A 43,713-nucleotide genomic window follows, 5' to 3' on the forward strand; every position below is an offset into this window, starting at 1 on the left:
TAAAAATGGGAAGATTTCTATAATCTCCTATCCTTTTGCAAATCGAATGGAGCATGCTTTGGCACAAATCCCATGGGATTTGGTAGTGATAGACGAAGCACATAAATTACGGAATGCTCATCGCTCAAGTAACAAAATTGGGAATAGTCTTAAACGCTCATTGATAGGCAAGAAAAAGTTGTTATTAACAGCGACACCGTTACAGAACACTTTAATGGAGCTTTATGGTCTAAGCACGATTATAGATGAGCACTTATTTGGTGATGAGAAAGCATTTCGTTCTAGATATGTGGTTGATGGTGATATTCAATCATTAAAAAAAAGAATTCAACAATTTATGCAAAGGACTTTGCGTAAAGATGTTTTGGAATATGTTCCTTACACCAATCGTCATGCTTTAACAGTTCCCTTTAAGCCTACTGATGATGAGCAAAGCTTATATGATTCAATCAGTGAGTATTTGCAGCGAGATGTCAGCTATGCATTTCCACAACAACAAAAACATTTAATTTCAATTGTTTTAAGAAAACTTTTGGCATCCTCGACTCCTGCTGTAATTGCAACTTTAGAAGCTATTCAACAGCGACTGAAAAAATTGCTTGAACAGCAGAGTCTAGATGAAGATTGGCTCAGTAATTTTATTGTTGATGAGGATATGGATGAAGAGCTGCTGGATGATTTTGATGAGGAAGCAGGTCATGGACAAATAGATGTTAGTTTAATTAAATCTGAAATAGCTGAAATTGAACGGTATATACAGCAGGCTTATAAAATTAAAGATGATAGTAAAACTTTTGCTTTGCTTTCAGCCATTGAGCAAGGCTTTGCTCGTATGTTTGAAATGGGGGCGAAACGAAAAGCTGTTATTTTTACTGAGTCTAAACGTACTCAGGAATACTTAATCACATTCTTGGAGGCACGAGGATACAACGGAAAAGTAATAGGATTTAATGGAAGTAATACATCTGCAACGAATACAGGTATTTATCAAAAGTGGTTGGGTAAATATTTAGGGACTCAACATGTTACAGGCTCACCAGCAATTGATCGGCGCACGGCTTTAATCGATTTTTTAAGAATGAGGCAGAAATACTAATTGCGACAGAAGCAGCAGCAGAAGGTGTGAATTTACAATTTTGCTCTTTGGTCATTAACTATGATTTACCATGGAATCCGCAACGTGTGGAACAACGGATAGGTCGTTGCCATCGTTATGGTCAGGAATTTGATGTTGTTGTGGTTAATTTTTTAAATGAAAGGAATGAAGCCGATCAGCGAGTTTTAGAGTTACTTAAAGATAAATTCCAGTTGTTTGATGGTGTCTTTGGTGCCTCGAATGACATTTTAGGAACAGTTGAAAGTGGTATAAATTTTGAAAAACGGATTTCTGAAATCTATGATCAGTGTCGTAGTTCAGAAGAAATAGAACAAAGCTTTAAGCAATTAAGAGATGAGCTTGAAGATCAAATCAATGAAAAAATGAAACGTACTCAAGAATTATTGCTTGAGCATTTTGATGCTGATATTCATGATTTATTAAAAATCCAAAAAGAAAGAGCTGAGTACCAACTCGATAAGATTAGCCGCTTATTTTGGATTTCTACAAAATACATTCTTGAGAAATACGCTAAATTTAATAATGAAAGGCTAAGTTTTGATTTAACTAAATCACCTATTCTGAATACGCCATCAGGAAAATATCAACTTATTCGTAAAGGCGAGCGAATTCCTGAAAATACTTTTATTTATCGTTTGACTCATCCCCTTGGTGAATTTGTTTTAGATAATGCCAAAGGTTTACAAACACCAAAACAATTCATTCAGTTTGATTATAGCCAATATGGTCAAAAAGTAACTCTGCTGGAGGGGTTAAAAGGACAACAGGGTTGGCTATCTATTACTGTCTTGAGTTTGGATTCTTTTCAAGAAGAAGAGCATATTGTGATCACGGCAATGACCGATGATGGTAAGGTTTTAGATGTGGACTTATGTGAGCGGTTGCTTCAAGTCAATGCAACAGTATTGTCTGATGTGGTAGACCCGATTCCTGAAATATTTAAGGCAAATATTGATAAGCAGTATCAAGTTGCATTAAACCATGCTCTGGAGCTGAATGATGAGTTTTTCAAAAAGGAACGGGATAAGCTAGAACAGTGGGCTGAGGATAGTTTGCTTGCCGTGGAGAAAATGCTTGAAGATATAAAGTTAAAAATATCTAGTCTGAAACGAGAGTCTCGCAAAGCACCTAATATTGAAACTGAAAAACGACTACAGGAAGAAATACAAAAAGCTGAAAAAGAAAAACGACGCATGAGACAGCAGGTTTTCGATGTCGAGGATGAAATAGCAGATAAACGTGATGCAATGATTGATGCGCTAGAGCAAAGGTTGCATCGCTCAAGCAAAGCCGAGAATTTATTTGTAGTGAGATGGCAGTTGGTTTAATACCAATTGCTATTTTTTTCTACGATTTTTTTTTATATTTAAAGTGATTTCTAGTATCCTTATCAGTTAATTTTGCCTCTGCAAACTTAATTCGCTTTACCAGAACCTATTTATCATAAGGTTTTGAAAAATAGGAAATATTTATGAGTACTCAGTTTTCTGCACTTGTTTCTAAACTCAAAGAAATCTTTCAAATCAATCGTCCTGATTTGGATTTTGGGGTTTATCGCATTTTAAATTCGCGTAGTGATGAAATTGCAGAATTTTTGGATAAGCGTTTAAAAACCAAAGTAGAGCAATATCTTGGTGAAGCAAAATCGAGCCTGGATGAAAATGCAATAAAAGAATTAGAAGCTGAGCTGAAAGCAGAATTTGGTAAACGTGCTTTTAATGAGCAAGGTGAGCTTATAGATGCTGAAGCAATAGAAAGTGCATTAGGTCAAAAATACATTGCTTTAACACAAGCAGATGCACATGAAATGACAGATCAGTCACAAGTGTATAGTCATTTGCTCACGTTCTTTAGTCGTTATTATGACGAAGGTGACTTTATTAGCCAACGTCGTTATAAGGGTGATACCTACGCTATTCCTTACTCTGGTGAGGAAGTCATGTTACATTGGGCAAATAAAGACCAGTACTATACCAAGTCTGGTGAGATGTTTAGCAACTATCGTTTTAAACTGAATGATGAGCGTTCAGTTTTATTCCGCTTGGTAAGTGCAGACACAGCTCGTGAAAACCGTAAAGATAATGATAAAGACCGTCGCTTTATTATTGTGACAGAACCAAAGACCTTTACTCGTATAGATGAAGACGGTGAAGAGTTTGAAGAAACGATTGTTCCATTCTCTATTCAAAATAATGAACTGACCATTCTTTTTGAATATGCAACTTTGCCTAAAGGCTCAAAGCAAGAAACATTAAATATTGAATCGTATAACAAAATTGTGAGTGCAAAAGTTTTAACTACTGACTGGCTAAATGATTTAGCTCAACCTGCACCGACTGAAAAAGAACCAAAGCGTACAGTACTGCAAAAGCACTTGAGTACTTATACGCAGAAGAACACAGCAGATTATTTTATTCATAAAGACTTGGGTAAATTCTTGCGTCATGAACTTGATTTTTATATTAAAAATGAAGTGATGCATTTAGATGATGTGGTGAGTACCGATCAGTTTATTCAGATTGAACGTCAGCTCAGTATTATCAAGTGTTTACGCCAAATTGGTTTAGAAATTATTAGTTTCTTGGCTTCGCTTGAAGATTTTCAGAAAAAGTTGTGGCTAAAGAAAAAGTTTGTCGTTAGTGCTGAGTACTGTATTACTTTAGACCGAGTGGATGAGTCTTTATATGCTGAAATTGCAGAAAATACAGCGCAATGGCAACAATGGGAAGATTTAGGCTTTAAAGGTACAGATGCAGGTTGGGGAACAGCTGATTATTTAAAACAGCATCAAGCTTTAATGGTGGATACTTCATTATTTAGCTTAGAGTTTAAAGTAGAGCTTTTAAAAAGAATTGATGATTTAGATGCCCAGACTGATGGTTTGATCATTCATAGTGATAATTTTCAAGCTTTAAATTTAATAAAAGATAAATATGATAGTAATATTCAATCTATTTATATTGATCCACCATACAATACAAATGCTTCTGAAATTATTTACAAAAATGGATTTAAACACTCATCTTGGCTTTCACTTTTGGATTCTAGATTCGACTTAACCAAAAAATTAATGAATAAAGACTCACTAATATGTGTGACTATTGATGATGTAGAGAAAGATAAGCTAAAAATGCTTATGGATTATTCATTTGGGTATGAAAACTCTATGGGTACCATTGTTATTCGAAATAATCCATCTGGTAGATCGACAACAAAAGGAGTTTCGATAGCTCATGAATATGGTTTACTCTACAGTAAAAGTGAATCAGCTGTTGTTGGGCGTCTTCCAAGAAATGAAAAGCAAGATTCAAGATATAAGGAAGTGGATGAGGTCGGAAAATTTGAATGGGTTAATTTTAGAAAACATGGTGGCATGAAGTCTGATGCACCATCAATGTATTACCCAATTTTTATTTCGGGAGATACCTTGCGTATTCCTGATATGGAATTTAATGAAATATCTAAAGAATGGTTATTGAAAGAAGAGCCTAGAGGAAATGAAGTTGTTATTTATCCAATAGATGAGCACGGTTTAGATCGTCGTTGGAAATGGGGCATAGATCGATTTAAAAACGAACTTAAAAATTGTAAAGTGAGTAATGATAAATCTGGTAAAAAAGCCGTTTATATTAAAGCTCGTATGAATGAAGAAGGGGTTCTTCCAATGACTTGGTGGGATCAAAAGGAGTATTCAGCGACCGCATATGGCACAAACTTATTAAAAACTTTTTTCAAAAGTCTAGATAGCTTTTCTTATCCAAAAGCTTTAAATGCTGTTAAAGACATGTTGAAAGTATTATCGAATAAAAACTCGAACGATATTGTATTAGATTATTTTGGGGGATCTGGTACAACAGCGCATGCAACGATTGCTTTAAATCGTGAAGATCATGGAAATCGAAAATACATCCTTGTTGAGCAAGGCGAGTATTTTGATACCGTCATTAAACCTCGTATTCAAAAAGTAATTTATTCAGCAGACTGGAAAGAAGGAAAACCAACTAATCCTGAGTCTGGTATTAGTCACTGCTTAAAAGTTGTGAAACTTGAGAGTTATGAGGACACTTTAAATAACTTAGAGTTGGTGCGTAAAGGTACTCAACAGACACTTTTGGCCGAGCAACAAACATCAGCCAAGCCGGAAGATCAAAACGCTTATAGCGATTATCTCATGCACTATATGCTTGAGTTAGAAAGCAAAGATTCATTACTGAATGTTAAAGACTTCCTTAAGCCATTTAGCTATCAGATGAATATTACAACCGATAGTGCAGGTGCATTTGAGCGTAAAAATATTGACTTGGTTGAAACCTTTAACTATCTCATTGGAATGAATGTTCAAGAAGTAGATTATCAGTTAGATAAAGGCTATGCCCAAATCACAGGTAAATTGCGTACAGGTGAGTACACGACGGTTCTATGGCGTGACTGTGAAAAGATTGGCTATGCAGAACTCGATCAACTACTTTCCAAGCTTAAAATTAATCCAAACGATGGTGAATACCAATTGATTTATATCAATGGTGATCACAATGTGGCGAGTAAGTACACCACCAAAGAGGGTGAGGAAAAACAGCTCAAAGTTCGTTCGATTGAACAAACGTTCTTAAAGAATATGTTTGAGGAGTAATGCACTGTGGCAAAAGCTCCTAAAGCAAAAACTAAAGCGGTTAAAGTCAATTTTCATGAGCAATTGATTTTAAACAAATGGCTGTGGTCAAAGTTTAATCCGAATCGTTTGGAAGGCATGAAACAACAGCTTGATCATCCTCAGTTTGAGGGAATCGAGCATGAGGGTGATAATACAGGACAAACGAAATTCTTTAGTGTGATCAGCAATACCTTGTTTAATAAACAAGTTATTGATATTGATGTGCTACGTCGCTATGACTTAAACATTGTGAAGCACTGGCAAAAGATCACTGAAAAACGTAATGAAATAGAAGGGCATGTTTTAAATCTAAAATATTTCCAATACCTTTCATTGCTGTTTACAGAACTGTATTTAGATCAATATTTTAATCATCAAGCGGACATGCTCAATGAGCTGAATGTTGAACTTGAACAATATAATGATGATCAGAAAATTGACGCAGATCAATTTCAGCAGTATTTACCTGAAGACCTAAATAAAATTGGCTATTGGAATGCGACGGGCAGTGGTAAAACATTGCTTATGCATGTCAATATTTTGCAGTATTTAGACTATTTCCAACATCAAAATGGCGATAGCACTTATCCAGACCAAATCATTTTACTTACACCGAATGAAGGTTTGAGTGAACAGCATTTACAAGAACTCACGGACTCAGGTTTTCAAGCGACCCTGTTCGATAAGCAGAAGAGTCGAAATAGCTTGTATCGAGATGAAATTCAAATCATTGATATGAATAAGCTCAGTGATACGGATGGTGATAAAACCGTTGCGACCATGAGCTTGGAAGGTAAGAATCTTGTTCTGATTGATGAGGGACACCGTGGTACAAGTAGTACTGCTGGTGCTTGGATGGAGCGTCGAGATATTCTCACTAAAGATGGCTTTAGTTTTGAGTACTCGGCTACCTTTGGTCAAGCCGTGAGTAAGGCAGACAACGTCTATAAACGCTTTGAAGATGCCAAAAAACAGAAAGCCAAAATGCTGTATGGTGTGGCGATTAATAAGCTAACCGAAGAACAGAAAAAAAATATTCAGCTTGATGATTTGGAACAGCAAAAATATCGTCGGGAAGCGCTTCGAGAAGTATATGCTAAAAGTATTTTGTTCGATTACTCGTACAAATATTTCTATGCAGATGGCTACGGTAAAGAAGTCAATATTCTGAACATGAAAGAATATCATGAAGATGATGAGCGTAATCTTTATCTTACAGCTTGCTTACTCTCGTTCTATCAACAGCAATATCTATTTAAAAAGAATCAGGTAAAGCTGGCAAAATTTAATATTGAAAAACCACTGTGGGTATTTGTCGGCAATAAAGTCAATGATGATGATTCCGATATTTTAGCCATTGTAAAATTCTTGGCTGATTTCTTAGATGCATCTCGTAAGAGTAAGGTGATCAGTTGGCTGCATGACTTAATTACTAATACATCTCGTTTGGTTGATCCTAAAGGAAACAATATTTTTGCCAATCGTTTTGCACCTTTATACGGTCAAAATGCAACTGAGCTTTACCAAGATATTTTAAAAAGTTTTTTCAATGCGACAACCAATCAACGTTTGAACGTAGTACGCATTACAGCGAATAAAGGTGAGTTACGTTTACAGGTCGGAGAAAATACTCCTTTTGCAGTGATTAACGTAGGTGATGAAAAAGGCCTATACGATAATTGTGAGAACTCAAGTCAAACGCATTACATCAATGCTCGTACCGATGATTTTGCAGAGTCATTATTTCCTACATTAAATAATGATGATAGTGAAACACATCTTCTAATCGGTTCACGTAAATTTACCGAAGGTTGGAGTAGCTGGCGTGTCTCGACCATGGGCTTGTTGAACATGGGTTCAGGTGAAGGTGCTCAGATTATTCAGCTCTTTGGTCGTGGCGTACGTTTAAAAGGTGAGAACTTCTCTTTAAAACGAACACCAAGAGAAATTTATAGTAAGGCTGAATATAAAGGTCTGCATTTAGATTTGATGCAAACTATTAATATTTTTGGTTTACGTGCTGACTACATGGAAAAATTCCGCGATTATCTAAATGATGAAGGCATTATCCTGAATCAGGATTTAGTCACATTGGATTTTCCAACCAATAAAATTCAAGCGCCTCGCTTAAAAACACTCACATTAAAAGATGGCTACAAAGATAATCAAGCGAATGGTTTTAAGGCTCAGTTAAAGCTCTCGATGTTTAAAATTCCAAAACAATACGAAGGTAAAATCAAAAAACCTTTTGTCGTTTTGGATTTGTATCCTCGCTTGCAAGCCTTTCATACCGATAAGTCCAAGCGTCAAATGGATGTTAAAGACAAGCGTCAAGAGCATGAGATTTCACCAAAAATCATGTGTATGTTTGATTTTGATGAAATTTACTTGCAACTTCAGCAATATAAGTTCCAACGAGGATATAGCAACTTACAGTTGAACGTTGATGATTTACAAGAGTTTTGTCTAAGAAATATCAAATCGTCTACGGAAGACTGGTATAAGCTTTTGGTCGATGGATCAGAATTATCTAATGATGTAGGTGGAATTAAAAAACAGCAAGCTATTTTAACGGAGCTTTTACAATCCTATATGGATAAGTTCTACCATGCGATTAAGAATGCCTATGAAGGGCAGTTTTATGAAGTAACAGAATTTAGTTTGGATGATAAGGATTTGCCTGTACAGATTTGTGAGCAATATACCCTTACTGCTAAAGACGGTCAAAATAACGAGGCACAAGAAGTATTTGATCGTTTGGAAACACTGAAAGATTTGGTTGCCAAAGGTGATGTAGAAAAATTAGCACCTTGGAAAGAAGATGGTAGCTTTAGAGCGATTACGTTTGATCGTCATTTGTTCTATCCGTTGTTGGATAAGAAGGATGAAAGCTTACCATTTACATGGTCACCAATGCTATTTGACTACACGAGTCATACCCAAAGTAGTGAAGTGAAGTTTGTTCTGGATTTGCAAAGTTATATTAATACTCCAGCTGCTGATGATTTATTGAAAGATTATGAGCTTTATTTATTGAGAAATGCTGATAATAAATATCGTGGTTTAGGTTTTGCTTTAGCCGGAAATTTTTATCCTGACTTTTTGTTATGGCTAGTAAACAAACAAACAGGGCAGCAATATTTAACTTTAGTTGATCCTAAAGGCATCCGAAACATGAATCACGACGATGCTAAAATTGAGCTCTACAAAGAGATTAAAAATATTGAGGCTAAGCTTGAGCATCCTGACTTAATATTAAGCAGCTTTATTTTGTCTATTACACCAATGAAAGATATTTTGAATAACTCTCTTTCTGAAGAAGAGTTTGCTGAAAAGAATGTCTTATTTATGGTGGGTAATGGAACAGCGTACCTTGGGAAAATGTTAGAAAAAATACTCCAGCTATAGGCTGGAGTATTTTTAAAAGTGTTTATATCTTTTATTTGGTTTGAGTTGCTTAAGCTATTCACTTCAGCTGAAAAGATCTGCTTTAGATTTTGGTGTGATTGCTATGTGATGTAACGATGAAATTTTCTAAACTGTATCTTACTTCTAAAAAATCTTTGATAAAGGTTCAGTCTCTTTTCTTCGACGTGGGTAAATCGGGGTAAATAGAATTTAAGATAATACTGAAAATTAAAGGGGTTAATAGCTGAATTAAACTGCCACCATCTCAATTTCGCTCTTATCAACTTATTGACTTTTATTAAGAGAAATACAATTAAAAAAGTCCTTAAGATATTCAGTTTGTTAGATGAGGGATGTTCCTAATGTGAGTTGAGAATCCGAAAAGAAGCTTTAGCTTCTTAATTTAATTGACACCGTTTCAGAAATACCTAAATGGGAGGTTTTTGATTGATTCAGGAGCTTTTCTTATTTATTGGTACTTGTAGTTAATCATATATTCCATATTGCGTATATTTGAATATTCATATATAAAAAGCTGTCTGTTTAAGAGATTATACTCATGGATCAAATGCCAAAAGTTCAAATTTACCATAATCCTGCCTGTGGCACGTCTCGTAACACTTTGGCGCTTATTCGCAACACGGGGATCGAACCAGAAGTAATTGAATATCTGATTACGCCACCATCAAAAGATCAGCTGATTAAAATGATTCAGGACTCTGGTTTAAGTGTTCGTGATGTGTTACGCAAAAATGTAGATGCTTATACTGAACTTAATTTAGACGATGCGAACTGGACAAATGAGCAATTGCTTGATGCTATGCTTGAACATCCCATCCTGATTAACCGTCCTTTGGTCGTGACAGATTTGGGCACTCGTTTATGTCGCCCATCTGAAGTAGTGCTAGATATTCTACCTTTGCCGCAATTAAAAGCTTTCGCTAAAGAAGATGGTGAAGTCATCATTGATGAGCAAGGCAGACGCTTAAAATAAAAGGTGAAACCCCTAACGCTGTTGGACTTTGTATCAGTGTAGAGCAGGAGATCTAAATGGAGAACATTGTCGCAATTTTTGCTTGGTTAAATGATGTTCTACTTAAAATGACCTGGCTCTCGGATGGGGTGCGCTGGTTCGTTGAAAATGTATTTGGTTTATCCGTTGCAACCCAGTTGGGTGGTAGTGTCCATTTCTTTATTTATGATGTATTCAAGATCTTTATTCTGCTTTCAGTGTTGATCTATACATTATCTTATATTCAAAGCTATTTCCCTCCAGAACGTACTCGGCTGATTTTAGGTCGGATGACAGGAATCAAAGCCAATATCATGGGGGCATTACTCGGTACTATTACGCCATTTTGTTCATGTTCTTCGATTCCGTTGTTTATTGGTTTTACCCGTGCAGGACTTCCGGTAGGCGTCACTTTTTCCTTTCTGATTTCATCACCACTTGTTGACTTGGCTTCAATTATTTTATTGGCGAGTATCTTTAACTGGAAAATTGCATTGGTCTATGTGTTACTTGGATTAGTGCTGGCAGTCATCGGCGGGTCATTAATCAGCTACTTGAAAATGGAAAAGTATGTGGCTGAATTTGTGACTCATCATCAAACAATCTCAGGTGACGATGAAGATTTCAGCATGACTGCAAAAGAGCGGCGTACATTTGCTTGGGAACAGGTGACAGACATTTTTAGTAAGGTCTGGCTTTATGTCTTGATAGGTGTCGGGATTGGTGCGGCAATTCATAACTGGATTCCTGAGCAGTGGATTACCGCCTTACTTGGTCAGGAACACTGGTATTCCGTACTGATTGCCACGATTGTCGGAATGCCAATGTATGCGGATATCTTTGGCACCTTGCCGATTGCAGAAGCACTTGTGACTAAAGGCGTTGGCTTGGGGACGGTTTTAGCGTTTATGATGGCGGTCACCGCACTTTCTCTGCCATCGCTAATCTTGTTAAAACAAGTGGTGAAAACCCGTTTATTGAGCCTGTTTGTAGGGATTGTTTTTGTGGGAATCTTGGTTGTTGGTTATAGCCTGAATACTTTGGGTTATTGGTTTTTATAAAAAGTGTGGAGAATAAAGATGCAAATTAAAGTTTTAGGAACAGGTTGTCGTAAATGCAAAGCCTTATTGGCTGCAACTGAAGAAGCTGTAAAAAGTACGGGTGTTCAGGCAGAAATTGAATATGTAACTGATATGATGCAAATTGCTGAAACAGGGTTGTTAAGTACGCCAGGTCTGATCATAGATAATCAAATCGTTTCAAGTGGCAAAGTTTTGGAACCACAAGCCATTGTGGAGTTGATTGAAAAAAATAAATAAGTGTATGTGGAAAACTGTAAAAAAGACCTGTGGCATAAGCCACGGGTCTTTTTTATTTGTGTCTTGAGATGTTAAGAAGTTTTAAATTTTTCCCTTTCTGGCAAGCATATACGGATATGGGTATACTTTTATAATGAGTACTCTTTACTGAATATATGGATATGTGTATATTTGCATAATAGAATGGGAGCAGTTATGGACCACCTTCAGTTTTTTAAATGTTTATCTGATGAAACACGTCTCAGTATTGTTATGCTTATCGCAGAAAACGAAGAGCAATGTGTTTGTGATTTGACAGATAAACTCCAGTTAAGCCAACCAAAAATTTCACGGCATTTAGCCCTGTTAAGATCAAGTGGTTTGCTGAATGACCGTCGGCAAAAGCAGTGGGTGTATTACAGTCTTAACCCACAACTACCTGAATGGTGCTTTGAAATTCTGAATACACTTAAACGTAGCAATGTTCCCGTGTTATTTGATCCCTCAGCTCTATCGATTCAGAGCCATTGCGAGTAAGTTTTTATGAAATTTTTGTTTCTGTGCACGGGTAACAGTTGTCGCAGTATTCTTTCTGAAGTTCTGTTTAATAGTCGAGCGCCTGAAGGTTGGGTAGCTTATAGCGCTGGAAGTAAACCTTCTGGCCAAGTTCATCCGTTAACCATTCAGACTTTACAGAACCTGGGGTTGTCTACCGAAGGTTTGTCGAGTAAAACGATTGATGCCTGTGAACAGTATCAGCCCGATGTCGTCATCACCGTGTGTGATGCGGCAGCACAAGAAGCTTGTCCGTTGTATTTAGGAGGAGCAATCAAAGCACATTGGGGTCTATCTGATCCATCACATTTAGATTTGCCTGAACAAGAAAAATTACAGGCATTTTTAAGTACTGTAGAACATATCAACAAACGCTTAGATGCACTTTTTGCATTAGATACCCATCACATGAGCCGTCCTCAGCTTATTGCTGAAATTAATCAAATTTCCCATCTTTAAGCGAGCAGATCATGTCTAAACCAGGATTATCCTTTTTGGATCGCAACCTGACGCTATGGATTTTTGTGGCCATGGCACTGGGTGTTGCGATTGGGGTGGTATTTCCACAAGCATCCGTCGCATTGGACGCAATGAGTGTAAATTCAGTCAACTTGCCAATTGCGATTGGTTTGATTTTGATGATGTATCCACCATTAGCCAAAGTAGATTATGCAGCTTTACCCAAAGTATTTCAGGATAAAAAACATTAGCGCTCTCTCTGATTCAGAACTGGCTGATTGCGCCAGTGCTGATGTTTGTATTGGCGATAGTCTTCTTGAGTGATTACCCAGAATACATGACAGGTCTGATTCTGATTGGCTTGGCGCGTTGTATTGCCATGGTACTGATCTGGAATGGACTGGCATGCGGGGACAATCAATACGGTGCTGCATTGGTCGCATTTAACAGCATTTTTCAGATTCTGTTCTTTAGCAGTTATGCCTGGTTCTTCCTGACCTATCTGCCGCCATTTTTTGGGATAGAAGGGAATGTCATCAATGTTGATTTCTGGACCATTGCCAATGCTGTCCTTATCTACTTGGGGATTCCATTCCTGATGGGCTTCCTGACGCGTCTATCTTTAGTGAAAGCCAAAGGTCTGGACTGGTATCAGAATCAGTTTCTACCCAAAATTGGTCCACTCAGCTTATTGGCCTTGTTATTCACCATTGTAGCCATGTTTAGCTTGAAAGGCGGTGATGTAGTGAGTTTGCCAATGGATGTGTTGCGGATTGCAATTCCATTGACGCTTTACTTTGTCGTGATGTTCTTTGTCAGCTTTTTCATGAGTAAGTGGATGGGGAATGACTATCCCAAAACCACCGCAATTTCATTTACCGCAGCAGGTAACAATTTTGAGTTAGCGTTGGCCGTTGCGATTGCTACCTTTGGTTTGGCTTCACCAATTGCCTTTACTACGATTATTGGCCCATTGGTTGAAGTGCCCGTGCTGATTGCACTGGTTAGCGTATCCTTGTGGCTGAAGAAAAAATATTATCCAAATTCTTAAGAGGCAAAGATGACACTCCCTAATCTTGAATCTGATCTTTTACCGACACCAACTTTTGCGGAAGTGCAGGCTAAAGAACTGAGTCACCCACCACGTATCTTATTGCTATATGGCTCAAACAGAGAACGTTCATATAGCCGCCTGGCTGTGATGGAAGCTGGGCGAATTCTTGAGCGTTTTGGTTGTGAGGTTAAAATCTTTCATCCCAAAGGTTTACCTTTACCTGAAGATGGTGATCTGGAACATCCAAAGGTTAAAGAGCTGCATGAATTGTTGGCTTGGTCTGAAGGCATGGTTTGGTGTTCGCCTGAGCGGCATGGTTCGATGAGCTCAATCTTTAAAGCACAGATTGATTGGATTCCACTTGCTGCAGGAGCTATTCGTGCTACGCAGGGTAAAACATTGGCTTTGATGCAAGTGAGCGGTGGATCACAGTCATTTAACAGTGTAAACCAGATGCGAATTCTTGGGCGCTGGATGCGGATGATCACGATTCCAAATCAGTCTTCTGTTCCTAAAGCCTTTTTGGAGTTTGATGAGGAAGGACGGATGAAGCCTTCATCGCTATATGATCGTATTGTTGATGTAATGGAAGAGCTATACAAGTTTACTTTGCTGACTCGCGGTCAGAGTACCTATTTGACCAACCGTTATTCGGAGCGAAAAGAATCGGCTGAAGAACTGTCTAAACGAGTCAATCAGCGTAATCTTTAAAGCTGATTCGTCATGGTGTGAGCAGGGTAACGGATGGCTCGATCGTTTGTTTAATCGTAAGCATCCGCTGAGCCCCACTTTTCTAACTCATTAACACCACGATAGTGTCCAATAAATTTTAAGAGGACACTATCGGAGTGCTATTTGGTCAGAAAACAGGAGTTCACAGGATACGTGAACCGTTATTTTGATTGTATCAGATGATGTTGAATTGGCGGGTAACGATCTTAAGTACAACAGGTCATCTAATGTCTAGATTGTCTTTTTTGATGCTTTAATCATAATGGCTGTCAATAAATAAAGAGTTTAAACCTGAGAATTAGAGCAATCCTGCTTATTTTTCCTGAAATTTTAAATCAATTTGATATTCGTCCTGAGTCACTTTGATTTTATAGTCTTTATATTTACGTTTACTTGGTGAAAGGGCAGAGTTAGTGACTTCTTTATGGAATTCGCTGTCAGACATAAAAAAATAATACGCCTTATAGCCTAATAAGATCTTGTCAATTTTTTTATCTTTTTTCTCAGCATTACGAATGAGTTCATTTAAATAGTTTAAGCTGATTTTGTCTGACATTTATAAACTCGCAAAGAAAAGTTGCATTATCACACGAGTTATAATCGATTTTTATTACAAATTGATGACAGTTGTATTTCGGGTACTTTGGGGTAGATGCTGCATTGAGTATTATTGAACTAAATGTTGTAGATCAAATCTAATTGGATAGATTTGGAGGAAAAACTATTAAAAAAGCTTTTAATGCTGAGTCTAAAGGTTTTTGATTTACAGCCTATAGTCCGAAAAACTGTCATTAATTATTCATGAATTATTCATGGTGATGTCATATACAAAAATTAGTCTAGTTGCAATTTTAACAAACACTAAAAAAACATGAAGACTTTAAAACCACATACCTTATGTCTCAGCTTGGCTTTGTTAGGCTGTTCATTTCCAAGCTATGCACAGCTGATGTTCAGTCAATATATTGACGGTTCTGCTAATCGTAAAGGTTTAGAAATTTATAATCCTGATAGTAGTACAGTCAATTTAGCTGATTATGAAATTCATCAATTTAGTAATGGATCGATCACCAAGTCTGCGACTTTTTCATTACAAGGCTCACTTGCGAGTAAAGCAAAGTATATTATTGGCCGCTCAGAATTACAGACCGAAATTGGTACTAAAGTCAATCAAGTGGCGGGGCTTGCATTTAATGGGAATGATGCTTTAGTTCTGCTCTATAAAGGTACGCCAATTGATCGTTTTGGTCGAGTGGGGGAGGACCCAGGTTCTGGTTGGGGGACGGCATTTACGAGTTACCAAAATAGTTTGTCACGTACTAAAACTTCAAATCCTGTAACTTCGATTAATCCTACAGCAACATTTGATTTAGACAGTGAGTGGTCTAAATGGTCTGATCGAAATGCATTCAATAGTAATTTGGGTGCAGTAAATACTGAGTCGCCATTGACTGAAGTAGTGTGTAGTACTGCAGATACTCCAATTGCAGACTTACAAACTGCTGCACTGAATCAACAATACGTTGTTCGCGGTATTATCACAGCTGACTATCGTTATCAAAATGGTTTTTCAGGGTTCTATATTCAAACCCCAGATAGCAAAGCCAAAACTGGATTAAGCAATGCGATCTTTGTTTACTTACCCGCAAGTAGTACTGTGACTGGCGGGAAAGTAGGTGAAGAAGTTATCTTTAAGGGGCGTCTAAGTGCTTATCAAAATCAGCTACAGCTCGATCAGCTAAGTAGTAATATCCAAACCTGTAATCAGCAGGCAGAAAGTCTGGTGAGTGCAACTCCTTTACAATTACCATTCTCAAGTTTGACGGATGTACAAGGGAATACGCCTAAACGCTATCAAGGCATGTTGGTCAAGATACCGCAGACTTTAACCATCAGTGAAAATTATAATTATGGGCGATTTGGTGAACTTTCATTAAGTTTAGGGCGCTTGTATATTCCAACCAATTTATATCCTGCGAAATCTGCTGAAGCAGTCAATTTGGCCAAACAAAATTTATTATCAAAAATTATCTTGGATGATGGCTATAACAATCAAAATAGAACGCCATGGCTGCCGCAAAACTTCAGTGCAGTAAATACTTTAAGAAGTGGCGATCAATTGAAAAATGTCGAAGGGATTTTGGAATATCGCTTCAATGCATGGCGTATTCAGCCAATTTTAAATAAAACACAGCCTGAAATTATTAAAGAAACTAATTCAAGAGCACCAGTGTTAGCAAAAGATTCTGGGCAAATTCGTGCCGCTGCTTTTAACGTATTAAATTATGATAATGGAGCAGCACAAGGTTTCCCTACAGAACGTGGTGCAACGTCACAAGCTGAGTTCAATAAGCAGCATCAGAAAATTGTAAGCGCTTTAAAAGCAATTGATGCAGACGTTTATGGATTAATGGAAATCGCAAATAATGGATATGATGAGAAAAGTGCAGTCGCTTATCTCACCAAAGCTTTAGGTGCTGATTGGAAATATGTTATTCCACCCAAGATGACAACGTTAGGAACAGATGCGATTGCGGTTGCCATTATTTATAACAGCAAGCGTGTTAAGACCGTGGGCGATGCCGCAGTCTATGACGATCTGTCTCAAAAGAACAGAGTCACCATGGCGCAGACTTTCCAAGCTTTATCTGGCGGTAAGGTTTTTACTATGGTGCCAAATCATTTAAAATCTAAAGGAAGTTGCCCTAGTGATAAAACCTCTCTAGATGCTGACCAAGGGGATGGTCAAGGTTGTTGGAATTCTACGCGTTTAACTGCAGTTCAAAAATTGATGCAGTGGATTGCAACCAATCCAACTAAGGTCAATAACCCGAACTATTTACTGGTCGGTGATATGAATAGCTATGCAAAAGAGGATCCAATACTGGAATTGGAAAAAGCTAATTATAAAGTTTTGCTGAATGATGAAAAAATTGGTCAGGGTAAATCTGCGTACAGTTATATTTTTGGTGTCGCAAGTGATGCCAACGGCAATGGCGGTTCTGGGAACTTAGACCATGCAATTGCTGATGAAAACTTATATCCAATGGTGAAACGAGCATTTGCATGGCACATCAATGCGGATGAGCCGACAGCTTTGGACTATAACGAAGAATATAAAACAGCTGAGCAAATTTCAGCATTTTATAGCGATGACGCATTCCGTTCTTCCGATCATGATCCTGTAATTGTCGATATGGATTTAAATGATAAGAAAGAAAGCAATATGGATAAAGGCGAAACCAGTGGCGGCAGTATGGGCTTATGGTCAATGCTCACTTTAACGGGGTTAGTTTTAGCAACCACAATGCGCAGACGTAAATTTTGAGATAAATCAAGCACGGATAAATCTAAAAATTGATTAGATAATTGTGATCATAGGGGGAAATTTGTATTTCTCCCTATTTTATTGCGTCAAAAAATGAATATATCTTAATCAAATGCATGATTATTAGATAATTATAATCTAAACCATTTGTTAAAAAATAATGAGAAAAAAGTGAGGATGTCATGAGATTGAAACCGAAGGACTACATGATGTCTGTTTAAATTCTAATCACATGGGGATGGCCATGATCTTTAAAAATAAAGCCAATCATTATTCGAGTTTGACCTGCGGTTTAGTCGTTTCTGGTCTATTTTTGGTTGGGTGTAATAATGATAGTCAAGACAATACCGACCCAAGTCCTGTCGCTCAACCCAAACCACTGGAAATTAATGTGCTGCACATAAATGACAGCCACTCACATTTAGATGAAGAAAGCATCAAATTAAAGCTTGAAACCTCGTCAGGTCAGCGCGAAGAGATCCAGGTTGCAAATGGTGGTTTTGCACGAGTGACTGCATTGATCAATCGCTTGGCGAGCACTGAGAAAAACCCGATAAAAATTCATTCAGGTGATGCCATTACTGGAGACCTCTACTTTACTTTAAAAGAAGGTGAGGCAGAGGCAGATCTCATGAACACGGTTTGTTTCGATACATTAACGCTAGGCAACCATGAGTTTGATAATACCGATGAAGGTTTAAATAAATTTATTGGGTTCTTAAATAACAAAGGTAATTGTACAAATAAAACCCAAGTCTTAAGTGCGAATGTCGAGTTTGGAAAAACCTCAGCGCTCTACCAAACAGAACTTGTGAAGCCATATACCATTATTGAAAAAGAAGGGCAAAAACTTGCATTAATCGGTTTATCTATTGCGGATAAAACCAAAAATGCTTCTCGACCAAATGCAGATACGATTTTTAAAGATGAATTAACAACTGCTCAAAAATATATCGATCAGCTCAAACAAGAAGGCATAAATAAAATTATTGTGCAGTCTCATTTAGGCTATGGAAAGGATAAGGAGTTGGCTGCACAACTATCTGGTGTTGACGTTATTGTTGGAGGTGACTCACATACCTTGTTGGCAGATGCAAAGCTAAAAGATTATGGAATGAGCCCAGAAGGTGATTATCCAACCGCGGTGAAAAACAAAGATGGTGATCAAGTTTGTGTGGTGCAAGCTTGGCAATACGCGTATGCAGTGGGGCAACTTAAAGTCAATTTTGATGCGAATGGTAAAGTTGAAGCCTGTACGGGCAAAGCCAATATTTTAATAGGCAATGAGTTTAAACGTACTGCTCAAAATGCGCCAGTATTGAGCAGTGCCGAGCTCAATGCTATTCATCAAGATATTGAGCGTAGTAATAGTTTGATCATGGTGCAACCTGACGCCACCGCTTTAAGCATTTTAGAACCTTATAAAGTTGCTAAAAACTTATTGGGTAAAGAAATTGTGGCTAAAGCTGAAGAAAATTTATGTTTGCGTCGTGTGCCAGGAACAACAAGAGACGCATCACGTTCTAGCTTAGGGGATATTTGTAATAAATCTGATTTTACCAATCTGCATGGTGGTGATGTGCAACAGCTCGTTGCGGAAGCTTTTTTGCAGCAGGGTAAAAAGTTTTTTGCCGCAGATATCTCTATCCAAAATGGGGGTGGGGTGAGAGTAGATTTGCCTCAAGGTGATATTAGTGTAGAGAAAATTTATACGGTATTGCCATTTAAAAATACGCTGGTGCAGTTAAAGGCGACGGGTCAAGAGATCAAAAATGTACTCGAGGATGCTATGGATGGTGTCGTGAATAAAAAAAATACGGGCAGCTATCCTTATGCGGGTGGTTTACAGTGGGATGTAGATTTATCCAAAAATAAAGGTGAGCGTGTATCAAACTTAAAAGTTCGCAATGCTCAAGGGCTATATGAAACTTTAAATCCAAACCAAACCTATCAAGTCATTACCATTAATTTCCTTGCAGATGGTCAAGACTTTTATGACAGTTTTAAACAGATTACGGGTGAACGTCGTGTGGAAGTCGGACTAGATTATGCTGAGGCATTTTTACAGTACGCAAAAAGCACTCAAGGACTCAAACGCTTGCCGACTGAGTTTTACAGTACTCAAAATTATAAAGAATAAATTGATTTCGCTCTTCCAAGTCAGCTAAAAATGGCTGACTTGGATCAAGTCTGAACTAATACATTTCAATTTAGTGATCTCTAAATCCATCTTGTAATTGGCGTGGGCTTTGTTGCACAAACCTATCTGTAAAGGCTTTTTTAGCGATATAATTTTCAAATGAAGAAGCCTACACACAAAATCTACCGCACAACCAATTGGCCCGCATATAACCGAGCACTCATGAGTCGCGGAAATATTGCCATTTGGTTTGATCCTGCTACGCAATGGTATGCTCCATCAAAAGGCAAACAAGGGCGAAATCAAACCTACTCCGACGCAGCCATCCAATGCTGCTTAATGATTAAATCCTTATTTCGTCTGTCTTTACGTATGGTTACTGGCTTTGTACAAAGTCTGATTAAACTTTGCGGATTAAATTGGATAGCTCCAGATTACACCACGCTTTGTAGAAGACAAAAGCATATTGATATTGTAATCAGCTACCAAAAAAGTAGCGATGGGCTGCATCTACTCATGGACTCTACAGGCATGAAGTTTCTAGGTGAGGGCGAATGGAAACGCAAGAAACATGGATCTGAATATCGTCGCCAATGGCGTAAACTTCATATTGGTATAGATGCCAAAACCCTACAAATACGAGCAGTTCAGCTTACAACCAATAATGTCAGTGATTCACAGGTGCTTGGTGATTTACTTGATCAGATTCCACAAGATGAGCGGATTGACTCTGTTTATACCGATGGAGCTTATGACACCAAGCAATGCCGTCAGGTCATTGCAGATCGGCAAGCGCATGCGGTGATTCCACCTAGAAAAAATGCGAAACAATGGAAAGATACAAAGAGTAGCTCGCTAGAGCGAAATGAATTACTTCGAACAATTAAACGTTTAGGCAGGACACTATGGAAAAAATGGTCAGGCTATCATCGGCGAAGTTTGGTTGAAACTAAGATGCACTGCATTAAATTATTAGGAGATAAACTCAGCGCAAGGAGTTTTGGTAGCCAAGTGAATGAGATCCATGCACGTGTAGCAGTCCTTAACAGATTTACGGAATTAGGTCGCCCACTTACCCAAGTTACGCCTTAAATTTGGCTCAATTAGGGGCGCTTTGCATTTCAAATCTTTGTGCAACAAAGCCATTGGCGTGTTGAATCCGTTCATTTGATGGGTTGTATTGCTTATGGATCTCATCAGAGAAAGGGGTTTCTTCACATAATACAAAGTACCTTTCCATCGGTGTTTTACCTTTCAAAGCTGAATCTGGTCTCATCCAGTTATAGTAATGCTGCCATTCGGCTAGCTTGTCTTGGATATCTTCAGAATTAATATCGACAGTAGCGTAGAACTCAGATTTATCAGTCTTTTGAGAACGCTCTGCCTTGCCATTCAAATGAGGTGAACCTGGTTTATTTGGCCTAAATTTGATTCCATGCTGCATCAATTTTTTCTGTACTTTTTCAGCAAAAAATTCCCGCCCACGATCGGTCTGTATTCGCTGTATGGGAAAAGGCATTTCTTCAATTACGCAATCTAAAAAGTCGAGCGTATTCGCTGCTGTTCGGCGTTTATATATCCTTAAAACGCGATATCGTGTGCAGTCATCGATAGATGTGTACTGATATAGCCCAGGACCCAATTTACAGGTATCCATTTGAATTCTATCGCCTGGTAATGGGCGCTCATAACGAATGAAATCTACTTTACGATGGAATTTTTTAAATCGGTTTGACTTGATGGGTGGATAGTACTTTATGGATAGTCGCTAAGGACAATGAGACTCCGTGCAGCCTCATCAATTCTGTTTGCAAACGTCGAGCACCCAGATTTCTAGCCGAGCGCATTTCCAATATTAAGGCCTCTAGCATAGCATTGATTTTAGTATTTGGAGATTTTAATGGGCGTTTACTCTGACTACTTAATCCATCAATACTTTGCTCAGGGTATCGTTTACTGCTCATAAGTACCTCGTTAATTAGCCATTTTATCTAACTAAAAAGTGTCTACAAAATCGGTGGCTATTCATCTAGTACTAGGGATCAATACACCGATCAAGCCGATTAAATGCCCAATACAACTTGATAAGGTTTAAATCCTTCAAGTACAGCTTCAGAAACCAACTGGATAAATGCTTCAGTTTTTCCATAAGCCATCCATTGATCTAGGGCCTCATAGTAGGCCAATCGGTTTTCAACTGTTATTACACAAGGGGGATAACCAGCTTTAAGCAATTCAAGATTCATTAATAGACGTGATGTACGGCCATTGCCATCAATGAATGGATGAATACCTACAAAATCAGCATGTACTTTGACTGCACGTTCGATAGGATGCAGCTTATGTGCTTCACTTTTATACCAGTCTACTAACTGAGCCATCTTGTCATTTAATAATGTGTAATCAGGCGGGGTAGATGTAGCACCAGAGATTATGACATTTTGTTGACGATAGCGGCCTGCATTATCATCATCAATATTCTTTAATATAAGCTGATGGATATTACGAATTTGCCATTCAGAAAAAGACTCCTCTTTCCGCATGATATCTTCAACATAGTAAATTGCATCTCTATGGTTGATCGCTTCGAAGTGTTCTCTTAATGCCTTTCCACCAACAGTAATACCTTCGAGTACTACTTTAGTTTCTAGCAGGGTGAGTGTATTGCCTTCAATTGCATTCGAATGATAGGTCCAACGGACAATAAGATCTTCCTGTAAATTTTTGACAATTGATGGAGAAAGAGGGCGATGCTGATCTAATTTTTTCTTTAAATCGTCAATAGTTTCAAACATAACCTTATCTCTGTATGTGTCTAAAAGAATAATACATCAAAAAAGAATATCAAAGAAATGATATGTTATATCGTATCGTTTTATAGTGTAATCAATGTTGGTATAATCAGTACTCCACTTCAAATCCTGAATTTGGATTTGAACAAGATTTTAAAGTGATTCAATGCACTAAATCTAATTTGGGTCAAAATTGGGTCAATGAATTTTTTATTCAATAAAAGATCTTTAGAATTAGTTGGTTAGGATCTGAGTTCAATTGACGCCACCTCCACCAAAATTCTTCTTATAAAAAAGCCACTTATATAAGTGGCTTTTTTTATTAAGTATTTTTTTTACTAATTAAAATTTTATTATCATCATTATCTTTAGTGATCACTTTAAATATAAATTAGTGTGAGAGTAGTTCTGAATCTTAAATTTTATAAGTTTTATTGAGCTTAATAAAAAAACAATAAACCGAAAAAAAATAGTTTTTCTGCAAACTTATTTGAATAGAAATAAAGATAATTTTATTTGATCCAATAAGGTGAATTACATTCATAAGATTTTATTATGATTTTTAAAATTATACAGCAAGAGTTTGAATATTATAGAAAAATATTATTTATCTTCAGTGTAATTACGATGATAAAGCAATATTTTCAGAAGATAATCAAAGCAGCTTTTGCTGCTTTGATTATTCAGTAGAAGCAGATCAGGCAGCCTCAAGTCTATCCGTAATCAGCTCAACTCCAGTCGCAGCTTTAATCTGCTCCAGCGTGACATCTTGAGCCAGTTCTACCAGAACCACTCCGCGTGAAGTAATATCCATGACACCGAGATCCGTAATGATCCGGTTGACCACACCTTTACCTGTTAGTGGCAAAGTACATTGAGGAACGATTTTCGAGGTACCATCTTTAGCCGTGTGTTCCATTAGGACTACGACTTTCTGCACACCGGCTACCAGATCCATGGCACCGCCCATACCTTTGACTTTCTTGCCTGGAATCATCCAGTTTGCCAGATCACCCGTTTCGGAAACTTCCATTGCTCCCAGAATCGCAATATTGACATGCCCACCGCGAATCATGGCAAAGGAATCCGCACTGGAAAAGAAGGCAGCACCTTTACGGGCAGTCACCGTCTGTTTACCTGCATTAATTAGATCTGCATCAACGGTTTCTACAGTTGGAAATTCATCAATGCCTAACAGGCCATTTTCAGACTGGAGCCAGACGTTGATATTGTCCGGAATATAGTTGGCCACCAGTGTTGGCAAACCGATACCAAGATTGACATAGAACCCATCTTCAAGTTCCTGTGCTGCACGTTGAGCCATTTGATTTCGAGTCCAAGCCATGATTATGCTCCCGCCTTTAAGGTCATCTGTTCAATGCGTTTTTCTGGTGAAGCATTAACGACAATTCGATTCACATAGATTCCAGGCAGATGAATATCATCGGGATCAAGTTCACCAATCTCTACGATTTGTTCAACTTCAGCCACAGTGATTTTCCCGGCCATGGCGCATTCAGGATTGAAATTACGTGCAGTTTTACGGAAGACCAGGTTGCCGGCCTTGTCTGCTTTATAGGCTTTGACCAGTGCCACATCTGCGGTTAATGACTTTTCAAGGATAAATTCTTTACCTTCAAATTCACGGACTTCTTTGCCTTCAGCAACCAATGTGCCGACACCGGTTTGGGTGTAGAAAGCGGGAATTCCAGCACCACCCGCACGCAGTTTTTCTGCCAGTGTTCCTTGGGGCGTCAGCTCTACTTCCAGCTCACCATTTAAATATTGACGTTCAAATTCCTTATTTTCACCGACATAAGAAGAAATCATTTTTTTGATCTGCTTGGTCCGCAACAATTTACCCAAACCAAAGTCATCCACCCCCGCATTATTGGAAATACAGGTGAGGCCGGTGACACCGGTATTTTTTAAGGCTTCTATGAGTGCTTCAGGAATGCCGCATAAACCAAATCCACCGACCGCCAGTGTTTGATGATCTGCCACGATATCCGCTAAAGCTTCCTGAGCATTCACAACGACTTTATTCATCAGAAATCCCTTCCTTTAAAAATTTAAGCATCCATCTTGGCTTTGCGAGCGCTCTGGTCTAATTCATCCGCATGCAAGAAGTGTGTATGTGACGGTGCGCGTTTGGTTTTGCTCCATTGCTCCAGCATGTCATACTTCATTGCTTCGGTAATCATGGCAATTTTCTGGTGTGCTTTTTCATCATCATAAGCCAGTTCCAGACGATGACCATTTGGATCGAAGAAGTAAATCGAATGGAAAATGCCATGATTGGTAATGCCCAGTACATCCACGCCATTGGCTTCCAGATGTTCTTTGGCCTGAACTAATGCCTGACGATCCTTCACTTTTAAGGCAATGTGCTGTACCCATTTCGGGGTATTTTCATCACGGCCCATTTCCGGTTGGGTGGGTAGTTCAAAGAAGGCCAGGACATTGCCATTACCTGCATCTAAAAATAGATGCATATACGGGTCGAAAGCCTTGGTAGATGGCACATGATCCTCGGCAAAAGCCAGAATAAAGTCCATATTCAGATTTTTTTTGTACCACTCTACGGTTTCTTTGGCATCTTTACAGCGGTAGGCGACATGGTGGATTTTTTCAATTTGAATGGTCATACTTATATCCTTATATATTCTTATGCTGCATCAGGCTGCGCTTCAGGTGCAGCTTTTTGAAATGCATCTAGTGAATTGCAATGTTCATAAATCGATTCAATTTTCGGAAAATCAGAAAGATCGATGTTGAAACGTTTGGCGTTATACACTTGTGGAATCAGACAGCAATCTGCAAGACTCGGCTGATCTCCAAAACAGAATTGACCATTTGAAAGCGTTAATTGAGCTTCGAGCGCTTTTAAACCGGTGATGACCCAGTGTCTGTACCATTCGGTTTTCTGTTCATCGCTGGCATTCAGGGTTTTACTAAGGTATTGAAGTACACGCAGGTTATTTAAGGGATGAATGTCGCAGGCAATATTCAGACTAAAGGCCCGAATCAGCGCACGCTGTTGCAAATCCTTGGGCAACAGGGGAGTTTCCGGAAATTTTTCTTCCAGATATTCAATCATGCTGAGCGACTGGGTCAGCGTGAAATCATCTTCAATTAAGGCAGGCACCAGCTCACCCGGATTGACCTGTCGAAACGTTTCACTATGCTGTTCGCCGCCGTTGTTTACCAGATGAACCGGAATATGTTCTGCTTCGATTCCTTTCAGGTGGAGCGCAATACGAACCCGGTAAGCGGCTGAACTGCGAAAATAGGTATATAGTTTCATGATCATGATTTCACTCCAGCTTATTCACTAAAACCGAAATCAAGCGCTGGCAGAATTTTGCCGCTCACAGCACCGAAACCGATACGAAGGCCATCTTTTTCACAATGGCCTTTCATGATTACGGTGTCGCCGTCCTGAATGAAAGTGCGCTGTTCACCATTCGACAAGGTAAGTGGCTTGGTGGCATTCCAGGTAATTTCCAGTAATGAACCATAAGAGTCTGGCGTAGAGCCGGAAATCGTGCCTGAACCCATCAGATCACCAACCTGTACATTACAGCCTGCAATGGTGTGATGAGCCAGCTGCTGTGCCATTGACCAGTACATATATTTAAAGTTGGTCTTACAGATCACATCTGCTTGATCTGAATTTTCAGTCTGGATCTCGACAGACAGATTGATGTCATAGCTATTGCTGCTGTTGTCTTCACGCAGATAAGTCAGAGGTTTGGGATCTTGAACTGGTGAACTGGTTTTAAACGGTTCAAGTGCTTCCAAAGTCACGACCCATGGCGAGATCGAAGAGGCAAAAGTCTTGGCGTTAAATGGACCTAGCGGTACATATTCCCATTGCTGCAAGTCACGTGCAGACCAGTCATTGAATAGCACCATACCAAAAATATGGTCCCAGGCATTTTCAATCGCAATGGGCTTACCTAGATGATTTGGCTTGCCAATAATAAAACCGGTTTCCAGTTCGAAGTCGAGTTTGCGACATGCTGAAAAGACTGGACGATCAGAATCCGGTAATTTGATCTGTCCAGATGGACGCACGATCTCTGTACCGCTCACAATTACGGAGCTGGCACGGCCGTTATAACCGACTGGAAGTTCTGACCAGTTTGCTAACAATGCATTTTTCGGATCACGGAACATACAGCCGACATTGGTGGCATGCTCTTTCGATGAATAGAAATCGGTATAGCTCGGGATATGCACCGGCAGATGCATTTTGACATCTGACTGGTTAAAGAAAACCTGATCACGGAGTTCCTGATTATCACGCAATTCGGCATGATCTGCTGACAACAGCGTCTGTAACTCTGCTCGTACTTTAGACCAGTTGGCTTTACCCGACTCAATAAAAGCATTCAAGGTTGGCTGGTTAAAAAATTGCTGGCCTTGTTCCAGCTTTAAATAACCCTTTGCTTCCAATGCTGCCAGGTCAACCACCCATTCTCCAAGTGCAACTCCGGCACGTGGTTGAGCATTCTGCTTATCACTGAAAATACCATAAGGCAGGTTTTCTAAAGGGAAATCTGAATCAGGAGCGATGTCGACAAATGACTTTAAACGCGTCGTCATAAATATGGATCCTTTCCGTGGAAAATTTAAGTTCTATACAGAATCATACTTATATTTTTAAATTACGCAATAAATAATTTGATTATGAATAATGTAAATTTGTTAAAATGCCGCTATGATCTGAATCTGGAATCAGATTTGGCTGAGCAAGATTTTTGATTTCAGTAGTACAATGGCTTGATAGAACCATGAAAATTAATGCGTATATGCAGGATGAAACGATGAACGTTGAGGAAGAAAAATTACAGGGAGGGGTGCAGTCTCTAGAAGTAGGATTAACTGTGCTCGATGCATTGACTGAACATAATGCACCGATGATGTTAAAAGAGCTGTCAGAAGTCCTGTCCATGCATCCTGCAAAAGTGCATCGCTATGTGGTGAGTCTGATACGTAAAGGTTATGCCCAGCAGCTCAGTGATGGACGTTATAGTCTGGGTGAGCGTGCTCACGCATTTGGCGTCAATGCTTTAAAACGTACCGATATGCTGGAATTAACCCAAAAATATATTATGCAGATTCAGCAGCATTTAAATTGCAGTATTCATGTCAGTAAATGGTTTGCCGATGGTGCCGTCGTGGTTCAGTCACTTGAATCTAACCACGTATTTAATATCATTACCCGGGTCGGCTCACGTATGCCTTTACTAAAGTCGGCAACTGGTCGTTTACATGCCTGCCTTCAGCCAGAACACATCATCAAGCCTTTGCTGGAAAAAGAGTGGGCGAGTAGCGCTAAAGCAGATCAATATCCTGCGAACTGGAAAGAATTCTCGCAACTTAAAGAGAAAATTCTACAGCAGGGCTATGCCTCAGTCACTGGCGATATGATGGCAGGCATCCATGCCGTGGCAATTCCAGTGTTTAGCTTTAGTCGCCAGCTCGATCATGTAATTACTTGTATTGGTACCGAAGACCAGTTGCCAGCAGACCAGATGCAAGAAGCTATTGATTATCTGCTTGGAATCCAAAAACAGATTGATGGCTTGTTTAATCCAGAGGTTACTGTCTAAAACTTTCATTTATTGCAGATAAGTTTTCTAAACCTGAACTTATTTCACAGATCCAGATCTGATTCAGGGATTGGATCTTTTTTATCAAGATTTTGATCGCTAAATAGGATTAAAAATGATTTTATTTTTGCAACACAAAACCAAGATGATCACTCGCTTTTAATTTAAAAAAAGAATAAAGCAAGATCCATAAAAAAGCCTTCCAATATTAGAATTAGAAGGCTTCTAACAACTTAATTATTTCTAAGCAATCAACGGTTCAGCTTCACTTTGCATTTTAATCACAGCTGCCATCGACTCGGCAACATAATCAATATTGCTGAGGTTTAGACCTGCTGTACACATGCGGCCACTACGAACCAGATAAATCCCGTGATGCTGTTTTAACAGATCCACCTGATCAGCAGTGAGGCCGGTATAACTAAACATGCCTTGCTGCTGGATCAGGTAAGTAAAATCCAGTTCCGGTAGCGCCTCGGATAATTTTGCTTTGAGTAAGCCACGCATGCGTAAAATACGCTGGCGCATTTCTTCAACTTCAGTTTGCCATTGCTTAAACAGTTCAGGATCATTTAACACCTGACTGACCAATAGAGCGCCATTGGCCGCTGGACTTGAATAAATCCGGCGAACTGTAGCTTTTAACTGCCCTAAAACATTTTGCGCACTGGTGGAATCATCACAGACGAAACTTAAGCTACCAATACGTTCTCCGTATAAAGAGAAGATTTTGGAAAATGAATGGCTGACGATAAAATTCATACCGGCCTGATCGAGTGCACGGATGGCATAAGCATCCTGTTCCAACCCTTGACCAAAACCTTGATACGCCATATCCAGGAAAGGAATTAAAGATTGGGCTTTTAAAACTTCAATGACTTGATCCCACTCATGCGGCTGTAAGTCGGCCCCGGTCGGGTTATGACAACATGGATGTAATAACACAATACTTTGAGCGGGCAGCTGTTTTAAGCAATCCAGCATCGCCGGTACATTAACGGCATTGGTTTCTGCATCATAATAAGGATAGAAATGGGTCTGAATACCAGCGCCATTAAAGATGGCAATATGGTTTTCCCAAGTCGGCTGGCTCACCCAGATTTCAGATTCTGGAAAATATTTTTTCAAAAAGTCAGCGCCGACTTTTAGCGCACCTGAGCCGCCCAAGGTCTGAATCGTGACTACACGGCCTTGCTCGCGGGCAGGGCTGGAAGTTCCAAAAATTAATTCCTGTGCAGCCTGGTTAAAGCTGTTCAGACCATCCATCGGCAAGTAAACACGAACTTTATTATAGTCAGGGGTCAGGTAAGTATAGGCTTTTTGCACTGAGTCTAGCTGCGGCACGATATTATCTTCGTTGTAATACAGGCCGATGCTTAAGTTGACTTTGTTACTCCGTTGATCTTTGTTGAATTCTTCCATTAAAGAGAGAATCGGATCACCGGCATAAGTATCAATATGTTGAAACATGAATCTATCCTAATCTAATCAATATGCGATTACGCTTCTGGTAAAGAGCTAATTTTGCTGTTGTCTAACATAGCCGTCTGAGATTCCTGTTTGCGCTTAAAGAAGTAGGCAACCGAGAGAATACCAATCCAGACCGGAATCATGATGACAGCAACGCGCATGTCCGGGGTGCTGCTCATAATCAGCAGAATACCGCCCATAAATGCGATACATAAATAGTTGGTAAATGGATAAGCCACACTTGGAAAATCGGTTCTAGTCTGCGTACGATTCATGGAGGTCTTGAATTTCAAATGAGTATAGGAAATAACAAGCCAGTTAATCACGATGGCAGCAACCACCAGCATCATCAACATGCTAAAGGCTTTTTCCGGCACCAGATAATTTAATAAAACGCACATCAAGGTGAAAAACGCTGAAACCATCACCGCATTCACAGGGATGCCACACTGATTAATCTTGCTTAAGAACTTCGGCGCATTACCTTGCTGGGCTAAACCTAACAGCATACGGCTGGTACAGTAGTTAGTACTGTTATATACCGAAACCGCCGCGGTTAACACCACAAAATTCAAAACTCCGGCAACTGTCTGACTGCCGAGAGAATCAAAAATCATCACAAATGGACTACCACCTTGCGCCATCATGTTCCAAGGGTAAAGTGATAAAATCACTACCAGACTCAGGATATAAAATAACAGGACACGGTAGACAATTTGATTGACTGCTTTAGGTAAGGTCTTTTTCGGGTTATCGGTTTCAGCGGCTGCGATCCCCACCAGTTCAATGCCGCCAAAAGCAAACATGATCATGGCCATCGCCATAATCAGACCCATGATTCCATTCGGGAAGAAGCCGCCGAGTTGCCATAAATTTTCCAGACTGGACTGGCTATGGCCGCTACCACTGGCAAGCAGGTAGCTGCCGAACGCAATCATGGCAATAATTGCACCAACTTTAATGATCGCCAGCCAGAACTCCATTTCACCGAATAATTTCACGTGAAGCAAATTAATGATATTGATGAAAATGAAGAAGCCGAGGGCAGAGACCCAGGTCGGAATTTCTGGCCACCAGTAATGGATATAAAGACCGACGGCACTTAATTCGGCCATACAGACCAGAATATTCAGTACCCAGTAATTCCAGCCCGACATAAATCCGGCAAATTTGCCCCAGTATTTATAAGCGAAATGACTAAAAGAACCGCTCACAGGTTCATGTACAATCATTTCACCCAGCTGGCGCATCATTAAGAAGGCAATCAAGCCTGCAATGGCATAACCTAAAATAACAGAAGGCCCAGCAAGCTTGATCGTTTGTGAAATTCCAAGAAACAGTCCGGTACCAATTGAACCACCGAGTGCGATGAGCTGAATATGCCGGTTACTTAAACCTTTTTTCAGGTTTCCTTGTTCAATATGCTGCATTTTTATTCATCATCCATGTGAGATTAAGTGCTGAACTATGATGTGCTTTATTATTTTTATGCCGTCATCGATGCAGAATCTTAAGTGTTATACGAGCGTATACGTTGAAACAGAGGCAACCATACCGATGCATATGAGACTACATAGACACCGGTATGGTTTTAAAAAGGTCAGGCTTTAGAAATGTCTAAAACACCACGTTTGATCTGATCACGTTCGATTGATTCAAATAAGGCCTTAAAGTTACCTTCACCGAAACCATCATCGTCTTTGCGCTGGATAAATTCAAAGAACACCGGGCCAATCATATTTTCAGAGAAAATCTGTAACAGCAGGCGTTTGTTACCATCTTTGGTATTGCCATCGAGCAGAATGCCGCGTTTTTGCAGCTCATCCGCAGGCTCACCATGGTTCGGCAAGCGCTCATCCAGCATTTCATAATAAGTGCTTGGCGGTGGCGTCATGAACTTGGTGCCTAAAGCTTTCAGCTTGTCCCAGGTCTCAAGCAGGTCATCACAGATAAAGGCAATGTGCTGAATACCTTCACCATTGAATTCATTCAGGAATTCAGCGATCTGGCCATTACCTTTGTCAGAATCTTCATTTAGTGGAATACGGATCTTACCATCTGGTGCTGTTAGTGCCTTAGAAGTCAGGCCAGTGTATTCACCTTTGATGTCGAAGTAGCGGATTTCCTGGAAGTTGAAAATCTTTTCATAGAAATCTGCCCAGTACTGCATACGACCTTTATAAACGTTATGCGTTAAATGATCGATTTCATTCAGGCCTGTGCCGACTGGACGCGATGGAACATTATCGAAGAAGATAAAATCATTTTGGTAAATGTCACAATCGACCAGGAAGATTGGAGAGCCACCGATTCCTTTAATTGCAGGGATGTTAAGTTCCATTGGACCAATTTTGCTGTAAATTGGTTCTGCACCGATTTCAATCGCCTTTTGAAAAGCTTTCGCAGCATTCTTGGTACGGAAGCCCATTGCACAAGCAGAAGGACCGTGCTCTTTATAGAAAAATGCTGCATATGATTCAGGCTGATAATTCAGAATGATATTAATATTGCCTTGGCGCCATAAATAGACATTTTTCGATTTATGCTTCGCCACTTTAGTGAATCCGATGGCTTGGAAAACTGGATCCAGCTGACCATCTTCAGATACAAATTCAATAAATTCGAATCCACACAGTTCTAATGGATTGGCTAATTCATTCATACAACATCCTCATTTTTTAGAAGCAATCCTATTGCTCATCTTTTACTGTCTTGTTCAGGGCTCACGGATGTATCACTGCCATTTTATATTGAGTAGACAAATCCGTTTGCCTGACTTCTTTGACTTGCTGAACTGCATCGATTCCTGATGCACACAAGAAAAAGAAGGAATTTACCTCATCATACTGGATATAAGATATTATTCAATACGTAATTTAATTACGTAATAAATAATAAAGTAAAATAATGGGGTAATTTATAACATAAATTAATGTTATTCATAAAAAATATTTTTTGGATAATTCCAGGAAATTAATGCACAGTAAATGTAGCTTTTTGTAAGGCTAAGTCGTCTTAAACGAGCTATTTTGCAAGGCTTGCTGAGCTCAGGTTTTTAGGAAAAGAACCTGAAAAATTGAAATATGCAGAACTTGGTTTTAAATTGATTTTCCACAAAGAAAGAAAAGGCCCCTTAAATGGTTAAAGGTCTTACTGCTTGAAAGGAATTTAATCTGTCAGTTTTTCCACTTTTATACTTTCACGATAGATACTGGCAGCCTTTATACAGTAGGAAAACACCAATTACCTCGGCCACCGCATTGTCATAGAAATGGAGTTTCCGACCATTAAGGTATTTTCAAAGTAGCGGTCTGTAATCAGCGCAAATGAAAAAGCAAGGCATATGGTCGACTTGGACCTCGACAGATCAAGAAGTGCCTGTTATTACAATTCGAAGAATAAAAACACAATAAAGAAACTGGCCTTTTGCCAGCTTAGGTCGAATATAGAACGCACAAATAAATTTGTTTAGCCACTCAAAAGCGTAAAGCAGGGCTAAACAAATGCGTCATCTCTTAATCTCTACGCAGAGGTGAGATCATGAATATTGCAAAAAATACCATCTGCCTTTGGTACGATCACGATGCTGAAGAGGCTGCACGGTTTTATGCGCAAACCTTTCCAGACTCATCAGTAGGGGCAATAGTCCTTGCCCCTGGAGATTATCCGTCAGGAAAAAAGGGAGATGTCATTACAGTCAATTTTACGGTATTGGGTATTCCATGTATTGGTTTAAATGGTGGGCCAGAATTTAAGCATAATGAAGCTTTTTCCTTTCAAGTGGCCACACAAGATCAGGAAGAAACGGACCGATACTGGAATGCGATTGTGAACAATAGTGGGCAAGAAAGTGAATGCGGCTGGTGTAAGGATAAATGGGGAATTTCCTGGCAGATTATCCCCATGGCTTTACTTGAAGCATCTTACAGTCCAGATCCAGCAGTAGCAAAAAGGGCATTTGATGCCATGCTTAAAATGAAGAAAATTGATGTAGCAATAATTCAGGCAGCGATTCGTGGTTAAGTCATGTGGACTGATACAGCTTGTATATCTGATGTTTCCGATGAAATGAGTCACTTTATGAATAGACATAGATTGAGCTAAATTTTAAAAATCTCGCGCTTTTTATTTGTACCGACTCAGATTTAAACTTTAATGAATTGTCAGCTTGAGTTAAACAATACTTTTATAAAAAAGCCCTTGGATTTTTAGAGCCAAGGGCTCTAAATTTTCTGCCATAAGCTTGGTTTTACTGGCTTTTGGGAGCTTAATAGTGAGTAAGTTGCAAATTCATTATTAATCTTTATCAAGACAGAAATTGAGAATTTTATTTATAAGTTTTATATATAAATAATAAGGATTAAAGCAGCTTAAATCATAAAATCTTGCAGCATAAAATTGTAATTGATTGAAAAGCTCAGCTTATAAATTAGCGTCATTCCCTCGAATTTTGATAGAAAAGGCTAAACCATTTTTTAAAAAACCGCGTATTATTTCTGCATTCCTTTTTAACATTGATGTTGAGACTATGATTCGCAATGACTGGACGCGTGACGAGATTCAGGCACTTTATGATCAACCACTGATGGATCTGCTATTTCAGGCACAGCAAATTCATCGTGAGCATTTTGATGCCAATACCGTACAGGTCAGCACCTTGCTCTCTATTAAAACCGGTCGTTGTCCGGAAGACTGTAAATACTGCTCCCAGTCTGCCCATTACGATACAGATCTGGAAATTGAAAAAAGAGTAGAGGTACAAAAAGCGATTGCTGAAGCAAAACAGGCGAAAGAATCAGGATCGACCCGTTTCTGTATGGGCGCAGCATGGCGGAATCCGCATGAGCGCGATATGCCTTATGTGCTGGAATTGATCCAGGAAGTAAAAAAGCTGGGTATGGAAACCTGCATGACCTTAGGTATGTTGAATGCCTCTCAGGCAGAACGTTTAAAAGATGCTGGACTGGATTATTACAATCATAACCTCGACACTTCGCGTGAATATTACGCGAATGTCATTAGCACCCGAACTTTTGACGATCGCTTAAATACTTTAGACCATGTCCGTTCAGCTGGAATTAATGTATGTAGTGGCGGGATTGTCGGGTTAGGTGAAGGTAAACAGGACCGTGTGGGATTATTGTTTGAACTGGCGACCATGCCAATTCACCCAGAATCGGTGCCAATTAATATGCTGGTGCCAATCGAAGGAACACCGCTCGCTGATGTAGAAAAACTGGATGTGATTGACTGGATCCGGACGATTGCCGTAGCTCGTATCATCATGCCAAAAAGCTATATCCGTTTGTCTGCAGGCCGTGAATCTCTATCTGATTCCGATCAGGCCCTGGCATTCATGGCAGGTGCTAACTCACTGTTCTCAGGTGATAAATTACTGACTGCACCGAATAGTGGTGAAGGCAAGGACAAAGCCCTGTTTGCCAAACTGGGGCTAAAAGCGGAAGCACCGAAGAAAACCGGCCGCGAGCTTGCTATGGATGCCATGCAGCCTGCTTAAATTTTGCAGCTGTATATCAGGGATCATTCCGGAAGAGATTGATCCCTTTTTTATTGAATAGATGATAAAAAATAGGGAACAGGATTGATGAAAATTCTGCTCATCAGCGGCTGGGGACTGGGGACTCAGGTACTGAATGAATTTGTACAGCAGCTAGAACAGCAGTTAACACCACAGCATCAGATCGAAGTCTGGGATATCTTTGACCCGAATAATGCAGCAGTACTGGCAGAAAAGGTACAGGCTGCAGCTGATAAAGATGTACTGATTGGCTGGTCACTTGGCGGGCAGTTAGCATTGTTATTGGCTAATGCAATCTATCAGCAGATACAAGTCGCCAAGCCCGTAATTGCCTGTATGTCAAACCCTTGCTTTGTGGCGCAAGAAAACTGGCCTCATGCTATGCCCAAAGTGCAGTATGAGCAATTTAAACATGCGGTGATGTTACAACCTCAACAGGCTCTAAAACGCTTCTGTGCACTGGTCACTTTGGGTTCAGTAGCACCACGAGAACGGGCAAAACATTTACAAGAGCAGTTGGTAAATATTGATTTATCCTATCAGCAGGCTTATCTCTATCTTTTAGAACAATTAAATTTGGTAGATATCTTAAAAAGCTATCCTGGCAAGATGCTATTTATAAATTCTGAGAACGATATGTTAGTTCCCTGCAAAATTATACAAAATATTGCACATTTCAATGCAGATCATCTGAACTTGGTAAAAATTTCAGCTGCGCACGATGCTATCCTGTTCGATACCAGTTTGGTCATTGAGCCAATCTTGCAATTTTTACAAAAACTTCGTTAATCAGAAAAATGCTAAAGGTCAGCTAGATGTTCATTTCAGAATTAAACCGTTAAGATCAGGACAGCGCTATTGTTTAGGTTATTTTCCGTGCACGATTCTTTTGATCAGCAGCATATCTGGCATCCATATACTTCCATGACTCATCCTTTGCCCTGTTACAAGGTGAGGGCGGCACATGGTGCTGTAATTGAACTGGAAGATGGCACACAGCTGATCGACGGGATGTCGTCCTGGTGGTGCACGATCCATGGTTATAACCATCCAGAGCTGAATCAGGCGGTGCAGACCCAGTTGCAATCCATGTCACATGTCATGTTTGGTGGCCTGACCCATCAGCCGGCGATTGATCTGGCCAAACTGCTGATCGAAATTACCCCAGAGCCACTGGATCGGATTTTCTATGCCGACTCTGGTTCGGTCGCTGTGGAAGTAGCATTGAAAATGGCGGTGCAATACTGGCATGCGCGTGGTCAGGTGCAGAAAAGCAATTTTGTGACTACTCGCTCCGGTTATCATGGCGATACCTGGAATGCTATGTCGGTCTGTGATCCGGTCACGGGCATGCACCAGATTTTTGGTTCCAGTCTGCCAAACCGTTATTTTGTCCCGGCACCACAAAGCCGTTTTGATGGTGAATGGCAAGTTGATGATATCCAGCCACTGGAACAATTATTAGCAGAAAAGCATGAACAGATTGCAGCCATGATTATTGAGCCGATCGTGCAGGGAGCAGGTGGTATGCGCCTGTATCATCCAGAATACCTGCGCCAGGTACGTCAGCTGTGTGATCGTTACAATATTCTGTTAATTCTGGATGAAATCGCGACTGGTTTTGGTCGGAGCGGCAAACTGTTTGCCTGTGAACATGCGGGTGTTAGCCCGGATATCATGTGTCTGGGCAAGGCGCTGACTGGCGGTTATATGACCTTGTCAGCCACACTGACGACTGCGCATGTCGCAGAAACCATTTCCAGTGGTGAAGCAGGCGTATTTATGCATGGCCCGACCTTTATGGCGAATCCACTGGCCTGTGCAGTGGCACTCAAAAGCACCCAGCTTTTATTGTCACAGGACTGGCAGGCAAGAGTGCAACAGATTGAACAAGTATTAAAAGACCATTTACAGCCATTAAATGTCTTGCCACAGGTTGCTGATATCCGCGTACTTGGCGCGATTGGAGTCGTGGAACTACAGCAACCTGTTGATCTGGCTAGCTTCCAGGCAGAATGTGTACGCCGTGGTGTATGGATTCGTCCCTTTGGTCGGTTGGTCTATGTGATGCCACCATTTGTGATTTCTGCTGAACAACTTAAAATTCTACTGACGCATATGTGCGAGATGATTCAGGCAATGGGAGCAACAGCATGAAGCATCTGGAATATTTTCAGCAGCAACTGGATGATTTGAAACAGCAGGGCCAGTATCGCCAGTTTAAACAGGGGATTTCCAGCCAGCCTTATCTTCAGTTGAATGGGATTGAGATGCTGAATCTGGCATCCAATGACTATCTCGGTCTGGCGGCCAATCTGCAGCTACGGGAAGAATTTTTTGATCTGACACCGCTTGCTGAACGACAGATGAGTGCCAGTTCTTCGCGCCTGCTGACTGGAAATTTCCCGGCTTATGAACAGCTGGAGACCAGCATGGCGCAGGTTTTTGGTCGTTCGGTGCTGTTGTTTAATAGCGGCTATCATATGAATATCGGGATTCTGCCAGCATTGGCGGATAGCAAGACCATTATTATTGCCGACAAGCTGGTACATGCCAGCATCATTGATGGTATCCGTTTATCCAATGCCAGCTATGTACGCTACCGGCATAATGATCTGGAACATCTACAACAGCTTTTAGTAAAGTATCAGGCAGATGATAATATTCAGCGCATCATTGTCGTCACTGAATCCATTTTTAGTATGGATGGTGATGAAACGGATCTCGGTGCATTGGTAGCACTCAAACAGCAATTTGATAAGGTTATGCTGTATGTGGATGAAGCCCATGCCATTGGTGTGCGTGGTGAACACGGGCTGGGTTGTGCTGAGGAGTATCAGGTCATAGACCAGATTGACCTGCTGGTCGGGACTTTTGGCAAGGCGCTGGCTTCAGTCGGTGGCTATCTGGTCTGTCATCCGCTCATTCGTGAATATCTGATCAACAGCATGCGTCCGCTAATTTTTAGTACTGCGCAGCCCCCAATCTGTATGGCCTGGACGCATTTTATTTTCCAGAAAATGCAAGCAATGAGGGAAGAGCGCCAACAGCTTGGCAGTCTGGCCAGGTGCTGTCATCAAAGTATTCAGGCCTTGGGTTATGCTTGTCCATCCAGCTCTCAAATTGTACCGGTAATTATTGGCGATGCAGCCAAAACCGTCGCTGCAGCAGAATATGTACAGCAAAAGGGTTTTTATGTCCTGCCAGTACGTCCACCGACTGTACCTAAAAACACTTCCAGATTGCGAATCTGTTTACATCAGCAGGTCAGTCCGGTACAGCTGCAACAGTTGCTGGATGCTCTGCAGGAGTTGCCACGATGAAAACTGATCAGGTAGCGCAGCGCTTTGCTCAGGCACAGTCCAGCTATGAACAGCATGCTATTGCCCAGCGTCGGGTAGCAATGGAACTGGTCCAGTATATGCAAGCGCATATTGCGGTAAATTTACAGCGTATCCTGGAAATTGGCTGTGGTTCAGGTCTGTTTACCCGTCAGCTAATGCAGCATTACAGTTTCGACCAGTTGTTTTTAAATGACCTTTATCCAGAAGTTAAACAGCATTTTGAGGAAGATGGCCGGATTTACTGGGGAATTGGCAATATCGAAACTTTGCCACTTCCACAATCGCTGGATCTGGTGGTGTCCTGTTCTGCCTTGCAATGGGTGCAGCATCTGGACGCTTTATTTGGGAAAATTCATCAGGCTTTAAATCCGTCTGGCTGGTTCTGCTTTGCCAGCTATGCACAGGACAATTTAAAAGAAATTAAAGTATTGACTGGACAGGGGCTGGAATATCGCTCACTTCCACAAATGGTTGAACTGCTGGAATCTTGTGGTTATGAGGTCCTGATACAGGAGGAACAGCGCCTGATTCTGGAGTTTGAACATCCTCGCGAGGTACTGAAACATATCAAGGCCACCGGCGTACAGGCGACGGCAGATGGTTTCCGCTGGAGCAAATCTTCTTTGCGGCTTTTTTATGAGCAATATCAACAATTCCAGCTACCAGATAGCCAGAAGTATCCTTTGACCTATCACCCGATTTATCTCATTGCACGGAAGCGCTCATGAACGCAAACATCTATTTTATCAGCGGTATAGATACTGGTATTGGCAAGACCTATGCTACCGGTTTTCTGGCCAAAATCTGGAATGCGCAGGGCATCCGTACTATTACCCAGAAGTTGATCCAGACGGGCAACACTGATCTCTCTGAAGATATCGAACAGCATCGCAAGATCATGGGCTGCGGCTTGCTCCCAGAAGATCAGCAAAAGCTGACTATGCCGGAAATTTATAGCTATCCGGCATCACCCCATCTGGCAGCACGTTTGGACCAGCGTCCAGTAGACTTTCAAAAAATTGAACAGGCCACACAGCAACTGGCCGCACAGTTTGACCGTGTTCTGCTGGAAGGAGCAGGTGGCCTGATGGTACCACTAACAGAAGACCTGCTCACCGTAGACTATATTGCCGCACAGCAGCTTCCTGTCATTCTGGTGACCTCAGGACGTCTAGGCAGTATTAATCACACTCTGCTTAGTCTGGAACTGCTCAAGCAGCGTAAGATTGAGCTGTATGCGCTGGCATTTAACCATGCCGATGATGCCCAGGATGAAGTCATTGCACAGGATACTATTCAGTATCTGCAGCAATGTTTGCAAAAGGATTTTCCAAATGCACAGTGGCTAGATATTCCGGTATTTCAGGAAATCTGAAGTTCTGTTTTAGCCTGGTAGTATGGCGCTATGCAATAAAGAAAATTCATCTGAGACAGTTTCTGTTGACCGGAATTGAGCTATCGAGAATGTGAAATTTATAGCGTACTGCAACAAAAGCCTGCCTGATCCAGACAGGGTAGTCATTCAGCTAAACCTTTTTCTGCCGGAAAGTATTTTAAGTTGAAGCGTAGCTCTCTGTCTGATCCTGCTACTGTAACAAGATGAGAATCTCAATTTAGATATTATTTTTGTGGCTCGGCGCATTCCTGTTCAAAGTATGCGGTTGTACTTTTCCTGAAATGAATAACCTCTAGAACATGAAAATTAATTTCTTATATTCAAAAATCTATAAAAATTAAGAATGAAAATAGGGCTTTTATAATAAATATATATATTATAAGGTTATAATATTAAAGTTGAGTATAATGCTTGGATTTTGATCTAAGCTCAGTCTCAATATTCCTTCACTTCGGTCAATTCGAGAGAATGTTTTGCTGAAACGTAGTGGGTTACTGTTGGCATGTGCAACGCTGCTATTACAGTTTGCTGTATATTTACAGCCGCTATTACCGGAGCAATACCATATTGCCCCGGTCTGTCTCTCTATTACACATAATCTTCTCTCACCGAAGCAGCATCAGCATGTACACGCAAGCTATCATGCGTTGATTGACCATCTGGGGGCCGAATCCGGCCATCATCATGACCATAATGAACATAACCATCAATGCCAGTACTGTACCGTATATGGTGACATTGTGCTGCCGTTTAATTTTGGTATTGATGAGGTCATTGACCGGATTCAGGTCAAGCTGAGTTTCTATAAATCCGCTTACCGACATGTCTATTTTTCCCTGCAACGGCTGTATTTGCTACCGCAAGGCAGAGCACCTCCTGTCACGCTTTAATACGCCAAGTCCGGTAAGGCATGACCTTGCCGCTATCTAAAACGTTTTAAAGAGTGAAATAACATGAACATCACAAATTTCGCATGGCTGACCCATGACGGAGCGAACCCGCTTAGCCTGGAAAAAGGGCAGGATGCAGATATTAAAGTCCTACAGATTTGCAACATTGTGAAAATCGTATACGGCCTAAACTACAAAATAATGAAGCCATTTCAGCTGTTTAAGCTGAAGTTCTCTCACCAACAACTTCTACAATAAGGTGATGACATGGATTTAGGTTTAACTGCGCTGGAACTGGCACGTATCCAATTTGCCTTTACTGTCTCCTTTCATATTATTTTCCCTGCGATTTCCATCGGTTTGGCCAGCTTTCTGGCCGTTCTGGAATGGCGCTGGCTCAAAACCCAAGATCCAGTTTACCGGGATCTGTTTAAATTCTGGATCAAAATTTTTGCATTAGCCTTCGGTATGGGGGTGGTCTCTGGTGTGGTCATGAGTTATCAGTTCGGCACCAACTGGAGTGAATTTTCCAGAGTGGCTGGAAGTGTCACTGGACCACTGCTGGCTTATGAAGTCTTGACAGCTTTTTTCCTGGAAGCCGGTTTCCTCGGTATCATGCTCTTTGGCTGGGATCGGGTCGGTCCGAAAACCCATTTTTTTGCTACGGTAATGGTTGCCCTTGGTACCTGTATTTCCATGTTCTGGATTCTGTCCTCCAACAGCTGGATGCAGACCCCGCAGGGTTTTATTATTGAAAATGGCATCATCATGCCGCAGGACTGGTTTGCTATCGTGTTTAACCCGTCTTTTCCGTATCGTCTATTGCATATGGGGATTGCTGCCTTTCTGGTTTCGGCACTGCTGGTAGCGGCTACAGCTGCTTGGCATCTACTTAAAGGTCGCCGTGATGCACTGGTCAAAAAGTCTTTTTCCATGGCGATGTGGATGATTCTGGTGCTGGCACCCCTACAGGTAATTGTAGGAGATTTTCATGGTTTAAATACCCGTGAATATCAGCCAGCCAAGATTGCTGCGATTGAAGGACACTGGGAAACTAACCGTGGTGAAGGAATGCCACTTTATCTGTTTGGTATTCCAGATATGGAAGCCGAAGAAACCAAATATGCTATCGGCATACCAAACTTGGGCAGCCTGATTCTGACCCATAGTATGGACGGTGAAGTGCAGGGTCTAAAAGATTTTGCGCCTGAAGACCGCCCAAACTCGCTGGTAGTGTTCTGGAGCTTCCGCATCATGGTCGGTCTGGGCATGCTGATGCTTTTGATGGCGCTGGCGGGTCTGATCTTGCGTAAAACGGGTCGTTTCTATGAAGCCCGCTGGTTGCACCGATTCGCCTTTTTCATGGGACCTTCCGGATTTATTGCTTTACTGGCAGGCTGGTTTACTACGGAAGTGGGCCGTCAGCCATGGGTGGTCTATGGGGTTATGCGCACTCGTGATGCACTCTCACCTGTATCAGCTGAACAGGTCGGACTTACTCTGATTATCTTTGTAGTGGTCTATTGTGTCGTATTTGGTGTCGGGATTTATTACATGCTGAAAATGATGCATAAGGGACCAGAATTTATCCATGCCCGTCCGCATACTGAGGGTGAAGTCATCCGTGCGTCTAAACGTCCAATGAGTACCTTTGAGCAAAATGAAGAGGATGACCGTGCTCAACGTGATCAGGAGAATAACAAATGATTGACCTGTCATTGATCTGGATTGCGATCATCGCGCTCGGTGTACTGATGTATGTGGTACTGGATGGCTTTGATCTGGGCATAGGCATTCTGTTTCCCTTCTTTAAGGATCAGCATGAACGCGATGTGATGATGAATACCGTGGCACCGGTTTGGGATGGCAATGAAACCTGGATGGTACTCGGTGGAGCAGGTCTGTTTGCAGCCTTTCCACTGGTCTATTCAACCGTGCTGTCCGCGCTATATATGCCGATTATCTTGATGGTCATCTCACTGATTTTCCGAGGAGTTGCCTTTGAATTTCGCTTTAAGGCACATCGTGGCAGGCATTGGTGGGATATCGCTTTTATTGGTGGTTCGCTTCTGACCTCTTTCTTGCAAGGCGTAATTCTTGGCGCTTACATTCAGGGCATTAAAACCACGAATGGCATTTATAGCGGTGGTGGACTGGACTGGTTGACTCCATTTTCGCTGTTTACCGGAGTAGGTGTGGTAATCCTGTATGCAACCCTAGGTTGTGGCTGGCTGATCTTTAAAACCGACCACGAGTTACAGGACAAAATGTTCCAGTTGATGCCAAAACTTATCATTGTGTTATTACTGGTCTTTGGAGCAGTTAGTCTGTATACGCCATTGGCACATCAACAGATTGCCGAGCGCTGGTTTAGTCAACCACAGATTTTCTATTTTAGTCCGGTGCCGATACTGGTTGTATTATTTACATTTATGGCGCTGCGTGCCTGTAAACGCCGTCAGGAATTTGCACCGTTCATCTATACCTTGGCGCTGGTGATCCTGGCTTACACCGGTTTTCTCATTAGCCTTTGGCCTTATATCATTCCGCCAAGTGTTACCCTTTGGGAAGCCGCCGCACCGCAAAGCAGTCAGCTGTTTTCCTTGATTGGTGCATTGATCCTCATCCCAATTATCCTGTTTTATACCGGTCTGTCTTATTGGGTGTTCCGGGATAAGGTACGGGTAGGTGATGATGGCTATCATTAGGCTTGTGGAGGAAACAGGATGAAACTGAATCGGGCAGGTTGGTTTATTGTGTTATGGCTTGCAGGCTTTGTCACAATGGCTCTCATTGCAGGCTTTTTCCGCTTCCTGCTAAAGCTGGCATATTGATTGTGTAGTAGGTCTCAAGATTCTACATTTTTCTTAAGACAATAAAAAAACCTCCCGATGTGATGGGAGGTTT

At 40.6% G+C, this 43,713-nt stretch carries 36 protein-coding genes and 3 pseudogenes (1 of these 39 cut by a window edge); 27 read left to right on the forward strand and 12 right to left on the reverse strand.

Features of this window, described 5'->3' with window-relative positions:
• The 11 genes and pseudogenes from HADU_RS16005 to arsH form a co-directional block, all read left to right on the forward strand.
• Positions 1-1,096: the 3' portion of a DEAD/DEAH box helicase gene (locus HADU_RS16005; RefSeq protein ID WP_264653523.1), read on the forward strand. Its footprint begins 362 nt before the window's first position; 1,096 of the gene's 1,458 nt are visible here — the last part of the coding sequence; its start codon lies beyond the left edge, outside the window; the stop codon is at positions 1,094-1,096.
• Entirely contained in the window at positions 1,096-2,445 is a 1,350-nt protein-coding gene (locus HADU_RS16010) for a helicase-related protein (protein ID WP_264653524.1), read from the forward strand. Before HADU_RS16005 ends, HADU_RS16010 begins: the two co-directional genes overlap by 1 nt.
• Before the next feature lie 143 nt (positions 2,446-2,588).
• Positions 2,589-5,747: a site-specific DNA-methyltransferase gene (locus HADU_RS09170; RefSeq protein WP_008305575.1), complete on the forward strand. Its 3,159-nt coding sequence runs from the start codon at positions 2,589-2,591 to the stop codon at positions 5,745-5,747.
• Positions 5,748-5,753: 6 nt separating this feature from the next.
• A complete protein-coding gene (locus HADU_RS09175) occupies positions 5,754-9,176 on the forward strand; it encodes a DEAD/DEAH box helicase family protein (protein ID WP_008305576.1) in 3,423 nt (1,140 codons plus the stop codon).
• A gap of 559 nt (positions 9,177-9,735) precedes the next feature.
• A complete protein-coding gene (gene arsC, locus HADU_RS09180) occupies positions 9,736-10,170 on the forward strand; it encodes an arsenate reductase (glutaredoxin) (RefSeq protein ID WP_004988483.1) in 435 nt (144 codons plus the stop codon).
• Between the two features lie 56 nt (positions 10,171-10,226).
• Positions 10,227-11,249 carry a permease gene (locus HADU_RS09185; RefSeq protein WP_008305578.1) on the forward strand — a complete coding sequence of 341 codons (1,023 nt, stop codon included), beginning with the start codon at positions 10,227-10,229 and terminating at the stop codon, positions 11,247-11,249.
• 18 nt (positions 11,250-11,267) lie between these two features.
• Positions 11,268-11,507, forward strand: coding sequence for a thioredoxin family protein (locus HADU_RS09190; protein ID WP_004988479.1), 240 nt, complete (start codon positions 11,268-11,270; stop codon positions 11,505-11,507).
• 195 nt (positions 11,508-11,702) lie between these two features.
• On the forward strand, positions 11,703-12,023 hold the full coding sequence (locus HADU_RS09195; protein ID WP_034592646.1) for a metalloregulator ArsR/SmtB family transcription factor: 321 nt from the start codon (positions 11,703-11,705) through the stop codon (positions 12,021-12,023).
• Between the two features lie 6 nt (positions 12,024-12,029).
• Positions 12,030-12,500: an arsenate reductase ArsC gene (locus HADU_RS09200; protein WP_004988474.1), complete on the forward strand. Its 471-nt coding sequence runs from the start codon at positions 12,030-12,032 to the stop codon at positions 12,498-12,500.
• An 11-nt stretch (positions 12,501-12,511) separates the two neighbouring features.
• Positions 12,512-13,551, forward strand: a pseudogene (gene arsB, locus HADU_RS09205) (ACR3 family arsenite efflux transporter).
• Between the two features lie 9 nt (positions 13,552-13,560).
• Positions 13,561-14,265, forward strand: a complete 705-nt coding sequence (gene arsH / locus HADU_RS09210; RefSeq protein WP_008305580.1) for an arsenical resistance protein ArsH — start codon at positions 13,561-13,563, stop codon at positions 14,263-14,265.
• Positions 14,266-14,599: 334 nt separating this feature from the next.
• Here the strand turns inward: arsH and HADU_RS09215 are convergent, their stop codons facing one another.
• A complete protein-coding gene (locus HADU_RS09215) occupies positions 14,600-14,842 on the reverse strand; it encodes a hypothetical protein (protein ID WP_004755870.1) in 243 nt (80 codons plus the stop codon).
• 315 nt (positions 14,843-15,157) lie between these two features.
• Here HADU_RS09215 and HADU_RS09220 point away from each other — a divergent pair, with 315 nt between their 5' ends.
• The 3 genes from HADU_RS09220 to HADU_RS09230 all read left to right on the forward strand — a co-directional run bounded on the left by HADU_RS09220 (position 15,158) and on the right by HADU_RS09230 (position 20,846).
• A complete protein-coding gene (locus HADU_RS09220; RefSeq protein ID WP_008305588.1) occupies positions 15,158-17,614 on the forward strand; it encodes an ExeM/NucH family extracellular endonuclease in 2,457 nt (818 codons plus the stop codon).
• A 232-nt stretch (positions 17,615-17,846) separates the two neighbouring features.
• Positions 17,847-19,754, forward strand: coding sequence for a bifunctional metallophosphatase/5'-nucleotidase (locus HADU_RS09225; RefSeq protein WP_008305590.1), 1,908 nt, complete (start codon positions 17,847-17,849; stop codon positions 19,752-19,754).
• 159 nt (positions 19,755-19,913) lie between these two features.
• Positions 19,914-20,846: an IS5 family transposase gene (locus tag HADU_RS09230; protein ID WP_008302424.1), complete on the forward strand. Its 933-nt coding sequence runs from the start codon at positions 19,914-19,916 to the stop codon at positions 20,844-20,846.
• 7 nt (positions 20,847-20,853) lie between these two features.
• On the opposite strand, the pseudogene HADU_RS09235 reads toward HADU_RS09230, so the two are convergent.
• The 7 genes and pseudogenes from HADU_RS09235 to fahA form a co-directional block, all read right to left on the reverse strand.
• A pseudogene (locus HADU_RS09235) lies at positions 20,854-21,709 on the reverse strand (IS481 family transposase); the annotation flags it as partial.
• Between the two features lie 108 nt (positions 21,710-21,817).
• Positions 21,818-22,549 carry a Fic family protein gene (locus HADU_RS09240; RefSeq protein WP_008305594.1) on the reverse strand — a complete coding sequence of 244 codons (732 nt, stop codon included), beginning with the start codon at positions 22,547-22,549 and terminating at the stop codon, positions 21,818-21,820.
• Positions 22,550-23,243: 694 nt separating this feature from the next.
• Positions 23,244-23,891, reverse strand: a complete 648-nt coding sequence (locus tag HADU_RS09245) for a CoA transferase subunit B (RefSeq protein WP_005221136.1) — start codon at positions 23,889-23,891, stop codon at positions 23,244-23,246.
• Between the two features lie 2 nt (positions 23,892-23,893).
• Positions 23,894-24,595 carry a CoA transferase subunit A gene (locus tag HADU_RS09250; protein WP_004893349.1) on the reverse strand — a complete coding sequence of 234 codons (702 nt, stop codon included), beginning with the start codon at positions 24,593-24,595 and terminating at the stop codon, positions 23,894-23,896.
• A gap of 23 nt (positions 24,596-24,618) precedes the next feature.
• Positions 24,619-25,194, reverse strand: a complete 576-nt coding sequence (locus HADU_RS09255; protein WP_005221137.1) for a VOC family protein — start codon at positions 25,192-25,194, stop codon at positions 24,619-24,621.
• A 20-nt stretch (positions 25,195-25,214) separates the two neighbouring features.
• A complete protein-coding gene (gene maiA, locus HADU_RS09260) occupies positions 25,215-25,853 on the reverse strand; it encodes a maleylacetoacetate isomerase (RefSeq protein WP_008305597.1) in 639 nt (212 codons plus the stop codon).
• Positions 25,854-25,873: 20 nt separating this feature from the next.
• Complete coding sequence (gene fahA, locus HADU_RS09265) at positions 25,874-27,157, reverse strand: fumarylacetoacetase (protein WP_004811029.1); 1,284 nt, start codon at positions 27,155-27,157, stop codon at positions 25,874-25,876.
• 188 nt (positions 27,158-27,345) lie between these two features.
• Between fahA and HADU_RS09270 the strand changes: the two genes are divergently transcribed.
• Positions 27,346-28,167: an IclR family transcriptional regulator gene (locus HADU_RS09270; protein WP_008305601.1), complete on the forward strand. Its 822-nt coding sequence runs from the start codon at positions 27,346-27,348 to the stop codon at positions 28,165-28,167.
• A 243-nt stretch (positions 28,168-28,410) separates the two neighbouring features.
• On the opposite strand, the gene HADU_RS09275 is transcribed toward HADU_RS09270, so the two are convergent.
• The 4 genes and pseudogenes from HADU_RS09275 to HADU_RS15905 all read right to left on the reverse strand — a co-directional run.
• Complete coding sequence (locus tag HADU_RS09275; RefSeq protein ID WP_004811025.1) at positions 28,411-29,637, reverse strand: aromatic amino acid transaminase; 1,227 nt, start codon at positions 29,635-29,637, stop codon at positions 28,411-28,413.
• A gap of 29 nt (positions 29,638-29,666) precedes the next feature.
• Positions 29,667-31,067 carry an amino acid permease gene (locus HADU_RS09280; protein ID WP_004811024.1) on the reverse strand — a complete coding sequence of 467 codons (1,401 nt, stop codon included), beginning with the start codon at positions 31,065-31,067 and terminating at the stop codon, positions 29,667-29,669.
• Positions 31,068-31,237: 170 nt separating this feature from the next.
• Positions 31,238-32,299, reverse strand: a complete 1,062-nt coding sequence (gene hppD, locus HADU_RS09285; protein WP_004811022.1) for a 4-hydroxyphenylpyruvate dioxygenase — start codon at positions 32,297-32,299, stop codon at positions 31,238-31,240.
• Positions 32,300-32,805: 506 nt separating this feature from the next.
• Positions 32,806-32,961, reverse strand: a pseudogene (locus HADU_RS15905) (MFS transporter); the annotation flags it as partial.
• A 216-nt stretch (positions 32,962-33,177) separates the two neighbouring features.
• On the opposite strand from HADU_RS15905, the gene HADU_RS09290 reads away from it, so the two are divergent.
• From HADU_RS09290 to HADU_RS15525, 12 genes are all read left to right on the forward strand, one after another.
• Entirely contained in the window at positions 33,178-33,660 is a 483-nt protein-coding gene (locus tag HADU_RS09290) for a VOC family protein (protein ID WP_004811020.1), read from the forward strand.
• A gap of 505 nt (positions 33,661-34,165) precedes the next feature.
• On the forward strand, positions 34,166-35,155 hold the full coding sequence (bioB, locus tag HADU_RS09295; RefSeq protein ID WP_008305604.1) for a biotin synthase BioB: 990 nt from the start codon (positions 34,166-34,168) through the stop codon (positions 35,153-35,155).
• Positions 35,156-35,242: 87 nt separating this feature from the next.
• The gene (locus HADU_RS09300; protein WP_008305605.1) at positions 35,243-35,965 is read left to right on the forward strand and encodes an alpha/beta hydrolase; all 723 of its coding nucleotides are present in this window, start codon (positions 35,243-35,245) and stop codon (positions 35,963-35,965) included.
• 87 nt (positions 35,966-36,052) lie between these two features.
• A complete protein-coding gene (gene bioA / locus HADU_RS09305; protein ID WP_008305607.1) occupies positions 36,053-37,333 on the forward strand; it encodes an adenosylmethionine--8-amino-7-oxononanoate transaminase in 1,281 nt (426 codons plus the stop codon).
• The gene (locus HADU_RS09310) at positions 37,330-38,499 is read left to right on the forward strand and encodes an 8-amino-7-oxononanoate synthase (RefSeq protein WP_005221162.1); all 1,170 of its coding nucleotides are present in this window, start codon (positions 37,330-37,332) and stop codon (positions 38,497-38,499) included. The genes bioA and HADU_RS09310 overlap by 4 nt, the downstream gene beginning before the upstream one ends.
• Positions 38,496-39,248, forward strand: a complete 753-nt coding sequence (gene bioC / locus HADU_RS09315) for a malonyl-ACP O-methyltransferase BioC (RefSeq protein ID WP_008305610.1) — start codon at positions 38,496-38,498, stop codon at positions 39,246-39,248. The genes HADU_RS09310 and bioC overlap by 4 nt, the downstream gene beginning before the upstream one ends.
• The gene (bioD, locus tag HADU_RS09320; RefSeq protein WP_005221166.1) at positions 39,245-39,895 is read left to right on the forward strand and encodes a dethiobiotin synthase; all 651 of its coding nucleotides are present in this window, start codon (positions 39,245-39,247) and stop codon (positions 39,893-39,895) included. Before bioC ends, bioD begins: the two co-directional genes overlap by 4 nt.
• Before the next feature lie 494 nt (positions 39,896-40,389).
• On the forward strand, positions 40,390-40,806 hold the full coding sequence (locus tag HADU_RS09325; RefSeq protein WP_004811008.1) for a hypothetical protein: 417 nt from the start codon (positions 40,390-40,392) through the stop codon (positions 40,804-40,806).
• Positions 40,807-40,869: 63 nt separating this feature from the next.
• Positions 40,870-41,064 carry a hypothetical protein gene (locus HADU_RS09330; protein ID WP_004893363.1) on the forward strand — a complete coding sequence of 65 codons (195 nt, stop codon included), beginning with the start codon at positions 40,870-40,872 and terminating at the stop codon, positions 41,062-41,064.
• Positions 41,065-41,073: 9 nt separating this feature from the next.
• Positions 41,074-42,513 carry a cytochrome ubiquinol oxidase subunit I gene (locus tag HADU_RS09335; protein ID WP_004811005.1) on the forward strand — a complete coding sequence of 480 codons (1,440 nt, stop codon included), beginning with the start codon at positions 41,074-41,076 and terminating at the stop codon, positions 42,511-42,513.
• Positions 42,510-43,514 carry a cytochrome d ubiquinol oxidase subunit II gene (cydB, locus tag HADU_RS09340; protein ID WP_004811002.1) on the forward strand — a complete coding sequence of 335 codons (1,005 nt, stop codon included), beginning with the start codon at positions 42,510-42,512 and terminating at the stop codon, positions 43,512-43,514. The genes HADU_RS09335 and cydB overlap by 4 nt, the downstream gene beginning before the upstream one ends.
• An 18-nt stretch (positions 43,515-43,532) precedes the next feature.
• On the forward strand, positions 43,533-43,640 hold the full coding sequence (locus HADU_RS15525) for a hypothetical protein (RefSeq protein WP_017401650.1): 108 nt from the start codon (positions 43,533-43,535) through the stop codon (positions 43,638-43,640).
• The last annotated feature ends 73 nt before the right edge of the window (positions 43,641-43,713 follow it).

Origin of the sequence: Acinetobacter sp. HA, from assembly GCF_000264725.1 — a bacterium.
Taxonomy (GTDB): domain Bacteria; phylum Pseudomonadota; class Gammaproteobacteria; order Pseudomonadales; family Moraxellaceae; genus Acinetobacter; species Acinetobacter schindleri.

What these genes read in the sequence shown, in the direction of transcription:
- HADU_RS09230 (WP_008302424.1), top strand. Translation starts at nt 19,914, where the DNA reads ATGAAGAAGCCTACACACAAAATCTACCGCACAACCAATTGGCCCGCA.
- HADU_RS09275 (WP_004811025.1), bottom strand. Translation starts at nt 29,637, where the DNA reads ATGTTTCAACATATTGATACTTATGCCGGTGATCCGATTCTCTCTTTA.
- HADU_RS09220 (WP_008305588.1), top strand. Translation starts at nt 15,158, where the DNA reads ATGAAGACTTTAAAACCACATACCTTATGTCTCAGCTTGGCTTTGTTA.
- HADU_RS09195 (WP_034592646.1), top strand. Translation starts at nt 11,703, where the DNA reads ATGGACCACCTTCAGTTTTTTAAATGTTTATCTGATGAAACACGTCTC.
- HADU_RS09270 (WP_008305601.1), top strand. Translation starts at nt 27,346, where the DNA reads ATGAAAATTAATGCGTATATGCAGGATGAAACGATGAACGTTGAGGAA.
- HADU_RS09250 (WP_004893349.1), bottom strand. Translation starts at nt 24,595, where the DNA reads ATGAATAAAGTCGTTGTGAATGCTCAGGAAGCTTTAGCGGATATCGTG.
- HADU_RS15525 (WP_017401650.1), top strand. Translation starts at nt 43,533, where the DNA reads ATGAAACTGAATCGGGCAGGTTGGTTTATTGTGTTATGGCTTGCAGGC.
- HADU_RS09290 (WP_004811020.1), top strand. Translation starts at nt 33,178, where the DNA reads ATGAATATTGCAAAAAATACCATCTGCCTTTGGTACGATCACGATGCT.
- bioD (WP_005221166.1), top strand. Translation starts at nt 39,245, where the DNA reads ATGAACGCAAACATCTATTTTATCAGCGGTATAGATACTGGTATTGGC.
- HADU_RS09310 (WP_005221162.1), top strand. Translation starts at nt 37,330, where the DNA reads ATGAAGCATCTGGAATATTTTCAGCAGCAACTGGATGATTTGAAACAG.
- hppD (WP_004811022.1), bottom strand. Translation starts at nt 32,299, where the DNA reads ATGAATGAATTAGCCAATCCATTAGAACTGTGTGGATTCGAATTTATT.
- HADU_RS09215 (WP_004755870.1), bottom strand. Translation starts at nt 14,842, where the DNA reads ATGTCAGACAAAATCAGCTTAAACTATTTAAATGAACTCATTCGTAAT.
- HADU_RS09300 (WP_008305605.1), top strand. Translation starts at nt 35,243, where the DNA reads ATGAAAATTCTGCTCATCAGCGGCTGGGGACTGGGGACTCAGGTACTG.
- HADU_RS09240 (WP_008305594.1), bottom strand. Translation starts at nt 22,549, where the DNA reads ATGTTTGAAACTATTGACGATTTAAAGAAAAAATTAGATCAGCATCGC.
- HADU_RS09280 (WP_004811024.1), bottom strand. Translation starts at nt 31,067, where the DNA reads ATGCAGCATATTGAACAAGGAAACCTGAAAAAAGGTTTAAGTAACCGG.
- HADU_RS09185 (WP_008305578.1), top strand. Translation starts at nt 10,227, where the DNA reads ATGGAGAACATTGTCGCAATTTTTGCTTGGTTAAATGATGTTCTACTT.
- bioC (WP_008305610.1), top strand. Translation starts at nt 38,496, where the DNA reads ATGAAAACTGATCAGGTAGCGCAGCGCTTTGCTCAGGCACAGTCCAGC.
- maiA (WP_008305597.1), bottom strand. Translation starts at nt 25,853, where the DNA reads ATGAAACTATATACCTATTTTCGCAGTTCAGCCGCTTACCGGGTTCGT.
- arsC (WP_004988483.1), top strand. Translation starts at nt 9,736, where the DNA reads ATGGATCAAATGCCAAAAGTTCAAATTTACCATAATCCTGCCTGTGGC.
- HADU_RS09225 (WP_008305590.1), top strand. Translation starts at nt 17,847, where the DNA reads ATGGGGATGGCCATGATCTTTAAAAATAAAGCCAATCATTATTCGAGT.
- HADU_RS09170 (WP_008305575.1), top strand. Translation starts at nt 2,589, where the DNA reads ATGAGTACTCAGTTTTCTGCACTTGTTTCTAAACTCAAAGAAATCTTT.
- bioB (WP_008305604.1), top strand. Translation starts at nt 34,166, where the DNA reads ATGATTCGCAATGACTGGACGCGTGACGAGATTCAGGCACTTTATGAT.
- fahA (WP_004811029.1), bottom strand. Translation starts at nt 27,157, where the DNA reads ATGACGACGCGTTTAAAGTCATTTGTCGACATCGCTCCTGATTCAGAT.
- HADU_RS09255 (WP_005221137.1), bottom strand. Translation starts at nt 25,194, where the DNA reads ATGACCATTCAAATTGAAAAAATCCACCATGTCGCCTACCGCTGTAAA.
- HADU_RS09245 (WP_005221136.1), bottom strand. Translation starts at nt 23,891, where the DNA reads ATGGCTTGGACTCGAAATCAAATGGCTCAACGTGCAGCACAGGAACTT.
- HADU_RS09200 (WP_004988474.1), top strand. Translation starts at nt 12,030, where the DNA reads ATGAAATTTTTGTTTCTGTGCACGGGTAACAGTTGTCGCAGTATTCTT.
- arsH (WP_008305580.1), top strand. Translation starts at nt 13,561, where the DNA reads ATGACACTCCCTAATCTTGAATCTGATCTTTTACCGACACCAACTTTT.
- cydB (WP_004811002.1), top strand. Translation starts at nt 42,510, where the DNA reads ATGATTGACCTGTCATTGATCTGGATTGCGATCATCGCGCTCGGTGTA.
- HADU_RS09330 (WP_004893363.1), top strand. Translation starts at nt 40,870, where the DNA reads ATGAACATCACAAATTTCGCATGGCTGACCCATGACGGAGCGAACCCG.
- HADU_RS09335 (WP_004811005.1), top strand. Translation starts at nt 41,074, where the DNA reads ATGGATTTAGGTTTAACTGCGCTGGAACTGGCACGTATCCAATTTGCC.
- HADU_RS09190 (WP_004988479.1), top strand. Translation starts at nt 11,268, where the DNA reads ATGCAAATTAAAGTTTTAGGAACAGGTTGTCGTAAATGCAAAGCCTTA.